At 36.7% G+C, this 57,671-nt stretch carries 45 protein-coding genes and 1 pseudogene (1 of these 46 running past the window's edge); 28 read left to right on the forward strand and 18 right to left on the reverse strand.

The window, feature by feature from the left end:
* Positions 1–147 precede the first annotated feature (147 nt).
* From PVV65_RS06010 to PVV65_RS06020, 3 genes and pseudogenes are all read left to right on the forward strand, one after another.
* A complete protein-coding gene (locus tag PVV65_RS06010) occupies positions 148–348 on the forward strand; it encodes an AlpA family transcriptional regulator (RefSeq protein ID WP_004856846.1) in 201 nt (66 codons plus the stop codon).
* 104 nt (positions 349–452) lie between these two features.
* On the forward strand, positions 453–812 hold the full coding sequence (locus PVV65_RS06015) for a hypothetical protein (RefSeq protein ID WP_273789566.1): 360 nt from the start codon (positions 453–455) through the stop codon (positions 810–812).
* Positions 749–1,164 (forward strand): annotated as a pseudogene (locus PVV65_RS06020) (helix-turn-helix domain-containing protein). Before PVV65_RS06015 ends, PVV65_RS06020 begins: the two are co-directional and overlap by 64 nt.
* A gap of 545 nt (positions 1,165–1,709) precedes the next feature.
* Here the strand turns inward: PVV65_RS06020 and glyS are convergent.
* The 4 genes from glyS to PVV65_RS06040 form a co-directional block, all read right to left on the reverse strand.
* Entirely contained in the window at positions 1,710–3,932 is a 2,223-nt protein-coding gene (gene glyS / locus PVV65_RS06025; protein ID WP_273789567.1) for a glycine--tRNA ligase subunit beta, read from the reverse strand.
* Positions 3,932–4,873 carry a glycine--tRNA ligase subunit alpha gene (locus PVV65_RS06030; protein ID WP_273754789.1) on the reverse strand — a complete coding sequence of 314 codons (942 nt, stop codon included), beginning with the start codon at positions 4,871–4,873 and terminating at the stop codon, positions 3,932–3,934. Before PVV65_RS06030 ends, glyS begins: the two co-directional genes overlap by 1 nt.
* 120 nt (positions 4,874–4,993) lie before the next feature.
* A complete protein-coding gene (locus PVV65_RS06035; RefSeq protein WP_273789568.1) occupies positions 4,994–6,688 on the reverse strand; it encodes a tetratricopeptide repeat protein in 1,695 nt (564 codons plus the stop codon).
* A gap of 94 nt (positions 6,689–6,782) precedes the next feature.
* Positions 6,783–7,799 (reverse strand): polyprenyl synthetase family protein, encoded by a 1,017-nt coding sequence (locus PVV65_RS06040; RefSeq protein ID WP_273789569.1) that lies wholly within the window; start codon positions 7,797–7,799, stop codon positions 6,783–6,785.
* 256 nt (positions 7,800–8,055) lie between these two features.
* Between PVV65_RS06040 and PVV65_RS06045 the strand changes: the two genes are divergently transcribed.
* From PVV65_RS06045 to PVV65_RS06075, 7 genes are all read left to right on the forward strand, one after another.
* Positions 8,056–8,847 carry a tRNA1(Val) (adenine(37)-N6)-methyltransferase gene (locus PVV65_RS06045; RefSeq protein ID WP_273789570.1) on the forward strand — a complete coding sequence of 264 codons (792 nt, stop codon included), beginning with the start codon at positions 8,056–8,058 and terminating at the stop codon, positions 8,845–8,847.
* Positions 8,848–9,038: 191 nt separating this feature from the next.
* Complete coding sequence (locus PVV65_RS06050) at positions 9,039–9,884, forward strand: S49 family peptidase (RefSeq protein WP_273789571.1); 846 nt, start codon at positions 9,039–9,041, stop codon at positions 9,882–9,884.
* Positions 9,885–10,128: 244 nt separating this feature from the next.
* Positions 10,129–11,037, forward strand: a complete 909-nt coding sequence (locus PVV65_RS06055) for a 4-(cytidine 5'-diphospho)-2-C-methyl-D-erythritol kinase (RefSeq protein WP_273789572.1) — start codon at positions 10,129–10,131, stop codon at positions 11,035–11,037.
* 248 nt (positions 11,038–11,285) lie between these two features.
* Positions 11,286–11,960, forward strand: coding sequence for a ribonuclease HII (locus PVV65_RS06060; protein ID WP_273789573.1), 675 nt, complete (start codon positions 11,286–11,288; stop codon positions 11,958–11,960).
* Positions 11,957–12,919, forward strand: a complete 963-nt coding sequence (locus PVV65_RS06065; RefSeq protein ID WP_273789574.1) for an L-threonylcarbamoyladenylate synthase — start codon at positions 11,957–11,959, stop codon at positions 12,917–12,919. The genes PVV65_RS06060 and PVV65_RS06065 overlap by 4 nt, the downstream gene beginning before the upstream one ends.
* A gap of 2 nt (positions 12,920–12,921) precedes the next feature.
* The gene (locus PVV65_RS06070) at positions 12,922–14,331 is read left to right on the forward strand and encodes an FAD-binding oxidoreductase (protein WP_273789575.1); all 1,410 of its coding nucleotides are present in this window, start codon (positions 12,922–12,924) and stop codon (positions 14,329–14,331) included.
* A gap of 144 nt (positions 14,332–14,475) precedes the next feature.
* On the forward strand, positions 14,476–15,000 hold the full coding sequence (locus PVV65_RS06075; RefSeq protein ID WP_273754776.1) for a DUF6101 family protein: 525 nt from the start codon (positions 14,476–14,478) through the stop codon (positions 14,998–15,000).
* A gap of 928 nt (positions 15,001–15,928) precedes the next feature.
* On the opposite strand, the gene purD is transcribed toward PVV65_RS06075, so the two are convergent.
* Positions 15,929–17,203, reverse strand: a complete 1,275-nt coding sequence (purD, locus tag PVV65_RS06080) for a phosphoribosylamine--glycine ligase (protein ID WP_273789576.1) — start codon at positions 17,201–17,203, stop codon at positions 15,929–15,931.
* Between the two features lie 90 nt (positions 17,204–17,293).
* Between purD and ubiA the strand changes: the two genes are divergently transcribed.
* Positions 17,294–18,298: a 4-hydroxybenzoate octaprenyltransferase gene (ubiA, locus tag PVV65_RS06085; RefSeq protein ID WP_273754772.1), complete on the forward strand. Its 1,005-nt coding sequence runs from the start codon at positions 17,294–17,296 to the stop codon at positions 18,296–18,298.
* Positions 18,299–18,830: 532 nt separating this feature from the next.
* Here the strand turns inward: ubiA and pdxH are convergent.
* On the reverse strand, positions 18,831–19,454 hold the full coding sequence (gene pdxH, locus PVV65_RS06090) for a pyridoxamine 5'-phosphate oxidase (protein WP_120121839.1): 624 nt from the start codon (positions 19,452–19,454) through the stop codon (positions 18,831–18,833).
* Between the two features lie 331 nt (positions 19,455–19,785).
* Between pdxH and PVV65_RS06095 the strand changes: the two genes are divergently transcribed.
* The 8 genes from PVV65_RS06095 to PVV65_RS06130 all read left to right on the forward strand — a co-directional run bounded on the left by PVV65_RS06095 (position 19,786) and on the right by PVV65_RS06130 (position 28,406).
* A complete protein-coding gene (locus PVV65_RS06095) occupies positions 19,786–20,694 on the forward strand; it encodes a J domain-containing protein (RefSeq protein WP_273789577.1) in 909 nt (302 codons plus the stop codon).
* Between the two features lie 128 nt (positions 20,695–20,822).
* Positions 20,823–21,641: an enoyl-ACP reductase FabI gene (gene fabI, locus PVV65_RS06100; protein WP_273754768.1), complete on the forward strand. Its 819-nt coding sequence runs from the start codon at positions 20,823–20,825 to the stop codon at positions 21,639–21,641.
* Positions 21,642–21,775: 134 nt separating this feature from the next.
* Positions 21,776–22,864: a chorismate synthase gene (aroC, locus tag PVV65_RS06105; RefSeq protein ID WP_273754767.1), complete on the forward strand. Its 1,089-nt coding sequence runs from the start codon at positions 21,776–21,778 to the stop codon at positions 22,862–22,864.
* A gap of 15 nt (positions 22,865–22,879) precedes the next feature.
* Positions 22,880–23,983 carry a 3,4-dihydroxy-2-butanone-4-phosphate synthase gene (gene ribB / locus PVV65_RS06110; protein WP_273789578.1) on the forward strand — a complete coding sequence of 368 codons (1,104 nt, stop codon included), beginning with the start codon at positions 22,880–22,882 and terminating at the stop codon, positions 23,981–23,983.
* 7 nt (positions 23,984–23,990) lie between these two features.
* Positions 23,991–24,245, forward strand: coding sequence for an exodeoxyribonuclease VII small subunit (locus tag PVV65_RS06115; protein ID WP_120121844.1), 255 nt, complete (start codon positions 23,991–23,993; stop codon positions 24,243–24,245).
* Positions 24,246–24,489: 244 nt separating this feature from the next.
* Positions 24,490–26,397, forward strand: coding sequence for a 1-deoxy-D-xylulose-5-phosphate synthase (gene dxs / locus PVV65_RS06120; protein ID WP_273789579.1), 1,908 nt, complete (start codon positions 24,490–24,492; stop codon positions 26,395–26,397).
* A 15-nt stretch (positions 26,398–26,412) separates the two neighbouring features.
* Entirely contained in the window at positions 26,413–27,156 is a 744-nt protein-coding gene (locus tag PVV65_RS06125; RefSeq protein WP_273789580.1) for a TlyA family RNA methyltransferase, read from the forward strand.
* Positions 27,153–28,406, forward strand: a complete 1,254-nt coding sequence (locus PVV65_RS06130; RefSeq protein ID WP_273789581.1) for a class I SAM-dependent RNA methyltransferase — start codon at positions 27,153–27,155, stop codon at positions 28,404–28,406. The genes PVV65_RS06125 and PVV65_RS06130 overlap by 4 nt, the downstream gene beginning before the upstream one ends.
* 482 nt (positions 28,407–28,888) lie before the next feature.
* Here the strand turns inward: PVV65_RS06130 and tldD are convergent, their stop codons facing one another.
* Together tldD and PVV65_RS06140 are read right to left on the reverse strand one after the other, a co-directional pair.
* A complete protein-coding gene (gene tldD / locus PVV65_RS06135; RefSeq protein WP_273789582.1) occupies positions 28,889–30,313 on the reverse strand; it encodes a metalloprotease TldD in 1,425 nt (474 codons plus the stop codon).
* Between the two features lie 127 nt (positions 30,314–30,440).
* Complete coding sequence (locus tag PVV65_RS06140; RefSeq protein ID WP_273789583.1) at positions 30,441–31,022, reverse strand: invasion associated locus B family protein; 582 nt, start codon at positions 31,020–31,022, stop codon at positions 30,441–30,443.
* Positions 31,023–31,418: 396 nt separating this feature from the next.
* On the opposite strand from PVV65_RS06140, the gene cyoE reads away from it, so the two are divergent.
* From cyoE to rnhA, 4 genes are all read left to right on the forward strand, one after another.
* Positions 31,419–32,336, forward strand: coding sequence for a heme o synthase (gene cyoE, locus PVV65_RS06145; RefSeq protein ID WP_273789594.1), 918 nt, complete (start codon positions 31,419–31,421; stop codon positions 32,334–32,336).
* A gap of 201 nt (positions 32,337–32,537) precedes the next feature.
* Entirely contained in the window at positions 32,538–33,593 is a 1,056-nt protein-coding gene (gene ispH, locus PVV65_RS06150; protein WP_273754756.1) for a 4-hydroxy-3-methylbut-2-enyl diphosphate reductase, read from the forward strand.
* Positions 33,593–34,552, forward strand: coding sequence for a homoserine kinase (locus PVV65_RS06155; protein WP_273789584.1), 960 nt, complete (start codon positions 33,593–33,595; stop codon positions 34,550–34,552). The genes ispH and PVV65_RS06155 overlap by 1 nt, the downstream gene beginning before the upstream one ends.
* Positions 34,553–34,557: 5 nt before the next feature.
* Complete coding sequence (rnhA, locus tag PVV65_RS06160) at positions 34,558–35,025, forward strand: ribonuclease HI (protein WP_273754753.1); 468 nt, start codon at positions 34,558–34,560, stop codon at positions 35,023–35,025.
* Between the two features lie 29 nt (positions 35,026–35,054).
* On the opposite strand, the gene PVV65_RS06165 is transcribed toward rnhA, so the two are convergent.
* Positions 35,055–35,933: a protein-disulfide reductase DsbD domain-containing protein gene (locus tag PVV65_RS06165; RefSeq protein ID WP_273754751.1), complete on the reverse strand. Its 879-nt coding sequence runs from the start codon at positions 35,931–35,933 to the stop codon at positions 35,055–35,057.
* Positions 35,934–36,004: 71 nt separating this feature from the next.
* Between PVV65_RS06165 and PVV65_RS06170 the strand changes: the two genes are divergently transcribed.
* Positions 36,005–36,589: a YqgE/AlgH family protein gene (locus PVV65_RS06170; protein WP_273754750.1), complete on the forward strand. Its 585-nt coding sequence runs from the start codon at positions 36,005–36,007 to the stop codon at positions 36,587–36,589.
* A gap of 410 nt (positions 36,590–36,999) precedes the next feature.
* On the opposite strand, the gene PVV65_RS06175 is transcribed toward PVV65_RS06170, so the two are convergent.
* The 7 genes from PVV65_RS06175 to PVV65_RS06205 all read right to left on the reverse strand — a co-directional run bounded on the left by PVV65_RS06175 (position 37,000) and on the right by PVV65_RS06205 (position 47,826).
* Positions 37,000–39,885: an EAL domain-containing protein gene (locus tag PVV65_RS06175; RefSeq protein WP_273789585.1), complete on the reverse strand. Its 2,886-nt coding sequence runs from the start codon at positions 39,883–39,885 to the stop codon at positions 37,000–37,002.
* Positions 39,886–40,290: 405 nt separating this feature from the next.
* Positions 40,291–41,565, reverse strand: coding sequence for a pitrilysin family protein (locus PVV65_RS06180; protein ID WP_273754747.1), 1,275 nt, complete (start codon positions 41,563–41,565; stop codon positions 40,291–40,293).
* An 84-nt stretch (positions 41,566–41,649) separates the two neighbouring features.
* A complete protein-coding gene (gene thrC, locus PVV65_RS06185) occupies positions 41,650–43,047 on the reverse strand; it encodes a threonine synthase (RefSeq protein ID WP_273789586.1) in 1,398 nt (465 codons plus the stop codon).
* A 662-nt stretch (positions 43,048–43,709) separates the two neighbouring features.
* Positions 43,710–44,072, reverse strand: coding sequence for a hypothetical protein (locus tag PVV65_RS06190; protein ID WP_273754880.1), 363 nt, complete (start codon positions 44,070–44,072; stop codon positions 43,710–43,712).
* Positions 44,073–44,277: 205 nt separating this feature from the next.
* Entirely contained in the window at positions 44,278–44,640 is a 363-nt protein-coding gene (locus PVV65_RS06195; protein WP_273789587.1) for a hypothetical protein, read from the reverse strand.
* 177 nt (positions 44,641–44,817) lie between these two features.
* Complete coding sequence (locus PVV65_RS06200; RefSeq protein ID WP_273754742.1) at positions 44,818–45,174, reverse strand: hypothetical protein; 357 nt, start codon at positions 45,172–45,174, stop codon at positions 44,818–44,820.
* Positions 45,175–47,130: 1,956 nt separating this feature from the next.
* The gene (locus PVV65_RS06205; RefSeq protein WP_273754741.1) at positions 47,131–47,826 is read right to left on the reverse strand and encodes an HAD family phosphatase; all 696 of its coding nucleotides are present in this window, start codon (positions 47,824–47,826) and stop codon (positions 47,131–47,133) included.
* A 363-nt stretch (positions 47,827–48,189) separates the two neighbouring features.
* On the opposite strand from PVV65_RS06205, the gene PVV65_RS06210 reads away from it, so the two are divergent.
* Complete coding sequence (locus PVV65_RS06210) at positions 48,190–49,278, forward strand: site-specific DNA-methyltransferase (RefSeq protein ID WP_404978353.1); 1,089 nt, start codon at positions 48,190–48,192, stop codon at positions 49,276–49,278.
* Positions 49,279–50,064: 786 nt separating this feature from the next.
* Here PVV65_RS06210 and mutY read toward each other — a convergent pair.
* Complete coding sequence (gene mutY, locus PVV65_RS06215; protein ID WP_273789588.1) at positions 50,065–51,171, reverse strand: A/G-specific adenine glycosylase; 1,107 nt, start codon at positions 51,169–51,171, stop codon at positions 50,065–50,067.
* Between the two features lie 163 nt (positions 51,172–51,334).
* Here mutY and PVV65_RS06220 point away from each other — a divergent pair, with 163 nt between their 5' ends.
* From PVV65_RS06220 to ppdK, 3 genes are all read left to right on the forward strand, one after another.
* The gene (locus PVV65_RS06220) at positions 51,335–51,835 is read left to right on the forward strand and encodes a DUF721 domain-containing protein (protein ID WP_273789589.1); all 501 of its coding nucleotides are present in this window, start codon (positions 51,335–51,337) and stop codon (positions 51,833–51,835) included.
* An 83-nt stretch (positions 51,836–51,918) separates the two neighbouring features.
* Positions 51,919–52,575, forward strand: coding sequence for a DsbA family protein (locus PVV65_RS06225; RefSeq protein WP_273789590.1), 657 nt, complete (start codon positions 51,919–51,921; stop codon positions 52,573–52,575).
* Between the two features lie 191 nt (positions 52,576–52,766).
* On the forward strand, positions 52,767–55,433 hold the full coding sequence (gene ppdK, locus PVV65_RS06230) for a pyruvate, phosphate dikinase (protein ID WP_273789591.1): 2,667 nt from the start codon (positions 52,767–52,769) through the stop codon (positions 55,431–55,433).
* A gap of 1,753 nt (positions 55,434–57,186) precedes the next feature.
* Here ppdK and PVV65_RS06235 read toward each other — a convergent pair.
* A protein-coding gene (locus PVV65_RS06235) for a peptidoglycan-binding domain-containing protein (RefSeq protein WP_273789592.1) crosses the window boundary here: on the reverse strand, positions 57,187–57,671 show its 3' portion. The gene runs 358 nt beyond the window's last position; 485 of the gene's 843 nt are visible here — the last part of the coding sequence; the start codon falls outside the window, past its right edge; the stop codon is at positions 57,187–57,189.

Here is a 57,671-nt window from a genome sequence, read left to right on the forward strand (position 1 = left end):
TCTCAATTAGATTCATAAATTATCACATCAGAAAAACTATTATAAAACACTGTTTTTTATAGACTAAATACCTTTCCAATGATTCAAAAATATGGTTAATAAATACTTATGATTTGTTCCCATTTTTACTCTTGAAAGGAAATTATAATGACAGAAAACGATATTCTTTTAACTGACCGTGAAAGTGCAAAATTGCTTCATATGAGTGTTTCAACATTCCGCCGTCATGTGACCAATGGCTCTTTACCAAAGCCTTTAAAGTTTGGTTTTTTATCGCGTTGGTTACAATCGGATCTGATTAATGTCATAGAGCAAGCAAAACAGCAACGTTATAACGACGTCGCATAAATGAAAACCTTGTCACGTAAGGACGGACAAGGCTTCCCATTTTCACTCAAAGAATGAATAGCAAAATCCGTCCTATGGTGCAATATTCATAGGATAAAAAAAACATGTTTTCTTATATAAATGCTCGGGGCATCACAAATGCCTTGCGTGGGGTTTGGTATGGGCGTTATGGAAGTGCCCGTTATCCAGCCCATGATGATCAATTGCCTAGCTTATCTCTTGCCAATGGACATGATGGGCGTCTTTTACTCACTTGTTATGCTGGCTGTTCTTTTAGAGAGATCATACAAGCGCTTAGAAGAATTGGCTTGCTGGGGAAACAAGCCTTAGTAATAAGGAAAGTTTCGAAAAGATTTGTTAGAATCAGAAGAAATATTTCTTCTCTAACAGGACTTTTTATATGGTTACATCTTTTGGTAAAATCTTACGTAAACTTCGGATTGATCACTCAGAACGTCTCTTAGATATAGCTAAGAAATTAGGGATATCTGTAGCGTTTTTGTCTTCAATTGAGATTGGCAAGAAATCTGTACTGGTTGGTATGGAAGACAAGATCGTAGAGCTTTATTGCTTAGATAAAGCTACTGCTTCACTGTTAAGAAAAGAAGCTATGCTTGTCGAAAGAGTTTTACAATCAAACCTTCTGATTCATTTAGACGTGAAGCTGTTGGCATGTTTGTTAGAAACTTAGACAATTTTTTACAACAGGATGTAGCAAGATTAAAAAAAATTTGGAGAAATTCGGTGAAAAAAGAGGCGTTCTATAAAGGTATATTGCAAAATCCTATTCCTCAACTTTTATTCGAGAATCCCTAATAGTAAAAAATATATGTAAATACAGTAAATTATAACTTTAAAAAAGGTTTATTAAATTTTAATCTTAACTTTGTTATGCATTAAGCTTAGAGGGCCGTACTTTCTAGATGAGACTGTTATTGTGTTATCCGTTAAGATATTGTGGTGCTTTTTGTATTGAGTAACTGCTTTTATGTTTAGAAGTTTTATGAAAAAAGCATTTCTCATTTTTTAAGAATCTTTTTTATCTATATACTAACCTCTCTTATAAAGACGGTTATGACTCATGATGGGAGAGTATAAAGTAAAAGATTTTAATTCTACATCCTCATTGAATATGGAAAAGCGATAAGTTAATGGTTATAAATCAATATTTTTTTCTTGATGATTTATTCAATTTTTTAATCAATCATTATAATGTGTCATTGATGATAAAAAATTCTACTTCTTTTTAAAGTTAGAGTAAATTTCACGTGGAAATTCTTTGTAATGTTTTGAAATAGTTATTAATAAAAAAGAAAAAATTTATCTTTATTATTTTTGTCAGTTCATAGGATATTTTAGTTTTAAAGGACAAGCTTTGAGAAATCTGCAACCGCTTGTGTAATTGTGTGAGTACGTTTGAGAAGAGCAAGACGGTTCGCACGAACATCAGGTTTTTTATCGTTCACTAATACCTTTTCAAAAAATAGATCAATCAATTTTCCAAGTGGTGCTAGAATACCGAGTGCAAATGGTAAATCTGTTGTATTGATGGGGGCAAGAACTTTTCTTTCTACTTCACAGATTGTATGATAGAGCTGCTTTTCTTCTTTCTCAATAAAGAGTTCAGGATTAATTTCATTGGCTATTATTATGCTTTTTTGAAATTCATTTTCAATAATATTGGCAGTACGTTTTACAGAGGCTATAAACTGCATTCCATCATGGGTATTGATAAAAGCGATAAGAGACTCGACATGACGTGCAACCAATAAAAAATCATCAGAATCTTTATTTAAGACAGCTTCAAGGGCATCATAGCGAACCCCTTCCTCTTTTAGATGGATTTTTAAACGATCATGAAAAAAGAATAACAGATCTGATAAAATATACTCTGTTTTTTCTGGAAGAAAACCCTGCAATTGTAGTTTTCCTTTTTGAGGGCTCTCGTATTTATTGTTTTGTTGTAAGAAAAGATTCGTTGCCAACTGAAACAGTGGCATAAGATTGATTTTCCAGTCCCGCGAAAGAACAAGCCTAATAATTCCTAGAGCTGCTCGTCTTAATGCATAGGGATCTTTCGAGCCGGTTGGTTTTTCATTAATCAGCCAAAAACCGACAAGCATGTCAATTTTGTCAGCGAGCATAACGGTTATAGCAAGTGGTTCTTGCGGAAGACGATCTGTTGGTCCTTGAGGTTTATAATGCTCTTCAATTGCGACAGCTACGCGAGGATTTTCCCCTTGAAGAAGAGCGTATTTTTGCCCCATAACCCCTTGCAGTTCAGGAAATTCTCCGACAATTTCCGTTTGCAAATCAGCTTTTGCAAGGATTGCAGCGCGTTTTGCTAAGAGAGGATCTGCTTGTATTAAAGGTGCAATTTCTTGGGCGAGTTTAGCGATGCGTTCTACTCTTGCACCTTGCGTACCTAATTTAGCGTGAAAAGTTACATTCAAATGATCAAGTCGCGCTATTCTTTGATCAAGAGGTTTCTTTATATCAAGATCAAATTTTTTTACAGAAGATTCCAAGTGTTGAATATCGGGTAAATCACGCTGATCTGTTTGCCAAAAATAGAGGGCATCCGAAAGACGGGCACGGACAACCTTACTATTTCCTTTCGAAATTGCTTTACCTTCATCATTGGCAAGAATATTAGAAACGAGAATAAAGTGATGAGAAAGTTTTACCTTTTCTCCTTGTTTGCGGGTAACAAAACATTTTTGATTGGCTCGAATGGTCAAGCGAATAATTTCTGGAGGAATATCAAGGAATGATTTGTCAAAATCACCCATAAGAATAACAGGCCATTCAACAAGACCCGTAACTTCTTCTAAGAGGAGATTATCTTGAACCAGTTCTAAACCGTTTGCAAAACAAAGATTTTGGGCATCCGCTAAAATAATATTCTTTCGTCTTTCGGCATCCAGAATGACTTTATGGGTTTCAAGTTGCATCACATAATCATCAAAGCGGCGAACTTGGATTGGTTTTCCGTCACTTAAAAAACGATGACCATAAGTGAGATTGTTACTTTTAAGAGAACCAATAGTAAACGGGATAACATGCGTTTCACCAATTTCTGGTCCGAAGACACAAAGAATATTTTGTAAAGGCCGAATCCACCTTAGAGCACCACTTTTTGTGGAATCTTTTCCCCAACGCATAGATTTTGGCCACGGAAAGTTGCGGATAATATCTGGTAAAATATCGGCAATAATTTCTTCTGCTGCCCTGCCTTTTTTTACAATTTTAGCAATATAAAAATCACCTTTTTTATCATCATGTCCAATCTGCGCTTCAGAAATATCGTTAAGCCCCGTTGCACGGAGAAAACCATCAATTGCATTCTGTGGTGATTTTGTACTGGGACCTTTGCGTTCCTCATGGATATCTTTTGAGCGTATAGAAAGTCCGCGTATGTCCAATGTTAGCCGACGAGGGGTCCAGTATTCACGAGCAGCTTTATAGGTCAATCCAGCATTCTCAAGTTGATCTGTAACAGCTTTTTTAAGATCAGCAGCAGCTTTTCGTTGCATACGTGCAGGGATTTCTTCACTAAAAAGCTCAAGAAGAAGATCAGACATTAGGCTTCTCCAGTATATATTTGTCCAGCTTCTGTGAGTAAGAAGGCTTCCCCACAACGGCGTGCGAGATCACGAACGCGAAGAATATAATTTTGTCGTTCAGTTACAGAGATAACGCCACGTGCTTGTAAAAGATTAAAGATATGGCTCGCTTTAATACATTGATCATAGGCAGGAAAAACACAGCGATGGAATGCATTTTCTTTATTAGGTTTTCCTGCATCAAGAAGCGCATTGCATTCGTGTTCGGCATCGATAAAATGCTGATGGAGCAGTTTTGTATCAGCAAATTCGAAGTTATAATATGAATATTCTTGTTCTGCCTGTAGAAAAATATCTTTATAACTTATTTTATTCTCTCTCTCTAAACCATTAAAGTTAAGATCATAGACATTATCAATCCCTTGGATATACATTGCTAGACGTTCAAGCCCATAGGTGAGTTCTCCTGAAACTGGAGCACATTCAATGCCACAAACCTGTTGAAAATAAGTAAATTGAGAAATTTCCATTCCATCACACCAACACTCCCATCCCAGTCCCCAAGCTCCAAGCGTTGGACTTTCCCAATCGTCTTCAACAAAACGGATATCATGAAGTTTTGTATCAAGACCAATCGCTTGTAGCGATTTAATATAAAGCTCTTGTAAATTGGAGGGCGAGGGTTTGAGAAGGACTTGAAATTGATAATAGTGCTGTAAGCGATTTGGATTTTTACCATATCTCCCATCTGTTGGGCGTCGAGAAGGTTGGACGTAAGCCACTTTCCAAGGGCGTGGTCCCAGAGAGCGCAGTGTGGTGGAGGGATGAAAAGTTCCAGCTCCAACCTCCATATCATAAGGTTGCAAAATTGCACACCCATAATGAGCCCAATAATTTTGCAAAGTTAAGATAAGTCCCTGAAAAGAACGTTTGGGATTAAGATGTTCAGGCAGTTTCACACTTTATACTCTTTAATACGTTATACTCTTTTTAATATTTAACTAACAGACAGCAACCAAAGGAGTTTCTGCCTCTATCATTGTCTATTATTTCATGTGCTTGTGGTCAAGCATCGTTGTTTATTGCAAGCCAAATTTCAATTTTTCTTGAATTTGTTTAGAATTTTCTGGTTTTCCGTCAATTGCGTGATTCCATTGAAATATTGCTTCACGTTTACGTCCAACTTTCCAATAGGCATCGCCTAAATGATCATTCAATGTTGGGTCTTCAGGTTGTAATCTGACAGCATTTTCCAATATTTGGACGGCTTTGTCGTATTCTTTTAATTTATAATAAGCCCACCCTAAAGAATCAAGAATATGACTGTTGTGAGCTTGCAAAGCAGAAGCTTTTTGCAACATATGGAGCGATTCTTTAAGCTTCTCACCTCGCTCTACAAGCGAATAGGCTAAATAGTTCAGAACCTGCGGTTGGTTTGGAAAAAATTCAAGGGCTTTTCGCAAATCAATTTCCGCTTTTGGCCATTGTTTTAAACGCTCAAAAGCAATACCACGCTGATAAAAAAGTTTCCAATCTTCTTGCTGAAAGTTCTTTATCTGGGCAATAGTATAGTCTAGAGTTTTAGCAGCTTCGAGAAATTTATGATCCTGCATGTAAAAAGCAACAAGCGTTATCAAAATATTACGATCATTGGGAAATTTTTTATTTAATAACGTTAATAGTTTTATTGCTTCTTTGTAATTGTTGTTATTGGCAAGAAGGAATGCAAGATGAATTTGTCCATCTTTATAATAAGGAGATTTAGGGGATAATGCGCGATAAAGTTTAATGGCTTGATGAGGATCATCCAATTTAGCAGAAATATGTGCGAGCTGAAACAGTGTTGCGTCATTCTGGGGATATAAAGCGAAAGATAATTGTTTAAAAATACGTGCTATGGCCCCTGAGTTTTTATGGTTGAGAGCTGTTCCAAAATTATACAACACCTCGGCCGCTCCTTGTTGAGGTGTGTTAATCAACCTTTCTAAGAAAGCATTTTTTTCAATTTTTTCTCGAAACTTTTTGAAAACTTCTCGAGCTGACAACATTTGTTCGCCGTGCTGGATTGTCTGAAGAGCTTGTTTACGCATATTATGGCGCAGTTGGAATGAGGCATAGGCTATTACAATACGTTCATAGGTATTAGGAGCGATAAGAGTCCCTTGTTTGTTATTCAGTGCTTTAATAAAATATTTTTTTGCATCCTGTGGTTGTTCTGCAAGATCGCTCATAAGTGCTAGATGATAAGATATAAAAAGCTCATACCAGACAGGACCTTTGAGCTTCTTAAGATCAGCAATTGCTTGAGATTTTTGTCCAGATCCAAAAGTAACCCAAGCACCGATGAGTTCAGGTATTGGGTTATTGGCTATGGGAGGTTCTTTTAATTGTAGAAGAAGCTTGGCATTCTTATAGTCTTTTTTAATGAGACTTTCTATTGACAACGTTAAGGAAACAAAGGGAGTTATAACATTTTGTTCTTTGAGTTTTTTGGCTTGTTGCACAGCTTCTTTAAAGTCTCCCACAGAGAGCATAGCTTCAAGGAGCTCTTTTTGTGTTTCAATATTATCAGGTTGATAGACGAGTGCTTGTTTAAAATAATTGATCGCAAGATCTGTTTTATTTTCGTGATTTGCAACCCTTCCCGCTAAATAAGCACCTGCAAATGAGCTTGTGTGAGTCGCTGTGTTTATTTTACTGTAAGTGGCGGATGGCATCAGCATGATACCCACGATAAAGAGGGTAAAAAATCGGGATAGCACTGAAGAGCACATGGAGCTAATCCTTTTCAAGATAATCAATCGATTGTATCGTTTATAAATCATATCTCATTACTTTTTTGAAAAATATTGTGATTCTTGCAAAGAATCAGTTTACGCGTGCAATGCAAAATTCAACGGCTTCAACGAGAGCATTATAAGCAGGATTTTCATTCATGGGAATAAGAGAATCAATTGCATTTTTTCCATAGATGCGTGCTTGTTCTATGGTATCTGTGACACTATTATATTTCTCCATTAAGTGTTGCGCGTGTACGAAGGCTTCATTATTGTTGTTGCCATCCTCAAGTGCTTCTTTCCAGAAAGCCTTTTCACCCATATTTCCACGTTCATATGCAAGAATCACAGGCATTGTGATCTTTCCTTCCCTAAAATCGTCCCCTATATTTTTCCCCAAGTTTTGAGCACTACCACTATAGTCAAGAGCATCATCAATCAATTGGAAAGCTAGTCCTAAAGATGTTCCATAATCACGTAATGCAGAACGTTCTTCATTTCCATAGCCAGCAATAATGGGGCCTACTTCAGCAGCCGCTGAAAAAAGTGCTGCTGTTTTTGCATTGATGATTTTTAGATAGTCTGAAGGGCTGGTTTTGATATTTTTTGCGGCGGAAAGTTGCATAACTTCTCCTTCAGCAATAATTGCAGCAGCATTGGCTAAGACAGAGAGCGCCTCTATGGAGCCAACATCGACCATCATTTTAAAAGCTTGTCCTAAAAGGAAGTCTCCAACAAGAACACTGGCTTGATTTCCCCAAATCATTCGCGCTGTAGATTTTCCACGCCGTAAATCACTTTCATCAATCACATCATCATGTAACAAGGTGGCTGTGTGCATAAACTCAACGGCTGTTGCAAGCCTTATATGCCCGTCATATTGATAGCCGAACATATGAGCAGAAGCTAATGTGATCATTGGGCGCAACCGTTTTCCTCCTGATGAAATAAGGTAATTGGAAATCTCAGGGATCATCTCAACCTCTGATTTTGCCATAGAGAGGGTAAATTGATTGACGCGCTTCATATCATCTTTTGTAAGACGAATGAGAGATTGGAGGGCTGTTTGATTATTTTGTGTTTGATCTAATTTTGTGGCTACACTCACAATATGTTGACTCCTAGAGTATTGCAATGGACATCTATGAATTCTATTTTCTTAAATAGCATAAAGGGGGTTTTGTTTTGACTCAAGCTTTTGATGTTGCTTTGAAGTGCAGATTTTGGATGATCTGTGCAAGAGTATATTTTAAAAGCTTGTATAATATTGTTTCTATGAGAGATAGGAAAAAAAATTGCAACAGCCTTATTTAAGGCGTCATTGATAAGAAAAGTTCAGTTTATAATGAACATTAGGCTTTTAAATGGATAAAACAACGAATCAGATTAGTGAAACAATTGACAGTTTTCATCGCGGGAAATTTTATTTGGTTCAACCCTATAAACACGGTCATCGTTCTGGAATGGATGCTATGTTATTAGCCAGCTTGGTCCCCACTAATTTAAAGGGAAAGGTTGTTGATTTAGGGGCGGGAGCTGGAGCAGCAGGGTTAGCCGTTGCTTCGCGTTGTTTGCAAGTTCACGTTACATTGGTTGAGCGTTCATCTTTTATGGTATCTTACGCACAAAAAACGCTTCTGCTCAAACAGAATAAAAAATTAGCTGAGCGAATTTGTTTGTTAGAAGCAGATGTTACTTTGAAAGGGAAAAATCGTTTAGAAGCAGGATTGGTGGACAATTTTTTTGATTTTGCGATTATGAATCCACCTTTTAACAATCCTGTTGATCGCAAAACACCAGATAAACAAAAATCTGATGCACATGTTATGTCGGAAGCGATGTTTGATCATTGGTTACGAAGTGCAGCAGCTATTGTTAAGCCGGGTGGATATTTAGGGCTCATTGCGCGTCCACAGTCACTAGCGGATATCTTACATGCCTTAGAAGGCCGCTTTGGTGGTATCTGTATCATTCCCATTCATGCACGCGCAACAACACCAGCAGTTCGTCTTTTGTTTTACGCAAAACGGGGGAGCAGAGCAGCCCTGTCTATATTGCCAGCATTGGTTATGCATGAAGGTAGTCGTCACGCTTTTTCACCGTGGATTGATGCAATCAATAATGGATGTATAAGTTTCTGGGAACTTCTAAAATGATGTCTTGTATTTTTCAAGTTATTATTTAAATTCAAACTTAACCTTTAACCCTTTAAAGGAGATTTATATTTTGACTGAAGTGGGATGTGATACTATATTTTGGACTTGTTTAGGCACTTTTGTGTTCAGTTATGTTATTCCCTTTTTGTTAGCCAGTCTTTTCTCCTAGCTTATAAGGAAGTTGTATTTTGATGGATATTTTAAAAAATCTTATTCCACACCGTTTTTCTTCCAATAAATTTGAGATTCCTGTTGTTCGCCTTAAAGGAGCAATTATGGATTCATCGTCTATATCTCGTACGCTTTCCCTCGGTAGATGTGCCAATCTTTTAGAAAAGGCTTTTGCGTACAAAAAAGCACCGGCTGTTGCAATTGTTATTAACTCTCCTGGTGGTTCTCCAGTGCAATCACGTTTTATTTTTAAGCGTATTCGCGATTTAGCAGAAGAAAACAATAAAAAAGTTCTTGTGTTTATTGAAGATGTCGCAGCATCTGGTGGTTATATGATTGCTTGTGCGGGGGATGAAATTTTTGCAGATCCTTCTTCGATTGTTGGTTCCATTGGGGTGGTTTCAGCTTCCTTCGGTTTTCCGGAACTTTTGAAAAAAATTGGTGTAGAACGGCGTGTTTACACAGCAGGAAAAAACAAGGTTACACTAGATCCATTTCAGCCTGAAAAAAAAGCGGATATTGAGCATTTGAAATCTCTCCAACTTGAAGTTCATCAAACTTTTATTGATTTAGTGAAAGAACGGCGTGCTACAAAATTATCAGATGATTCAAATCTCTTTACAGGAATGTTTTGGAGTGGAAAAAAAAGCGTTGAACTTGGTCTGATTGACGGGCTGAATGATATCCGTTCTGTTATTAAGGAGCGCTTTGGCAGTGATGCAAAACTTCGACTTATTACACCTCCTAAAAGTTTTTTAGGGTTTAAAGCGCCTTCAGGAGTGAGTGCTCATACAGTTTATACAGCCATTGATAGTGCATTGATGGCAGCAGAAGAGCGGGCACTTTGGCAGCGTTACGGTTTGTGATAGATAGGATCATTCAAGCAAGAGGGGAGTTTATCTAAAAAACAGATGTTAGAAGGAAAAAAGCTTGAAATGATATGAATGAGAACGTGTTGTCAATTGTATATGAGAATTCTTCTTAAAGATTTATTGTTTGTTTAGAGAGAAATCAAGAATATTTCGAACTGTTTATAAGACTGGTGCGAAAAAAGTATGAATGGAAGGGGATTATTACAAAAGAACCCTATAAAAGTGAATATTACGTCATATGATATCGGATGTACAAGTTTCGTTCCAAAGGCATTTTTATGTGTTTACACCCATTAAATTGAATTTAGCTCTGCATGTTGTAGGACAACGTGCTGATGGTTATCATTTAATAGAAAGTTTAGTTTATTTTAGTCTTAGCGGTGATTGTCTACATTATGCACCTTGTGAAAGTGACCAGTTTGTTTTAACGGGACCATTTGCAAAAAAACTTGTATCTCATTCAGACAATTTTGTTGTACGCGCACGGGACTTTATGCATAAAACTTTTCCCGAAAGTGCTCGCCCTACTTTTTTTCAACTTGTAAAAAAACTCCCTATTGCTTCAGGTATTGGTGGTGGCTCAGGTGATGCTGCAGGGGTTATCAGCATATTGCGTCAACAATGGAATCTTAATTGTTCTTGCGAAAAATTAGCTAAAATGAGTTTAGTTCTTGGTGCTGATATTCCTATGTGTCTTTTTGCATTGGAATATAAGCAGCCACTTTTTGTTAAGGGGATTGGCCAAGAGATGATACGACTAAAAGAAGCTTGTTCTCTTGCAATAGTATTGGTTAATCATGGCCAAGGGATTTCAACACAAGCTGTTTTTAAAGCGTTAGACAAGCGCCATCATCCTTCTTTAAAAATTGATCCAGTCGCTTTAAAGAGCGTTGACTCATTGATTGAAGCTTTACAAAAAACGCGTAATGATCTTTTTGCTCCTGCTTTAAAAATAGCCCCTCAGTTAGCTAAGGTGTTATCTATATTAGATGAATGTGGCTCTCTTTTTTCTCGTATGTCTGGAACGGGGGCAACTTGTTTTGGCATTTTCAAAAATCAACAAGCAGCACAACAGGCAGCTCTTTTGATCAAATCAATGCACCCAAATTGGTTTGTAAAACCGATCATGACTTTGGGAAGGATTTGAGAAATAAAAACTTCTATTTTATCCTGATTCTATTATGCATAATGAAGAGGGAACTAAAGAAATCTCTTTTTTTGTTTTTTAGATAAAATGAATATATACTAGAATAATCTTTTAGAAGAGAAAATGGACATTAGATCCCCTTTAATTTCACATTTTATTTCTATCTTTTGTGCAAGAATTCATTGCAATATTTGAAGAGCTATTTCAAACTGTAATGCTTGCAAAAAATAAGTAAATTGCAGAAATAGATGGGTGTTTGTTATATTTGTGATTTATCAAAGATGTTTAATTTGCCGCTTCAGCCAAACTTTTTATGTGAATTGGATTTGCAAAACCAGGGTTTTTTGCATATAGCAGGGGTTGATGAAGTAGGACGAGGACCTCTTGCTGGACCTGTGGTGACGGCAGCAGTTATTTTGGATAAAGATCATATTCCTGATGGTTTAAATGATTCAAAAAAGCTTTCCTTCCTTCAACGCAGTAAACTTTATCATGAAATCTTGCAAAATGCATTAGCGGTTTCAGTCTCTAGTCTTTGCGCTCGTACAGTTGATCAATATAATATTAGAAAAGCAACTTTGGAAGCAATGCGTCGCTGTATTATAGGGCTAGCTGTTCCAGTTCATTATATCCTTGTTGATGGACGTGATATTCCCTCTCAGCTGCCCTGTCCCGCAACGGCATTGATTAAGGGTGATCAACGTTCAGTTTCAATTGCAGCGGCATCTATTATTGCGAAAGTAACGCGTGATCGGATGATGGAATGTGCTGGACAAGTTTATAAAGGGTATGGTTTAGAGAAGCATGTAGGGTATGCAACACTAGCTCATCGTACAGCTCTTGATAAAAAGGGGCCAATTGTAGGATTACATCGTTATAGTTTTGCGCCACTCAAAGAGCGTTATAGGAATGATGTGTCATGACGATTCAAACACTCAATAGTGTTTCGATAAAAGAAGCAATAGTGCTTCTTGAACAAGGAAAGTTAGTAGCGTTACCAACGGAAACTGTTTATGGATTGGCGGGCGATGCAACCAATGGAAGGGCACTCTCTTCTATTTTTTCTACAAAAAAGCGTCCACAATTTAACCCTCTTATTGCGCATGTCAACAGTATCGAAATGGCGGAACGCTATGTTGAAATTGATTTTCTTTCACGCCAACTCATGGAAGCATTTTGGCCCGGACCTTTGACATTGGTTTTACCCTTAAAAGCACAACATGATATCCATCCTTTAACGACTGCCGGTTTAAATACATTAGCTATTCGTTTTCCAGACAGTCGTTTTTCGGAAATTGTACAATATTTTGGCCGTCCACTTGCGGCTCCTAGTGCAAATCAATCGGGGCGTCTTAGTCCTACTTCAGCTGAGGCTGTTTTTGCATCTTTGGGGGAATCAGTTCCTTTGATATTGGATGGAGGACCAACTAGAATAGGGCTTGAATCAACGATTGTTAAGATTTGTGGTGAAGATATTTATCTTTTGCGTCCAGGGGGGCTTGCATCTGATAAAATTGAAGAAGTTGTAGGAAAGTCGCTAAAACGGATAGATCAAAGGGCGGTGATTGAAGCTCCAGGGATGTTAAAGTCACATTATGCTCCCGATGCTGCGATTCGTTTGAATGTAGAAAAGGTGGAAAATGGCGAAGCGCTTTTAGCATTTGGTCCAAAGCGCGTTATGGGGGCTGAAAATGCCGTTTTTATTTTAAACCTTAGCGAGGAAGGAAAGTTGGAAGAGGCAGCCTCTCATTTATTTCAATACCTGAAGGAATTGGATTCATTGAAAGTTAGATGGATTGCCGTAGAACCTATTCCATCATATGGATTAGGGGAGGCTATCAATGATCGTCTTATACGGGCTGCAGCTCCAAGGGAGAAATGAACATGGAGCAGGAATTAATTGAGAAGTTTAGAGAGATTGTTGGGGCTAAGTATGCTATAACAGATCAGGCATTGATTGCACCGTATTTGCTTGAAGAGCGAGGGATTTTTCATGGCAGAACACCTTTACTTTTACGTCCATCTTCACCGCAAGAAATCTCATTGATCATGCGATTAGCAAGCGAAACACGCACACCAATTGTACCTCAGGGTGGAAACACAGGGCTTGTAGGAGGGCAGCAGCCAGATGAAAGAGGAGAGAGCATTCTTTTATCCGTAGAGAGATTAAATAAGATGAGAGCGCTAAATCTTGAGGGTAATTTTGTTGTTGTAGAAGCTGGTGTTATTTTAAAAGATTTACAAAAAAAAGTAGATGAATCAGGTCGTTTTTTTCCTCTTTCTTTGGCATCTGAAGGCTCTTGCCAAATAGGGGGAAATCTTTCATCGAATGCTGGAGGGACTGCTGTTTTGGCCTATGGCAATATGCGTGATCTTTGTCTTGGTTTAGAAGTTGTTTTACCAGATGGTCGCCTTTTGGATGATTTGCGCTTTGTTAAAAAAGATAATAGCGGTTATGATTTGAAAAATCTTTTTATTGGTGCAGAAGGTACATTAGGCGTTATAACCGCAGCTGTTTTGAAGATTTTTCCAAAAATAAAAGCAAAAGCAATTGCTTTGGTAGGATTACATAGTCCAGAAAAGGCTCTAGAGTTTTTATCGCTGGCTCAAGAATATGGGGGAGGGATGGTGACAGGTTTTGAGCTCATGGGAAATCTCAGTTTTCAAATGGCTTTAGAGTATAAGATGTGTGAAAAGTCTCCTTTTGAACAGAAACATGAATGGTATGTATTAATGAATATTTCATCGTTGCAAGAGAATGATGAAGCATTATCCGTGTTGAATATTATTTTAGAAAAAGCCTTAAAGAGAGCGGTGATAGAAGATGCAATTGTTGCACAATCTTTAAAACAGCAAGATTTTTTCTGGCAATTGCGCGAAGCTATATCACCAGCACAGAAGTTAGCGGGAGGATCGATTAAGCACGATATTGCAGTACCACTTGCTTCAATTCCTGATTTTATTGCTAAGGCCGCACTTATTGTTGAAGATATCGTTCCAGGGGCAAGGGTGGTTTGTTTTGGACATATGGGAGATGGAAATTTGCATTATAATGTTACACAACCTATAGGCGCTGATACAACAGCGTTCTTGCAATTATGGTCAAAAATGAACCATCGCATTCATAGGTTAGTGATGGACTATCAAGGTACATTTTCTGCTGAGCATGGAATTGGTCAGCTTAAGCGCGAAGAACTTCGTTCTTTTAAATCGCCTGTCGCATTGGATATTATGCGAGGGATAAAAAAAACACTCGATCCTTTGGGAATAATGAATCCTGGAAAAGTACTATAATTTAAGAATACGAATCTATATTTTTGTTTAGGTTTTAATAACCAAAAAAGAAACAAGTCGTTTTTTTATTCAAACTTTTAATAATCCAATGAGAAAAAGTTGCTAAAAGGTGTATGTTATTTAAGATAAATTGGGACACTGTATATGGCTAATCAATGCTTTAATCAGGCAAAAGCGGTGCTTGAATTTCGGTTGGATCCGTGCCATTTGCCACAAACGACGACATATTTTTCATCCAAAACAGGTAATAAGGTCATTTGTTCATTAAATGAGCGCGGTGTTTTTTTTAAAACAGATAAACCTTCAAGCTTATCGCAGTTAGTACCCCCTTATCATTTCAAAGGAATTGCGGCACGTACTGTAAAAACACGTTCAGGAGAAAGAGCTGTTGCATTAGAGTTACTTCATGCAGATGAAGAATCTTGTATTCCACTTTTGGTTTCCAGAGATTTAAATAATGTTCTTCTGGATTGGCGATTATGGGCGGATACTTATGGACTTCCCATGCTTATGATTAATGAAGATAATCGTATTGTAGTTGTAAAAGATCGCTCTGATTTACATCGATTTTTTTGTACAACGCCGCATTCTAAACAAAAGCGTTTTTTACTTCGTTATAGCAATCCGTTAGGCTTGCGTTTGGTGATTGCGAATAAAATTGCGCTTTAGTAACATTCATATACATTCATTTTTATGCGACCAATAAGCATTGATCTTGTTGGTCCGTAAAATGCGATTCTTTAGCGCGGGTAATATAAGGCATGCGAGCTGCACACATAAGGTGTTTTTAGCGGATGAGGTAAATATTCTTAAGTTTGTTTATATATCCTTACACCAGTAAAGCATATGAGTGGGAAGACAAGGGGAATCAAATCAATAAAAAATTTGACTGTTTAGAGATCAATTCTGGCAGGAGTCTTCGTTTTTTAAGGCAAAGATGAATTCAAGGATTGGAAATAAAAGTTTTTTGACAGCACATGTTAGTAGCAGGAATCGATTATATTCAATGCTTTTTGTTGATGATGTGATTTTTGGTTTTGCTACATCGTTAAAGCATGCACAGATTGCTGAGAATGTTTTTTTACTTTCTTTTATATAAATTAAGTTATTCATTATATAAAAATAATGCATTATTCTTATATAATAAATGAGAGCGACTCATATAATATGCTCATTTCATTTTTCTCTTCTAGTTAAAATTATTTTCTTGCATGTTACCAGGAGGGGATGCCCATGTGGATGAAGACCATTAAAAAAGAGCAAAAACTCTCTGATAAATTTTCTAGACAACAAGAGTTATTGTAACACTGGGTGTTGGACACAATGATGGTATCGGTTTTTGTCTTAATTCAATAAAGATGGCGAAATTGATTTATACTCTCCACGGTTAATATCGTGAAATGGGAAAAGAGCATGAGAGGTATTGTTTTGTGCGCAAATAACATGAAGTGCGTTCTTTTTAGGTATTTCATTTTTTTAAGGAAAATATACGCGTTTTTTTCCAAAGTTATGGCGAACACAAAAAAAATAAGAAAATTTGTGTATCATGCTGTTAAGTGAAAAAAGAATCAAATCGTAAAAAAGAATACCAAAAGATTTAGTTTTTTCGTGCAATAGCGCGCCATCCGATATCACGACGAACAAAGCCTTCTGGCCAATCAATAGAATCAACAGCTTCATAAGCACGTTTTTGTGCGTTCGCAATTGTTTTTCCTGTTGCTGTTATGTTGAGAACACGTCCACCATTTGCAATAAGTTCTCCATTGCACAATGTGGTACCAGCATGAAAAACTTTCACATCGGGAAGCGTGTTTACTTTATCAACGTTACGGATAATAGTCCCTTTTTGGGGAGAGCCTGGATAACCATTCGCAGCCATAACAACGGTGAGAGCAGCTTTTTCAGACCACTGAAGAGGTTTATTTTCAAGATTTCCTCGAGCAGCAGCAAGAAAAATCGGCAGAATATCTTCTTTGAGGCGCATCATTAAAACTTGACATTCGGGATCACCAAATCGTACGTTAAATTCAATGAGTTCGGGGCCTTTTTGCGTTATCATCAGTCCAACGAAGAGAATGCCTTTAAAGGGTGTGCCCATTTCGTTCATACTTTTTAAAGTGGGTTCAACAATTTCTTTGAGGGTACGCTTCACCATTTCTTCGGTCATGATGGGCGCTGGTGAATAAGCCCCCATACCACCGGTGTTTGCTCCAGTATCTCCATCACCCACACGTTTATGATCTTGAGCAAATCCAAAGGGAAGAGCAATTTTGCCATCACAAAGACAAAAGAAGCTTGCTTCTTCGCCTTCAAGAAAAGATTCTACAACAATTTTGTTTCCTGCATCGCAGGAGGCACTTTTGAAGCAGGCATCAACAGCGTTCAATGCCTCTTCTATCGTTGTGGCAACCACGACACCTTTTCCAGCTGCTAAGCCATCTGTTTTAATGACAATGGGAACACCTTGTTGATGAATGTAAGCTTTGGCTTTAGCCGCATCATTAAAGCATTGGTAACTTCCTGTAGGAATATTATTCTTACGACATAAATCTTTTGTAAAAGCTTTTGAACCTTCCAGACGAGCAGCTTTTTGAGTCGGACCAAATACACAGATGTTGGCGCTATTAAGAGAGTCTGTTATACCTGCAACCAATGGTGCTTCTGGTCCTACAATCACAAGATCAATAGAATGTGCTTTACAAAAATCAATAACAAGGGGGTGGTTATCAATGTCTAAATTAATATTTTCACCAAATTCTGTTGTTGCAGGGTTTCCAGGAGCACAATATAACTTTTTGAGTAGTGGTGATGCTGCTATTTTCCATGCTAAAGCATGTTCTCGCCCACCTGAGCCAATAAGAAGAATATTCATTGCTTGCTCCTCTCATAAAAGATGATTAATCTCATCTCCTTCTCATAAGAATGAAATGTCTCTATCGCAAGACTAAAGGTAAATCATTTGATGAAAAAAAATAAAAATATTCCTCATGTTCAGTCCTATGATAGCCAAGGACGGGTTATGGATGCCTCTTCCAAACAATGGGTCTATAATTTTCTTCCCTGTTCTTTATGGTTTTATGCGCAATTGGCGCGTTGGGATCGGCCTATCGGATGGCAATTGTTAATGTGGCCTTGTTTTTGGTCAACAACAATGGCTTTTCTCTCTTATGACATGCATTATGAGCCTCTTTTACCAATTCTTCTTCATTGGGGTTGGTATCTTTTTCTTTTTTTTCTAGGATCCATCGCTATGCGAGGGGCAGGATGTACTTGGAATGATCTTATAGACCATAAAATTGATTCTCAGGTAGAGAGAACACGTTCTCGCCCATTACCGACAGGTCATGTGAGTCGGTTTCAAGCAAAAGCTTTTATACTTGTGCAATGTTTGGTTGGTTTAGGCGTTTTATCACAATTTAATAGGTTTAGTTTTTTTCTAGGCATTTCGTCTTTAATAGCTGTTGCATTTTATCCTTTTATGAAACGCGTAACCTATTGGCCACAGTTTTTTTTAGGTATTGCATTTAATTGGGGAGCATTAATGGGGTGGGCCGTTATATTTGGAAGTTTAAGTTGGCCACCAATTTTACTTTATGTTGGATCAATCTTGTGGACCATAGGATACGATACCATCTACGCACATCAAGATAAAGAGGACGACGCTACTGTTGGTATCGGTTCTACGGCACTACTCTTTGGCAAAGGAACCAAGCGTGCTTTAGTCTTTTTGTATGGTGGTTTTGTCGTATTCGTTAGTTTAGCATTTTATTTAGCTAAAGTTCCTCTATTGAGTTTTTTGGGAATTTTTTTAGCGAGCATCCATATGTTTATTCAAATTAAAGTCATTGATATAGATGACAGTGCACAATGTCTTAAGCTTTTCAAATCCAATTCGCTTATTGGTTTTGTGATTTTTGCTGGTTTAGTCTGTGGCGGTCTATGGATGATATTTTATCCTGCAGTTTAAAAACACATTAGATAAAATCATATGTTCTGTGATAATGGGGAGAGGTATGAAAATTCAAAAATACTTTTACTGATTTTAAAGTTTATGATTCTTTTGAATTTTCAAAGTTTGTTTATATTTTATTCCAGATTTTTCTGGTTTGAAATAACGAGTTCGTCAAATTTTATTGAAATAAAAATAGACTTGTAAGAGGAATGAGCAACTTTTTTAATTGAAAGTGCACTTTCTATTTATTCATCAGAATCAAAATATATATGATGATTTTATTATTCTAGGTTTTCTTTGAATATTATTTTTTCTTTTACCAAAAGTTCAAAAGTAAAGTCATCGTTTTTCTGAAGACAGTATTTTCTCTTCAAGAAGTTTATCGCTAACCATTCTTCGAGTGAGAGAGAACATTATCAACCAACGTTTATTGTAAAAATAAAATTCTTCTTTAAATGAAACAAATTATCTCTTTATTAGAATTTTGCACATAGAAAATAATCGTTTAACCGTGAGGAAAAACCTTATAACGATAAAACTTGAACGATTAAGGGTAGAGTTTTTGTCTTTTCCAATTGTTGTGTTCAACACAATCGCGGGTAAAAAGTAAGCGATCATGTAAACGAAATGGGCGATCACACCAGAACTCTATAGAAAGGGGCTTAACACGAAATCCAGACCAGTAAGGTGGTCGTGGAATTTTGCCTAGAGGATAACGCGCAGTATATTGGGCAATGGCTTTTTCGAGTACAAAACGATTTTCTAAAGGTTGAGATTGTTTTGATGCCCATGCACCAATTCGACTCCCACGGGGGCGTGATTGGAAATAAGCATCGGCTTCCTGCTGACTGACTTTTTCAACAATTCCTCTTATTCTGACCTGACGACGAAGCGATTTCCAATGAAACCCTAAGGATGCTTTCATTGATTTTAAAATTTCTTTTCCTTTTTGGCTTTCATAATTGGTATAGAAAACGAATCCTTGAGGATTATAGTCTTTAAGGAGAACCATTCGAACATTAGGGAGCCCTGTTTCGTCAACTGTTGCGAGTGCCATAGCATTCGGATCATTTATTTCGCTTATCGTTGCCTCTTCAAGCCACTTTGCAAAAAGCTCAAAAGGTTTTTGCATTTTCATAAAATGATCGTCTGTTGGTATTTTATCGCTCATAGTGTCTCCAAATGTCAGTGAGCATGGGCATTTTCTCATTTGTTTTTTCATCAAGAAGAACAGTAGCATTTTTTCTTATTTTCAAAAAGACAATGCTTTCATATATTTTTAAGGAGTATTTTTATGATGGTCTCATTCTTTTTATCTTTAGCATAGACAACAATGAGCTATATTAAATAAATATCTCATTTTATCTGGTATTTTAGTTTTTTGATAGACATATAAAGAAAAGAAGGAACTATTTTCTAGAATAGACTGATGAAGTTATGAGGAATATTAAGAAATATATCCGTTGATATTTTGAAAACGAAAAAAATAGAAAGAGGGCAATATGCGTGATCCCTACACAATTTTGGGTGTGGCACGTACCGCAAAACCGCAAGAGATTAAATCGGCATTTAGAAGATTAGCAAAGAAATATCACCCAGACCACAATAAAGATGATGCAAAGGCTAAAGAGAAATTTGCTGAAATTAATCAAGCTTATGAAATTATAGGTGATAAAGATAAAAAAGCACAATTTGACCGCGGTGAAATTGATATGGAAGGCAAACCGCTTTATCAAGCCTATGGTGCTGGTGAAAATTTTAACAATAAACAAAATCCCTTTTCAAGAAGAGCAAAAGGATTTGACTTTTCTTCTTCAGGGGGAGCAGGTTTTGATGCGAGTGATATTTTTCGCGATCTGTTTGGAGGAAGCGGTAGCTTTTCGAATTCCACACACTATAATCATAATCGCTCTCAACAAGGGGCTCATATTCGCGCTAATCTTACCATAACATTAGAGCAGATGGTTGGTGCAGAAAAAGTGGAAGCTGTCTTTCCTCATGGAAAAAAGTTAAAAATTAAACTTCCAGATTATATTGAAGATGGGCAAACTATTCGCTTAAAAGGTCAGGGAGAAGAGGTTCCTCATGGGCAAGCAGGAGATGCGTTGATAACCATTCAGATTCAAAAACATCCCCGTTTTCGGGTTGAAGGAAGGGCGCTCCATCTTGATTTACCAGTTTCTCTTAAACATGCTGTTTTGGGAGCAAAAGAAGAAGTTGAAACATTGGAAGGACGTGTGGTCTTAACGGTACCTGCTTGGTCAAGTTCTGATCGCGTTTTGCGGTTGAAAGGAAAAGGGCTTCGTTTAAAAAGTGGTACAAGAGATGATCTTTATGTACATGTTCGTGTTATGTTGCCGGAAGGTGGAAATGCTGCGTTAGAACAGTTTTTGCAAACGCAAAGGGATTAATTTTTAAAATTTTTATATATAAAAGCGTAGTTTTTGTTTGATTTTAAACCAATTACTTGAAGAAAAAGTTGACCTGTGTCATAGGCAGATGAATAATATTAATTTTAAGTAACAATGGGGCAGTACTGATGGCTAAGGGTAATGGTTTATTGTATGGTAAGCGTGGTTTAATTTTAGGGTTGGCCAATAATCGCTCCATCGCTTGGGGAATCGCTAAAGCAGCAAGTGCTGCAGGAGCAGAGCTTGCTTTTACCTATCAAGGTGAAGCAATGAAAAAGCGGGTTGAGCCTTTGGCTGAAGAATTAAAGGGGGTTGTTTGTGGACATTGTGATGTTTCTGACAGGAATTCTATTGATGAGGTCTTTAAAGCTATAGAGAAGAAATGGGGCAGACTTGATTTTTTAGTTCATGCTATTGGTTTTTCTGATAAAGATGAATTAAGTGGTCGTTATATTGATATCAGCGAATCAAATTTTATGATGACCATGAATATTTCTGTTTATTCTCTAACAGCTCTAACAAAGCGTGCAGAAAAGTTAATGGTAGATGGTGGGTCTATCTTAACACTAACCTATTATGGTGCGGAAAAAGTTGTTCCCAATTATAATGTCATGGGGGTTGCCAAAGCAGCTCTTGAGGCCAGCGTGAAATATTTAGCAGTAGATTTAGGTCCCCAAAATATTCGTGTTAATGCGATATCTGCTGGACCAATTAAAACGTTAGCGGCTTCAGGTATTGGTGATTTCCGTTATATTTTAAAATGGAATGAGTATAATGCTCCCTTACGTCGTACAGTATCAATTGAAGAGGTAGGTGATTCTGCCCTTTATTTTCTTTCGGATTTGTCTCGTTCTGTTACCGGTGAAGTTCATCATGTCGATTCAGGTTATAATATCATCGGTATGAAAGCCGTTGATGCACCAGATATTTCCGTTGTTAAAGAATAAGTTTGGTTTATAGGATTTGTATTGGACAAAGGTGTTAAAGTAGCCAAGAATATTTGGGAATAAAGAGCTGTTTTGTGTAGAGCTCAAGAGGTGTTGTCATTACGTATATTTGACAGAGAAACGGATCTTTTTTCATGTCGCATAATACATTTGGTCATTTATTTCGTGTAACAACATGGGGTGAAAGTCATGGTGCTGCTCTTGGTTGTGTCATCGATGGTTGTCCACCCGGAATTATTTTTACGCGTGAAGAAATTCAAGCTTATCTTGATAAGCGTAGACCTGGGCAATCCTTATATACAACACAGCGCCGAGAACAAGATCAAATAGAAATCCTTTCAGGAGTGATTGCTCAGGAAGACGGAATAACATTAGTTACAACAGGCACACCAATTTCTCTGTTGATTCGAAATACAGATCAACGCTCTCAAGATTATGGAGAAATTGCTCATCAATATCGTCCTGGTCACGCCGATTATACTTATGATCTTAAATATGGCATTCGTGATTTTCGAGGGGGAGGGCGTTCTTCAGCACGCGAGACAGCAGCGCGTGTTGCAGCTGGTGCATTTGCTCGTAAAATTGTCCCTCGTTTGGTTGTGCGAGGAGCCGTGGTCGCAATTGGTCCCCATAATATTAATCGTGATCGTTGGGATTGGTCAGAGGTTGAGAATAATCCTTTTTTTACAGCTGATGCAGAGATGGTTCAAATTTTTAGTGATTATATCCGTAAAATCCGTAAAGATGGTACATCTGTTGGTGCTGTTATTGAGATTGTTGCAGAAAATGTTCCAGCAGGTTTAGGAGCTCCTATTTACGCAAAACTTGATCAAGATATTGCATCATACCTTATGTCAATTAATGCGGTCAAAGGGGTTGAAATTGGTGATGGTTTTGCGGCAGCCCGCTTGAGAGGAGAAGAAAATGCCGATGAAATGCGGATGGGAAATGATGGAAAACCACTTTTTTTATCCAATCATGCTGGTGGTATTTTAGGGGGGATATCGAGTGGACAGCCGATTGTTGCACGTTTTGCTGTAAAGCCTACTTCATCAATTTTAAAGTCTCGTCACTCCATTGATGTTGATGGTCATGATGTAGATGTTATAACGAAGGGACGTCATGATCCATGTGTTGGGATTCGTGCCGTTCCTGTTGGTGAAGCGATGGTTGCTTGTGCACTTGCTGACCATTATTTAAGACATCGCGGTCAAATTGGGTGATTGAGAAGGTGAATAATGGCGTATAATGAAGAAAAAATTGTTTCTGCGCTTAAAGCTTTTGAACGCGGTGAAATTGTTGTGGTGACAGATGATAATGATCGTGAAAATGAAGGTGATTTAACGGTTGCTGCAGCCCATTGTACAGAAGAAAAGATGACATTTATTCTTCGTCATACAACGGGTATTGTTTGTGCTCCCATGCCAAAAGAAGAAGCGCAACGGTTTAATCTTGCGCCTATGGTACAAGATAATAACTCTGCACATGGGACGCAATTTACTGTTACTATTGATTTTAAATACGGCATAACAACAGGGATTTCAGCACATGACCGTACATTAGCGGTGCGTAATCTTGCAAATTCGAATGCAAGTGCGGATGATTTTGTTCGTCCAGGGCACATTTTTCCTTTGATTGCGCATGAAGGGGGAGTTCTCATGCGTTCAGGTCACACGGAAGCTGCTGTTGATTTATGTAAATTGACTGGTTTACCGCCGGTTGGTGTTATTGGTGAGTTAGTCAATGATGATGGAAGCGTTAAACATGGCGATCAGATTACAAAATTTGCACAAGAACATCGGTTGCACATCATAACGGTTGCAGATTTAATTGCTTACCGACAGCGTAAAGAAATATTGATCAAGCATGTTGGAGAAATGCCGATTGAAACACCTGTAGGTCCCGCTATTATTCAAAGTTATCAACTCCCTTGGGAAGCTGTTCAGCATATTGCGATTATTTTTGGTGATATCCGTGAGGGTGAGGGTATTCCTGTGTATTTATATCATGAAAACATTATAAATGACGTTTTTTGTCAATCCTCAGATATCATGGTGGTGATGCAGCGTATGATGGAAAAAGAAAAACGTGGCGTATTTATTTATTTACGTGAAGGATCTGTTATACAATCAATGATTGATATCCAAAACATAGCAAGAGACAGTTTAGAAAAGCATGTGCAGGCCATTGAACGCGAAGAAGAATGGCGCAAAATTGGTTTAGGATCACAAATTTTGAAATATTTAGGAATAGGCTCTGTTATTGTTTATGCTTCTAAAGAGAATCATTATGTAGGTTTAGAAAGTTTTGGAATTCGTATATCTAGAACAGATTTTTTTTGAGGTTCATATGAAAAAAGAGATACAAGAGGGGGATATTACAGCCTTAAGCTTTGAGCAAGCGCTTAAGCAACTTGAAGTTATCGTTGAAAACTTAGAACGTGGTGATGTGCCTTTGGAACAATCCATTGATATTTATGAACGTGGTGAAGCGCTTAAAAAACATTGTGAGAAACTCTTGAAAGTCGCTGAAGCCAAAGTTGAAAAAATTCAGCTTTCACAGGAAGGTTCCCCAGAAGGAGTAGAGCCGCTTGATGCGCAATAATATTAAATATTTTTGGATATTTATTATGGGGCTTAAAAGATGCAATAATCTTTGTTTATAGAGAGCAAATTTTATTGATTTCTTTTTTATAAAATAAGTTAAAAATAGGAAAGATCATCAATCATCTCAAAGAGAGAAGAGTATTTTTTAGTAAAAAAGATGTAAAACGCTCAATAAAAGAGTAGAAAAGATATATTTTTATTGTTGCTTATCTCTTGAGTTAAAATAATAGAAAGGATTTTTTTTGTCTCAGGTTTTAACACCATTGCTTGACCGTGTTTGTTTTCCGAAAGATTTGCGGGCATTACCTGAGTCTGATCTGGTACAATTGGCTGATGAGTTGCGGAGGGAAACAATTGATGCGGTTTCTGTAACAGGTGGTCATCTTGGAGCGGGACTTGGTGTTGTTGAGCTTACGGTTGCGTTACATTATATTTTTAATACACCAGAGGATAGGATTATTTGGGATGTTAGTCATCAAACCTATCCGCACAAAATTTTAACAGGGCGTAGAGAAAAAATTCGCACATTACGTCAAGAGGGGGGACTATCAGGTTTCACAAAACGTTCAGAAAGTGTGTATGATCCATTTGGAGCAGGGCATTCATCGACTTCTATTTCGGCGGGGCTTGGCATGGCGGTGGCAAGTGCTTTGAAAGAAGAGATAAAACGCAATATCATTGCTGTTATTGGGGATGGTGCAATGTCTGCGGGTATGGCTTATGAAGCAATGAATAACGCTGGTGCTTTGGATGCACGCTTGATTGTTGTTTTAAATGATAATGATATGTCTATAGCACCGCCTACAGGTGCTATGAGTGCGCATCTTGCACGATTAGTCTCTCGTCCCTCTTATCGTCATCTGCGTGAACGCGTAAAGATGTTGAGTGAAAAATTGCCAAAGTTTTTTTTGGATAAAGCGCGTCGTTCAGAGGAATTTGCGCGTGGTCTTTTGGTTGGAGGAACGTTATTTGATGAGCTTGGCTTTTATTATGTAGGCCCCATAGATGGGCACAATTTTGGGCATTTATTACCTGTTTTAAAAAATGTCCGTGAATATCCTAATGGTCCTGTTTTGGTGCATGTTGTAACCCATAAAGGAAAGGGGTATCTACCTGCAGAAGCCTCGTCTGATAAATATCATGGTGTTAACCGTTTTGATGTCACGACAGGAAGACAGGTTAAAGCATCAAGTAATATTTTACCCTATACCAAGGTATTTTCTAAAGCTTTAATAGAAGAAGCCTGCCATGATGATAAGATTGTTGGCATAACGGCAGCGATGCCAACAGGGACAGGACTTGATGCTTTTGCCGAAAAATTTCCTAAAAAGATGTTTGATGTTGGGATTGCTGAGCAACATGCTGTAACTTTTGCGGCCGGACTTGCTTGTGAAGGGTATAAGCCTTTTGTTGCAATTTATTCTACTTTTTTACAGCGTGCTTATGATCAAATTATTCATGATGTATCAATTCAAAAGTTACCGGTACGTTTTGCCATTGATAGAGCAGGTTTTGTGGGTGCTGATGGTGCAACGCATGCTGGCAGTTTTGATATTGTTTTTTTAGCGACACTTCCTGAGTTTGTTGTTATGGCGCCTTCAGATGAACTTGAACTGATGCATATGGTGCGTACAGCTGCAGCTTATGATCAGGGGCCCATTTCTTTTCGTTATCCACGTGGTGAAGGTATTGGTGTAGATTTACCGCAACGTGGTGCGCTATTAGAGATTGGAAAAGGACGTATTCTGTGTGAAGGAAATAGGATCGCCTTGGTGTGTTTTGGAACACGGATGTCAGAAGTGTTGAGAGCTGCTGATATGTTGGGAGCTAAAGGGTTATCGACAACGGTTGCAGATGCACGGTTTGCAAAACCTTTGGATAAGGATTTGATACGTCGTTTAGCCCGTGAGCATGAAGTATTGGTGACCATTGAAGAAGGTGCAATCGGTGGATTTGGAGCGCATTTATTACAATTTTTAGCACAAGAAGAGCTTTTAGAGCATGGTTTAAAAATTCGTACACTAAAACTTCCTGATGAATATTTGAATCATGGTTCACGAGAAAAAGTTCTCTCAACGATTGGGCTTGATGCTATAGGTATTGTCAATACGGTATTGACAGCTTTGGGGCGCGAGATTTTAACAAGATAAAAACTCGAGTATGAGATGGCTTTCAAAAAAAGGCTCGATATTCTTTTAGTTGAAAAAAACCTTTTTACGACACGTTCCCGCGCACGTGATGCTATCATGCGTCAAACTGTTAAAGTTAATGGTGAAGTCATTTTTAAAGCAGGGCAAACCTTTTTTGATAATGCAGAGATTGTCGTTTATGATCCAGCACAGAATTATGTTTCACGGGCAGCATTAAAATTGATTGCAGCACTTGATGCATTTCCGATCGTAACAGATAAAGTGACGGCCATTGATGTTGGTGCATCAACAGGTGGTTTTACACAAGTTCTCTTAGAACGTGGAGTAGCACATGTCATTGCTGTTGAGGTTGGGCATCATCAATTTGATAAACGTTTATTGGGCAATAGCGCTATAACCTTATTAGAAGGCCTGAATGTTAGAGATCTTCAACAGCAACATTTAGGCGGGCGGGAAATTGATCTTATTGTTTCAGATGTTAGCTTTATTTCTCTCAGACTTGCATTGCCTCCCGTTTTGTCTTTAGCCAAAAAGGGAACACAAGCTGTTTTATTGGTAAAGCCTCAGTTTGAGGTTGGTCGTAAACACCTTGGTAAGGGAGGAATATTAGATCCATCAAGAGCTAAAGAAACCGCTGAAGAGCTTTTTGTCTGGTTAAATACTCAAGCAGGGTGGCGTGCAAAAGATTTACTTCCTTCCCCCATTACAGGTGGTGATGGCAATGTAGAATATTTACTATTCGGAGAAAAACAACAGTGAGTGACAATGTCATAATCGACCATATAGGAGCAAATGGTTATGGTGCTGCTAAGACGCCGTACGGCTTAGTTGATGTTCCTTTTACTTTGCCAGGAGAGTGTGCAGAAATTATTGTTCATGGAAAATATGCAACATATATAGCATTAAAACAAAAATCACCAGAACGCATTGATGCTCTTTGTCAGCATTTTGGAGAATGTGGAGGCTGTACCCTTCAGCATTGGCGTGCGGATGCTTATCGCGTATGGAAACGACAATTGGTTGTTGACGCGCTTAAAAGCTATGGAATTAATAGCATTGTTGCACCTTTAATAGAATGTAAACCCTATAGCCGACGACGGATAACCCTAACGGCATCCATGACCCCACAAGGTCAAAAAGTCGGTTTTAACCGTTATCTTTCTCATGAGATTGTAGCTCTTGAGAAATGTCCAGTAAGTCGTCCAGAGCTTATTGCTCAGTTGTATAATATCAGAGAGCTCTGTGCTTTTCTAAGCCGTTCTGTCAAACGGTTTCATGTTACGATAACATGCGTTGAAAATGGCGTAGATGTTGCTTTAAGCGGTTGCGTTGTAAACCATGAATCACTTCGTCAGAAAATGATCAATGCAGCTCTTGCCTGTGGGATTATACGCTTATCTGTTGACGGTGAAATTTTGATTGAACGAGAAAAACCAGTTATTTACTTTGGAGATGTCCGTGTTGAATTTCCTTCTGGTGGTTTTCTTCAAGCAACCTGCGAAGCCGAAAATATAATGGGTAATATTATTTTGACTCATTTAAAAAAAGCAAAGAATGCTCTTGATTTGTTTTCGGGGGTAGGAACATTTACCTTGCGTATGGCAAAAAAGATGAATGTTCATGCAGTAGAAAATAATGAGAGTGCATTAGAAAATTTAGCTTCAGCAGCCCGTTTTTCAACTGGTTTAAAAACAGTCACTTGTGAAAAACGCGATCTTTTTCGCTATCCACTTTCTGTAAAGGAACTTGAGTGTTTCGAGAGTGTCGTTTTTGACCCTCCTCGTGCAGGAGCAGAAGAACAAGTCCGTGAACTGGCGAAGGCAACAATACCTCTTATCGTGGCAATTTCGTGTAATGCTGCTACATTTGCGCGTGATTTATCTCTTCTTATTTCAGGGGGATATACAATAGAAAAAATCACACCCATTGATCAATTTTTATGGTCATCCCATGTTGAAATTGTTGCTATTTTGAGCAAAAAGAAAAAGAAGAAAGGCTGGAAGCTTTAGCCTAAATTTTTTTTTAACGCTATGAAGATTCCAAAAAAAAGCTTATTTTCATATTATTATAAAAATCTCCTCAAAATTTATCTACAATAATATTTTTTTTCATTGAGTTAAGAGCACTGAATAGGAATCTTGCTTATTTGAGACTTTTTTTATTATGAAACTATAAAAGATAGTGTTACTCCACATAAAAGATGAACATATTACAAAAAAGGTATATTTGAGGGGATATCCAAACAAGCCGGCACCACCATTATATTTGCCATCCCCCAATATTGTGACAGGCTTTAGCATTTGAGATGGTTTTGATTGATTCAAGATATACAGACCTAAAATAAGAGAATCCTAAAGTATAAAGGTTCTCATTCAAGTTGAAGAACCTTGGATTATCTTTAAAATCAACGTATTGCATACAAAAAGTATTCTCTCTCATAAATCGTTTGAATAGATGGGAAGAGGACAATATTATGCAGAAATGAGCAAACTTATTCTTTTATAAGCGCAGTTCCACCGATTGTCATATTATTGATTCGCAGATGAGGTTGCCCAACACCAACAGGAACATTTTGCCCTGCTTTTCCGCACATACCAATACCATTATCCAGTTTACTATCATTTCCAATCATAGTAATACGTTTCATAGCATCCGGTCCATTTCCAATAAGAGTTGCACCTTTGATTGGTGCTCCAATTTTACCATTTTCTACTCGGTATGCTTCAGTACATTCAAAGACGAATTTTCCAGAAGTAATATCCACTTGTCCTCCCCCAAATGAAACAGCATAGATACCACTTTTAAGGGAAGAAATGATTTCTTCAGGTGTTTTATCGCCTCCTAGCATGATTGTATTGGTCATTCGTGGCATTGGGGCATAAGCATAGGATTCACGCCGTCCATTTCCAGTTGATTTACTTCCCATAAGTCGTGCATTAAGCCTATCTTGCATAAAACCAACGAGTTTTCCATCTTCAATAAGAACGTTATATCCTGAAGGGGTACCCTCATCATCAATAGTTAGAGAGCCTCGGCAATGAGGAATTGTTCCATCATCAACAACTGTCACACCTTTTGCGGCAACTTGTTGTCCTAAAAGTCCAGCAAAAGCAGATGTTTTTTTGCGGTTAAAGTCGCCTTCTAAACCGTGACCTACGGCTTCATGAAGCATAACACCAGGACATCCATTGGCTAAGACAACATCAAATGTTCCTGCAGGTGCTGCTTCTGCTTCTAAATTTGTTAAAGCCATACGTAAGGCTTCATCTGCAGCTTGCTTCCAATTATCTTCACAAATAAATTGGTTAAATGCTTGTCGCCCCCCACATCCATAAAAACCATTTTCACGTTTATTGCCTTCAGCTGCAACCACAGATATAGAAAGCCGTACAAGAGGACGAATATCGCGAACCAAGTATCCATCTGCACGTAAAATTTCGACATGTTGTAGTGAGCCAGAAAGAGAAACAGTCACTTGATGCAATTTATCGCTTTTTGCCCTTAAATAAGCATCAATTTTTTGCAAAAGAGCACTTTTTTCTTCGAAGGATGGAGCATCAAGGGGATTATGCGGTTGATAAAGTCTCTTATTTGTTTGTTGAGGAGCTATGCTATAAGGTCCAGCGTGATTATTATAGGTAACAGCTTTAGCTGCTTCACAAGCGCGATTAAGTGCAGCAGCTGATAATTCGCTAGAATGTGCATATCCAGTCGCTTCTCCAGCCACGACACGCAGACCAAATCCCATATCTTGATGGAAAGAGCCGTTTTTAAGTTGTCCATTATCAAATAAAAGGGTTTCACTTTCTTTATACTCGAGGTAAAGTTCGCCATCATCCGCATAATGAAGTGCTTCCTGTACAATTGATTGTACTCTAGAGGAAGCAATATCAAAATGATCAATCAGCGATTTCATAAGAGTTATCCTATTTTTATTGGGGGCTTAGAAGATTTTTATTGATCTAATTCAAGAAGTTCTCAAAATAGATGGTGAAACTTTAATCATCCCATGTGCGTTGATTTTCCATGTACGTTGATTTCATTCATGTGGGTAAAGTTGCATAGGCATCGCCAAGACCATGTAGGTCAACGAGGCCTCCAATTCCTTGTTCAGGGGTCGTAAAGACAAAATAGGTTGCCATTTTTCCTTTTAAAAAGAGTTGTAATATATCGTCTTTAAGAAAAGCTTCAGCAACACAATTATCACCAAGACAACGACGATATTCCATTCTTCCCATATTTTTACCGTCAATTTTAATTCCAACGCCAGGACGTAATTCAACGCGAATCGGAACAAAAACACGCATTAAAGCCCCTTGCTTTTGAGGAAGTTTATAAAATGTAACGCGCAAGGTAATATCATGACGCCCCTGTGTATGGATGTTTTGTACAACTTCACACTGCATATTAGGTGTCCCTGGTGGGAGAGCACAAACCTTTGTCCATGCACCATAGGTTTGTGGAGCGGGAACATTTTGCGCATAGGGCGTTTGTGCAAAAGCATGATTGATCAAACTGCTAAAAAGTGTGTGAAGAACAGCACTAATAAAAAAAACTTTTTTGAGTAATTTATAAAGTATCACAAAAAAAATCCTATTCGATTCAACATATACACAATCATGCATAGATTTACATAAAAAATGAATCCCCCACATAAAACCTATAACACAAAACTAGTATTTACCAAATATAGTCACCTCTATGCAAGAAATAAAGGAAAATGAGAAGAAAGAGCATTTTATAGGAGATAAATTTTAGCATGGTTTTATGATGTTTGGTAGAATACATTTTTATGATAAGTTTGTAATGTAAGAGAAAATGTTGATTGAAAAAATATATTTTTGTTGCAAATATCCTATCTATTTTTAGGGGATGCGTACAAGAAGGGGTATGCTATATTTTCTTTTCTCAAAAATACGATTGGTCTTAAGGGATCATTCTCATACGCTAGATAGTAAGATAGTATTTGCCAAATAATATTTGTTTGTGAATGATGAAAATAGAAAAGGGTTTTGAGTGGAATGTTTGTTTCAGGAGAGTTATCGGTTGCGAATGGTAAATCAATGCCACCAAAGTCCAGTATCGGTGATTATATCACATTATTAAAGCCCCGCGTTATGTCACTTGTGGTCTTTACGGCGCTGGTTGGTTTAATGGTGTCTCCCCTTCCCATTAATCCGTGGTATGGTTTTTTAGCAATTTTATGTATTGCTGCTGGCGGCGGCGGTGCGGGAGCACTGAATATGTGGTATGATGCTGACATTGATGCCGTGATGGAACGGACCAAAAAGCGCCCTATCCCTATGGGTAAAATCAGCTCCCAAAAGGCATTTATTTTTGGCATGATTTTGTCTCTGCTTTCAGTTTTGGTTATGGGAAGCTTCATTAATTGGTTTGCGGCATTTTTTCTTGCGTTTACAATTTTCTTTTATGTCGTTATCTATACAATCTGGTTAAAGCGTATCACACCACAAAATATTGTTATTGGTGGTGCTTCTGGAGCTTTTCCACCAATGATTGGATGGGCTGTAACAACAGGGACAGTAAGTTTTGATAGTTTTTTATTATTTTTAATTATTTTTATGTGGACTCCCCCTCACTTTTGGGCTCTTTCTCTCTTTTCATCTCTTGATTATGAGGCTGCAGGTATTCCGATGATGCCTAATGTACGAGGTGAATACTCAACAAAAAAACAGATCTTATTTTATACTATTTTGATGGTACTATGTGCCGCTTTCCCCTATTTTACCGGTCTTGGCGGAGTTTTTTATGGTATCTTCTCGACAATTTTAGGCATTATTTTTATTTATTATGCCTATCGTTTGTGGAAAGCTGATACCCATGACGAAACTATTTTGATGGCCAAAAAGACGTTTTTCTTTTCGTTACTTTATTTGGCTGCGATCTTTGGAGCTCTTTTAATTGAATCTCTTATTTAGCATTTTATTGACCTTTAGGAAAATAAAGTGAAAAAGTAAATTTTAAAAAAGCTTTTCTACAAGAAAATGTTGTAAGAACACACTCACTATAGAGTGCGTTCTTATGCAAAAGATGATATTGCACGTTTTTTTAAATATTGCTTATTCATATACAATGATAGCTTGTTTAAATATGAGACTAAAGCTGATGAAGGATGATTTATGTCTGGACTTCCCCCTTTAACGATACGTCTTTGTGGTCCACGTGGATTTTGTGCAGGGGTTGATCGTGCTATCCAGATAGTTCTCCTTGCATTAAAAAAGTATAGTGCTCCCGTATATGTTCGTCATGAAATTGTACACAACCGCTATGTGGTTGAGGGATTACAGCAAAGGGGAGCTGTTTTTGTTGAAGAGCTTGATGAGATTCCAGAGGAACATCGTGGTCAACCGGTTGTTTTTTCTGCCCATGGTGTACCAAAATCTGTCTCAGAAGAGGCACGACGTTATAATTTGTTTTATCTCGATGCAACGTGTCCATTAGTTTCGAAAGTTCATAAACAAGCAATACGGCATCAACGTCATGGTCGTCATGTAATATTGATTGGTCATGCTGGTCATCCTGAGGTTATAGGGACAATGGGACAGCTTGAAGAGGGGGCTGTAACGCTTATTGAAACGATAGAAGATGCTTTATATTATCAACCAAGTGATCCAGATAAATTAGGATTTGTTACACAAACAACGCTTTCTGTTGAAGATACAGCAGGAATTCTCAATGTATTACAACAACGTTTTCCTACATTAGTAGCCCCAGCGGCTGAGTCAATTTGCTATGCTACAACGAATCGACAAGATGCGGTTAAGGCAGCAGCAAAGGGGAGTGATTTGTTTTTGATTGTTGGAGCGCCAAATTCTTCTAATTCACGACGTTTGGTAGAGGTTGCCAAAAAGTCTGGTGCACGGCAAGCCATTTTAGTTCAGCGTGCTGATGAAATTAATTTTGAAAACCTAAAAGCTCTTTCTGTTGTTAGTCTTTCAGCAGGGGCTTCGGCACCTGAAATTATTATTGATGAAATTATTTCAGCGTTTCGTGCGCGTTATGATGTGACCATAGAATTAGCTGAAACAGTGGTCGAAACGGAAAGATTTTTAGTGAGTCGTGAATTACGTGACGTCATTTTAACACCTCAAGATATGGCATTTGTGAATGGTCAAACAAATAATGAAAAAAATGAAAATAAAAATACAGACCTGTCTACAACGAAAGCAGAATAATGGCCGTTTATACAGAAATTCATCCAAGTGATTTAAAAACATTTTTAACACGTTACGCAATAGGATCACTTTTGTCTTATCAAGGGATAGAGGAAGGGATTGAAAATTCTAATTTTATGCTGGAGACAACACAAGGGCAGTTTATTTTAACACTTTATGAAAAGCGTATTTCAAAAGATGATTTACCTTTTTTTTGTCGCTTGATGCAGCATTTGGGGCAACGTGGAATTTCTTGTCCGCAACCCGTTATTCAAAATGATGGAACGATGATCGGTGAACTAGCAGGACGTCCTGCTGCTATTATTACTTTTCTGGAAGGAAAGTGGGTCCGACAGCCTGATATAGGTCATTGTGGCGAAGTAGGTATGGGGTTAGCGCAATTGCATTTAGCAGGGCAGGATTTTACACTCAGTCGTAAAAATACGCTTTCTATTATGGACTGGCAGGACTTATGGCAACGTTGTCAAATCACAGAAGATGCATTGTTAAAAGAGTTTGGACAAAAAATTGAGTCGGAATTGGCTTTTTTACAAGAAAATTGGCCATTCAATTTACCAACAGGCATTATTCATGCAGATTTATTTAATGATAACGTCTTTTTTGTGAATCATCGTCTTTCTGGTATAATAGACTTCTATTTTGCTTGTAATGACTTTCTTTCTTATGATTTAGCGATTTGTTTAAATGCTTGGTGCTTTGAACCTGATCATTCCTATAATCTTAAAAAAGCACGTAAATTAGTGGAAAATTATCAAAAAATAAGACCCTTGATCCCTTTAGAATTGGACAAGATTATTTTATTGACTCGCGGTGCGTCTTTACGTTTTTTACTCACACGTCTTTATGATTGGTTTAATACACCGCTTGGTAGCTTGGTTATTAAGAAAGACCCATGGGAGTATTGGCACAAACTGTGTTTTTTCAGTAACGTAAATTCGCTAAGTAAATTAGGCTTTTAAATTTCATGGCTCGTCAACAAAAAATCGTTGAAATTTATACAGATGGTGCTTGCTCAGGAAACCCTGGAGTTGGAGGCTGGGGAGCAATTTTACGTTGGAATGGTCATGAACGTGAGCTTTATGGCGGTAAGGCTCATACAACAAACAATCAAATGGAACTCATGGCCGCAATTTGTGCATTAAAGGCGCTTAAAGAGCCCTGTTTGGTCGATCTTTATACAGACTCAGTTTATGTGCGTAACGGTATATCTAAATGGATTGAAGATTGGAAAACGAATAATTGGCGTACCGCATCAAAAAGTCCTGTAAAAAATATGGAGCTATGGCAAGCTCTTGAGGGTGCTTGTTCTTGTCATACAGTCAGATGGCACTGGGTAAAAGGTCATGCGGGACATCCAGAGAATGAACGTGCTGATGCTCTTGCTCGCAAAGCAATTGCGCAATATCGCGAAAATGGGCGTTTTCCAGAATAATTAGTTGTTTAAGAAACTTTCCTCTTTTATCATGGGATAGCAAGAGGCTTTGATTGCGTATGGAATATAAATGTTCCACTTAAGGCGTGATCTTTAAAAGAAATTGTATAAAAAATTTTATGGTTGTTTTTTTCTGGTACGAAATAGAGTGGAGCGCTAAAGAGTGTATATTTTGCATTCTCACTGATTTTTTTTGCTACTCCAATTTGCATTTCTCCTCCATCTAAAAAGAAAGAGCGAGGCATGGTTTTATTGTTATTTTGTATTTTTATCAGAAGGGTATTATTGTTTTTTTCGGCACTTATTTTTAGGGCATTTTGCGTCATGTGCGGCAAAGAATCTTGAGCTTTTTTTAACAAGGAGATGGGCAGAGGTTTGTTTTTAAGAGCAGATGACAAAAAATCAAAGTTAACAGTCAAAGGAAGACAGATTTTATGGCATAATCCAAGAGTGAAAGTACCGCTTAAATTTTTGCTTGAAGAAGATAGATTAAAGGATAATACCACTTTATCTTTATAGCCTAATGACCAATCATTTTCTGTTTCAAAAAGCTGTGGAGTAGGGTAAAAAATTTCATAAGAAACTTGTTGGTTGAAATTAAAAAAAGGTGCCATTCCTGAATTACCTGGATTACGCCAGTACGTTTTCCATCCTGGTTTGAGCACAATTTCAATAAAGCCTTCTCTCACTTCAGAAAGAGAAGGTTCAGTGATTGCTAATCGAATACGCCCCCCCTCTGTTTCATACCAAGAGGTTGAGAAAAGCTTGAGTTTTTCTTCTGTTTGAGCATTTACAGAAATGTTAAGTAATTCTAAAACTATGAATGTTAAACTTAAAGTAACGAAAAGCTTTTTATAAAAGAAAGTTGCGATATTTTTTAAATTTGTAAATATGTGACTTTTTTTCATTGGAGTTTTATTTTCCTAGTGTACTAAATGGACGAACTTTTATCATGTAAATTATGGAGAATAACAGATTAATGAAGCAGTGTAATGGCTTTTTGGGTGGACAATTACTCATAGCAATGCCTGGGATGAATGACAAACGCTTTATTCGTTCTGTTGTTTATATCTGTGCGCATTCTGATTCTGGGGCGATGGGCATTATACTCAATCAATTACATCATATTGATTTTCCAGAGCTTTTGCTTCACCTTGGTGTGATAGACAGTGGGCAAAAAAAACAGCTTTCTGAACCAATAAAACAATTTCCAGTTCGCTATGGTGGTCCTGTTGATCCTTCGCGTGGTTTTGTCCTTCATTCAGATGATTATGCTTGTGAAGAAACTGTTTTTATTGCAGATAAGGTCTGTTTTACGGCGACAATTGATATACTAAAAGCGATCAGTTGTGAACAAGGTCCACAACATGCACTGGTAGCATTAGGTTATGCTGGATGGAAAGCGGGGCAACTTGAGGCAGAAATTTCTACAAACGGTTGGTTAATCAGTTCGACATCACCTAGTTTTCTTTTTGAAAGTGATTTAAGTTGCAAGTATGATAAAAGTTTAACACGCATGGGGATTGATCCAATCTATCTTGCTTCTGAAATGGGACACGCGTAGAGTTTTTTTCTGAGCTTTTTAACTTTACACGTTATTCTATCCCTTATGTTTTTATTTTAAGGAAATATTCCTCAGTACGCCCAAACTCATTTCGCGATGGCATTTATGAGTGGTTTTACAGTAAATCCACTAAGACTCCCATCTTTAAGCTTGTAAGGCAATAAGCTGGGTACTATCGTTATATTTGTAGTCCTTAATGTTGCAACAGCGCTTGGCAGTTAAGACTTTTCATAAAAAGGCATTTTCTCCCTTTTTTAAAGAGTTATTTCTTCACCTAGGCTCTCCTTACTTGTGATAAGTCAAGCGAGTAGTTTTGATTGATTCAACATGAGAGCAATTTTGAAATAAGAGAATTTTATGGTATTCAGAGTTTTAATTCAAGTTGAATAAGGCTAACTTATTATTATAAATCAATATGTTGGCTTATAAGGGAAATGGCTTTGAACGAGAGTAATTAATTCTTCTATAGCAATTGGTTTCGTCACAAGTGTGCTTTGAACATATTTACAGCCTTCTTGACGGAGGAAGATTGCTTCTTTTTCATTTTCAACACCTTCTGCGATAATTTGTAAGTTAAGATCTATCGCCATATTAATGATAGATTTGAGAACGAGCTTCTTCTTGAGAGAGTCGATTGAAATAAGTGAACGATCAAGTTTAACCATATCAAATGGATAACGCACAAGATAGGTCAGTGATGAATAACCTGTTCCAAAATTATCGAGTGCGAGGTTCATTCCAAGTGTTTTAATTTGTTCGAGAAAGTGCGCTGATTGTTCAGGATTGTTTCTTAAGACAAATTCAGATATTTCAATCATCAAACGCCCTTTGTGGAGCGGATGGCGAAGCAGAGCGGCACGCAATTGACTGATAAAGCGAGGATGAATCATCTCTGCGCTTGGTAAATTAATTGAAATAAAGAAAGATTGTTGAGAAAATTTTTCTTCTACATTTATAAGATCGATAATAGCATTATCAATGATAAATTGTGACAAATCCATAACGATTTGTTCGTTTTCTACGATCTTTATGAAATCAGAGACATTTAATTTTCCATAAGTTGGATGATGCCATTCCACAATTGTTTCAAAACCAATAATATGTCCGTCTGATAAATTAAGAATAGGATGGTAGAGAATTTTCATCTCATGACGCTTTATGGCATAATGAATATCTTTTTCCAGGATATTCTGCACGAGACCCAAAGTGCGAAAATTAGGACGAAAAGGTTCAATATGATTTCCCCCCATTTGTTTTGCACGAATCATTGCTAATTCACTATCATTAAAAATATCTTTAGCCGTTGATCGGCTTTCACTCCATGTAACCAATCCGATAGACGTTGAAAGAATTATTTTGTTTTCTGAAAGTGAAATAGGTGCTGAAATTGTTTTGTGCAAATTATCCGCAAACGTTGCAATTTTTTGTGGTTCAGTCTCACTGAGTAAAATAATTGCAAAACGGTCTGCTGAAAGGCGCGATAAGGTATCTTGAAAGTTAATAAGACGATTTAAACGACGGGCGATTATAAGAAGTACAGTATCCCCAACGGCTATGCCTAATTTACGATTAATTTGGCGAAAATTATCAAAATCAATCATAAAGACGGTCGGTCTAATTTTAATATTTGCTTTCGCTAAAGAGGTATAATTTTGTAGCCTATCAAAGAAAATTTGTTGGTTAGGAAGACCAGTTAAGCTGTCGTGGATCGCATCATGCAATAAGCGTTCTTCAGATTTTTTATGGTTTGTAATATTGACAATGGTTCCAATGACACGTGTGATTTTCCCGTCTTTTTGCATTGCTGGCCGTGCGCGAAGAGAAAACCAATGATAATAACCACCACCAGAAGAGAGCCGAAAAATTTGATCAATTCGCCCTTTTTTATTTTTAAGAATGATATCCAATACGGCTTGAAAGCGTTCACGGTCATCATAATGCAATGCTGAAATCCAGTTGCGCATAGTTCCATTAAGGTTTTGAATTTCAGTACCAAAAAGGGTTTTCATATTTGGATGAACAACAATACGATCACGCTCAATATTCCAATCCCAAATAATATTTCCAGCTCCTTTTGCTGCGAGAACTTGCTGTTCAAGGTCGGAAAATATTCCTTCATGGAAAGCGTCATTAGAAAAAGTTTGTTGTAGAACAGTAAAGCTAATGAGAAGAACAATGAGCACTAATCCTCCTGCTAATGCTGGTTGGATAATATCATTGTTTAAATGTCCTGCTATGCAGGCATAGGCTCCCACACACCAAAAGCTAATAAGCAACCATGTTGGGATAAGCATAATGGCGCGGTCATAACTTCGGATTGAAAAATAGATGATTAACAGTATACCCAGTACAGTGGTAAGGCCAAATGATAGACGGGCAATTCCTGCTGCTCTGACTGGATCATAAATAGCAAAGGCTCCTAAACTGCAAAAGGCAATAATCCAGGCGATAGCACCATAACTAAAATGATAATGCCAGCGATTAAGATTGAGATAGGTAAAAAGAAAAATGAAGAGTGTCGCAGCTAGTGCTACTTCTGTACCTGCACGCCAGATTGGTTGTGTTGTGAGTGTAACTGCAAAGAATTTATTTAAAAAGTTGAAGTCAATACCAATGTAAAAAAGCACAGCCCAAGCGACAGCAGCTGTTGCAGGAAACAGCCCTGTTCCACGGACAACGAAGAGAACGGTTAACAAAAGCGCTAAGAGACCTGATATCCCAAGAAGAATACCGTGATAAAGTGTATAAGAATTAATGGCGTCCTTATAAGCTTCAGGTTGCCATAAATAGATTTGTGGTAGATTTTCAGAGTTAAGTTCGGCTACAAATGTAATAACAGCACCCGGATTGAGAGTAATATGAAAGATATCAGAGTTCATACTCGGCTGACGATCGAGAGAAAAACCTTCACTTGGTGTTATAGATTGAATCCGTTCTGATCCAAGATCTGGCCAAAAAAATCCGGAGCGAGCCATGCGGTAATGAGGTGCAACGATGAGACGATCGACTTGTTCATCTGTTGGATTTGCAAGAGAAAAAACTGCCCAGTTTCCGGAAAATTTTTCGCTTTTTGCCTGCACTTCAATACGCCATACAATACCATCTGGTCCTGGTGCTGTGCTTGTTTGAAAAATAGAATTGTTTGTATGATGAATCTCAATTGCTTTTGAGAGATCAAGAGCAGCATCTTGAGAAGAAATCTTAACAGGTTCAATAGCGTGTGCTGATGTAAGATGGACAAAAGAACTAACGACGATAATGAAAATGATGTCAATTATTTTACGCAAACTCTTCACAATGTCCCACTCTCAATATTTTAGGATGTTTAATTTTCATTTAGATTTTTGAGAAAAAACGTCCACCTTTTATCATTTATTTATAGAATAAATTGTGATCACTTCCTCTTAAAGTTATATGATTTTATATACAAATAGACCACATACCCATTTGCTTCCATGAAATTTGAAGTGAATGAGATTTCATATTTTAGAAGTATAAAATTATACCATGATTTTCTAAATTTCATGGATATAAACTTTACTTACTAGAATCTCTATCACATGAAGGAGGAATTGGATAGTTTTGTACGCCTCTTTGCCCAATATTTCCAAAACTTATTTAATGAAAAGAGTTTTAGTGGTAATTTTTATGATAGAATATATTCATACTCATTGTGATGGTTCTTAAAAAAAAACAGTTTTTTACTTTAGCTTATATGAAAGAGCTGATGTTAAGTCATCAAAATTCATAAGAGGGCCTACAGGTCCGACAGCAGTAAGTGTTGGCGTGGAATTTGTAAAAAGGCGATGCGCTAAATCAGTTAATCTTGTAGGTGTGATGAGATTGAGGCGTTCAATTGTTTCCGATATTGAAATGGGACGACCGTAAAGAAGTATTTGGCGAGCAATGAGATGTGCTTGACTAGAAGGATTTTCCTGTGACATTGTTAGATTAGCACGATATTGCGTTTGTGCTCGTTGGAGTTCATTAGTGTGAATGTTTTTGCTTGCTTTGGAAAGTTCATCAAGAATCACAGGTAGAAGTTTTTTGAGCCCTTCTTGTCCAGTCGCTGCATGAACACCAAAAAGTCCAATATCTGAAAATCCCCAATGAAAAGCATAAATAGAATAACATAATCCACGTTTTTCTCTTACTTCTTGAAAAAGACGTGAGGACATTCCTCCACCAAGAATGATTGAAAGAATTTGGGTTGCATAAAAATCACGTGCGTGATAAGCACGTCCTTCAAATCCTAGGACAACTTGCGTGTCCATTAAATCCCGATATTCACGAAAGTCGCCACCAACATAATTTGCAAGATTAGGAAGCGAGGCGGTTGAATGGGGGCGAAAAGTGCCAAGACGACTTTCAACTTCTTTTAAAAAGCTTTCATGTTTTACAGCGCCTGCCGCAACGACAATCATACGATCTGCACTATATTGTTGATTGATGAAATCATGAAGATCAGCAGATGTGAATGATTGAATAGTTTTAGCTGTTCCTAAAATAGAACGACCAAGGGATTGATGACGAAAGGCTGTTTCTGTAAAGTGATCAAAAACAATATCATCAGGTGTGTCATGGGCGGCACCAATTTCCTGAAAAATAACTTGTTTTTCTCGTTCTAGTTCGTCTTCGTCAAATTTTGAATGCATCAAAATATCGGCTAAAATGTCGATAGCGAGTGGGATATCGTTTTTAAGGACACGTGCAAAGTAAGCTGTCGTTTCAATACTGGTTATGGCATTGATTTCACCGCCAACATCTTCAATATCAGTTGCAATTTGAAAAGCGGTACGGTTTTCAGTTCCTTTAAAAGCCATATGTTCAAGCAGATGGGCAATACCATGCTGTGTGAAGGTTTCATTGCGTGAGCCCACTTTAACCCATATTCCGAGTGCGACACTATCAATCTGTTGCATTGTATGTGTGGCGATCGTCAAACCATTACTAAGGCGACAAACTTCTACATCCATGTATTTACGACTCCATTAAACAAGCTAAAGATCTAATTATTAAGGATATTAGAATATTCTTGATTTAAATTAATGCAGCTAACTTTAATAAGATGCACGCGATTTTAAAGAAATATAATCTTTTACTATTTTTTCATCATTAGCAAGACTTATGAAGTGTTCTTCAGCTTCCATGACATCACTAAGATGAGATGGCCATGAGGCATGAAGTCCGCAAGCATTTTTAATCGTATCAGGAAATTTAGCAGGATGAGCCGTGCCAAGAACAATCATTGGAATATGCGGTTTTTTATTTTCGCGCGCTACTTTGAGGGCAATGGCTGTATGTGGATCGATAAGATAGCCACTTTCTTTATAGACACGATCAATTGTTTGTGCTGTTTCAGTCATGTTACTTTTTCCAGCGGAAAAGAGAGAACGAATATTTTTGAGTTGCTTTTCATCAAGGGTGAAAGATCCCATTTTTTTCAAGTTTTCCATTGCATTGCAAATTCCCATTGGGTCACGATTACTGCTTTCAAAGAGTAAACGTTCAAAATTAGAAGAGACTTGAATATCCATAGAAGGTGAAGTGGTATAGACGATTGGTTGTGTTTCGTAAGTACCGCTGATCAATGTACGTGTAAGGATATCATTCTCATTTGTTGCAATAACCAGTTGAGCAATGGGTAAACCCATACGCGCAGCGACATAACCTGCAAAAATATCACCGAAGTTTCCAGTAGGAACAGTAAATGAAACAGCTCTATCAGGAGCACCTAAAGAAAGTGCAGATGAAAAATAGTAAACAATTTGCGCCATGATACGCGCCCAATTTATAGAATTAACACCTGAAAGGGCTCTTTTTTTACGAAAATGATGATCATTAAACATTGCTTTGACAATAGCTTGGCAATCATCAAAACTTCCTTCAATGGCAATGGCATGAACATTTGTACTTTGATTGGTTGTCATTTGTCGTTGTTGAACAGGTGACACACGCCCTTTAGGAAATAAAATAAAAATATCTGAGTGTTCCTTTTCCGCAAAAGCTTGTATCGCAGCTCCCCCTGTATCACCTGATGTTGCAGCAATAATTGTTGCACATCTATTTTTTTTAGTCAAAATATAATCCATCAGTCGAGAAAGAAACTGCATTGCCACATCTTTAAAAGCTAAAGTAGGCCCATGAAAGAGTTCAAGAATAAACTCATCTGTTCCAGTTTGTTGTAACGGACAGATTGCTGGATGATGGAAGGTTGCATAAGATTCAGTAATCATATTCTCAAAAGCTGTATACTCGATCTCATTATTTACAAAGGGCCACAGAACTGTTTTAGCAATCGTTGTATAAGACTGTCCACGAAGTGCGCGTAACGCATCAAATGATATTTGCGGAAATTTATCAGGAAGATAAAGTCCACCATCACTTGCCAGTCCTGTCATGATCGTTTCCGTAAAGCTTAAAGCAGGAGATTGCCCTCTCGTGCTGATATATTTCATAAGTTTTATCCTTTTTTATTTCTGGCAAATTGATAGAGTTATTTATTTCATGTTTTTCATAATATTTAAATTATTAAATGGATAGAAGCTTATTTTTTTCCTTTTAACTCAATAATAAAAGAAAAATGAAAGAAATGATTTTAAACATTTTTATTTTTGAGATATAAAGCTCAAATGTTCACAAAAAAACCTGTTACAGTTAGAAATTTTCTCTCTATTATTTATTCAGTTAAATTTACAAGCGTATCTTCACTTATCGTATCTTCCTGAATAATAAAATCAAATAGATAGAATGGTATTTATTGAAGAACCTTTTTATAAAGCTCAATTATCCAGAGCTATTTTATGCTCTTCTATTTTGTAACAATTAAATTCGCTAAAATGAATCTTGAAATGATAAACCTTAGAATTAACACTGGAAAACCTATAAGGTAATTTTATGGCATTTCGTGCGAAAATCTATATTTTGAATAATCTTCGTTTAGCTTAATTTATCAGCTTATGTACGAATAGGTATTATAAATAAGTATTATATTTGTGTCATACAGTATGATAACCTAAAACTTATCCATAGAAAGCATAAAAACAGCCTGCCAAATAATGGAAAGCAGGCTGTAAAATGTTCCTATTTTAAAGAGAGAAAATAATTGAATATCTTTGAATTATTTGCCTTTAATTTTTCCGATTGCCCATCCGATTATTCCGCTAAATATAGCCATGATAGACCCTGTAAAGAATCCAAAACCCAAAGAACCTACTGTAGAAAAAATACCTATAGTAATGGGTTCAAACACTTTCTCAAATTTTCCTTCAATGGCGGATTCACTTTTTGCGCCATGAGTAAAATTTGGAACATAAAAAGTAGCGAGACTGATAGCTTTTTTCTTTCCTTGTTCCATGAGAGAAATAGTTTCCCATTGAGCATCATTTTTCAAATAATTGGCATGAACATTTATAACTTGTGAAAATAAAAAAGCAATCACTATTAAAATATTTAATACATAAGTTTTCAATACTTGAAGCATCATTTATCACCAATACTTTTATTTTAATCAAAATTGAATAGATGCATTGATAGAATAAGTGTACATTAAGAGAAATATAAGTATTTACTTTTCATACTTAATGGGATAATTCTTTGTTTCTTTATCATCAACAATGAATAAAAACAGAATGCATCTATAGTTTATGTTTCATACGAGAAGATTTTATTCTTCTGAAATTTCAATTTTAACGAGATTTAAAATACGATATTATTTTGCTTATTATCCATCCTAAAAACATGCCTGCTGTACTTGCAGCATATCCAATTGCCACCCCAATACCAAAAGTCCCCAGTGTAAGAGGCTCAAAGACCTTTTCAAATTTTCCCTCAATGGTCGTTTCATCCCCCACACCATGATTTAGATTTTGTGTATAGAGAGAAACAGAATGGATGACATCTTTTCTTTTCTGTTCTATTGCTGAAACAAAACTATTCTCACGATGAGTACTCTTTTGCAAATACTTTGCATTTACGCTTACAACCTGTGAAAGAGAAAAGGCAAACATCATGAACATAATTAATATATGACTTTTAAACAATTTAATCATAATTTACCTCAAATACTTTATACTATTCAATATATATGCGTAAATTTATATTTTGGATATTTGGATTTAATCTACGTCATTTATATTTTAGTAAGAGGAGCTTCATTATGTAATGAATTATAATAAAATAATAATACATAATGAAGCAATTATTCTAGCGTTATACAATGTGTTGAATTATTTGAACATCAATACGATATCTTTTATCCAACTTATAATCGAACCTATAAAACTCATAGCATATCCAGCAAATAATAGTCCCATTCCTACAGTCATGGGTTCAAGGACTTTTTCAACTTTTCCTTCACCGACTGTTCCATTTTGTGTTTGATAACTTACAGATGGAGCATAGAAAGCAGTTGTAGAAACCGCATCAGATTTTGCGTTCTTTACTTGTGCTATTAGAGGAATAGACAATTCCTCTTTTGGGGGAGTGTTTTCTAAATAGTTTGCATTAACATTTATGGTTTGTGAAAGAAAAAAAGTGCTCGCTATAAAAACACTTAAGACATAATTTTTAAATAATTTTACCATAACTTTACCTCAAATAATTTTAAATTATATGTGTAAGTAAATATACAATATGTATGCAAAACTTACTTTATATAAAAACACATATTTCATTATGTATTTTTAGTCAATATTTGAAATACATAATTTAAAATATAGTTATAATTTTTATAAACATTATTGTAAAAAAGTGACAGTAATAATTACAAAAAATATTTTTAAATCGTTTATTTATACGTTAATATATATTTTTATAATTATGATGATCCTATCAAGATATATTTTATATCATATTTTTTAATACACTTAGATATAATAACATTGATTTTAATTTTTTACGTATTAAATATATAAAAATGATCTTTATTATAGAATATATAATAAAAAACATGAAAATTATAATTTATACGAAAAAACTCTCAACACTGAATATAAAGGACATCGCTAGAATCTTATCAAATATATTTGTTTTTATGGATATCTGTTATTAAAAATATATACTATTTAGATACTATAAATATCTTCTTAAAAGTTTATATTTAATTATATTTCATTTTAATTTATAGATAATAAAAAATATACAGTTTTTGATAGTGAAGTAGAGTACGGATTGAATAAAGATGAATACTATGATCTTTTCATCAATATGAATAGCACGACCGCAGACAGTGTTCAGAAGAACATCGATAGAGATATATTTGTGCGTGTACCCCAAAAATTAACATTGGATAATATTTAAAAAATTTTCTTCTGCCCAAACTGAAAAACTACTTTTTTTAGAAAGGGCGTTTTTATTAAAGTTGGATTATTTTTGAAAAAATCAAATTTCATTACTTATTTAAAAAAGTTTATTAAGTGCTTTGAGAAAATTTTAAGCTGCTACTAGTATCTCTTGACGGTATTCAACCTCGGCTATTATATGTTTCATATTGAAATATTTGTTTAAAAAAACGTTTAGCTTATTTTACAAGGATACGTGTGAGTAGTATAATGATAAAACTCTAAGTTCATAAGTCACCGCCATCTTTATTTTTATAAAGGATTAAGACGGTATGGATCGTACGCTAGGCTCGTTCCTAATGTTCCTATAACCCTCGGCTCTTGAGGTGCTTCATGAAGGGGTGTTTTTATTTATTTTTTTAATTAACTTAATATATCCAGATTTGAAATGAAAGATTTTTACGATATTCATTTTTGTTTAATCTGAATAACGTTAGGTTATCATTATAAATCAATGTATTGCTCATCATTTTCTTGATAAAAATATTTCCTATAAAACCGCATATCTTTATAAAGACATATTTTCTTAGTCTTTATATAACTTTAGAGAGGTTATGGCAATTGATGTTGTCAAAAGATTTTTTACGCAGCAATATCAATAAACCTTCAACAAGTTTATGAGATTTGGATTGAGAAAATATAAGCCCTTATAACTTGGAAAGGATGCTTTTGTCATTTTCAATAAACTTTTGTGTTTTACAGATTCCGCGAATTTTAAAGTATTCGCCTGTGGTCAATACGAACAGAGCATACAATTTTACCATGTTGGGTAATGATTTAATAAGCGGAGGGTGATGATTTTGACATAGCAATTTTCACATCTTATTGAGCAAGGAGTTATAATATTCTTTTCTTTGACAAATCTAGTCATTTATCAGGATGGGCTGCTGATGTTGGAACGAGGATATTGGATTTGAGAAAAATAGGCAGTTTACCGGTAGGATTGCTTTCCCAGAAGAGTGGATTCCTATGCGTTTGTATCCTTACTTTTGGGCTCCAGCATGTAATGGTTAGACTTATGGTTTCTGGGCAAGTCCCATATTTTTTCTTCTTCTTCACATTATTAAGATGTAATCGCCCTATGTTGAAAATCACGTATTGATTAAAGTTATTAGAAAAGAAGAGAAGCAAGAAGGGGAGGATATTTGGATAAAATATCCTCTTACAAGAATTTACAAACTGATGTCTTCAAGAATTTTTTTATAATAAATCGCGCCATACAGCCATTGCTTCTAAAACTTCTCCTAAATGAGCATGTTTTGCGATAACCGTTTCCGCACCAGCTTCTGCAAGTGCATTAGAGTGGCCAAGATAGCTATGGGAACCTCCCGTAAAGCCGATGACACGCATGCCTGCTGCTATAGCGGCATGAACACCATGAAGTGAATCTTCTATAACGATTGTGTTTTGAGGCTCTACCTGTAATTGTTGTGCGGCAAAAAGGAAAACATCAGGGGCTGGTTTCGTTTTTTTTGTTCCAACTTCAGGGGCTGAAAATATTTTACCTTCAAAAAGGTCATAGAGATCAACAGTGGTGAGCATTTCTTTTATATCTACGCTTTTTGCATTAGAGCAGATACAGTAGGGATAGCGCGTTTGAATCATTTCTACAGTTTCTCTTACATCATCAATAGCTCGTAATTCAGTTTTTATTTGTGTACGAAAAATATTGGTCATCTGATCTATGAGATGAGCAGAAACTGGTTTTTCTGTTTCCTGTTCAACGTGTTTAAGAATATCGCGAAAGATAAGTCCTGCAAAACGCTCACTCAATTCTTCCGCTGATATTTCATATCCTGTTTGTTTGAGTAATTGAGATCCAATTTTTGCTGCAAGATATTCAGAGTCGACGAGAACTCCGTCACAATCAAAAATAATAAGATCTATCTGAGGCATAAGATATTCCTTTACATACGAGATGGACAATTTTCATGAAAACAATATTAAGATGACCTTATTTTATAAAAATATGCTTTGAAAACGATTTTTAATTCTTTTACAAAATAAAAGCTATAAGAATAGTACATTAAAAAAAATAAGGCCTCATTTTTATGAAAGTTTTTTGACTTAAAAAAAATAAAAACGAATATCAATTTTGTAGAACTTTAACGATACGTTTACTCTATTTTGTAAATATGGATGGGTAATGCGGGCCTATAAACTATTTTGATTGATTATAGGGCAAATTCAGTTCATTTCGTTGGGTTTTTCATGACAGTTATTCAGCTTCAAAAAGATTTCATTCGTACTTCCTCACAGATGCCATGGCGCAATAAAATTTTTAAAGGAGATTGTGTTGCCGTTTTAGAAAAATTGCCAAAACATTCCGTTGATATGATTTTTGCGGATCCTCCTTATAATTTGCAATTGGATGGTGCTTTATACCGCCCAGATCATTCGCTTGTTGATGCGGTTGATGATGCATGGGACCAGTTTGAGAGTTTTGCTGCTTATGATGCTTTTACCCGAGCATGGTTGCTTGCGTGTCGTCGTGTGTTAAAACCCAACGGAACGCTTTGGGTTATCGGATCTTACCATAATATTTTTCGAGTTGGTACGGCATTACAAGATTTAGGTTTTTGGATGCTTAATGATATTATTTGGCGTAAAAATAATCCGATGCCTAATTTCCGAGGGCGCCGCTTTCAAAATGCCCATGAGACGCTGATTTGGGCTGTGCGAGATCAAAAAGACAAAAAGTACACATTTAATTATGATGCTTTAAAAGCAGCAAATGAAGATTTACAAATGCGTTCAGATTGGCTTTTTCCTCTCTGTACTGGAGCTGAACGTTTAAAGGATGATTCAGGGCGTAAATTACATCCAACACAAAAACCACAAGCGTTATTAGCACGTATTATTATGGCTTCTAGTAAGCCTGGTGATGTTATTCTTGATCCGTTTTTTGGTTCGGGAACAACAGGTGCTGTTGCCAAGCTTTTAGGGCGTGATTTTGTTGGGATTGAACGCGAGCAAGATTACATTGACGCAGCATGTGAGAGAATTGCGGCGATTAAACCTTTAGCACAACCAGAACTAGCAATTTTGGATAGAAAAAAAGCAGAACCACGTGTAGCATTCAATAGTTTGCTTGAAGCAGGTTTACTCTATCCTGGGGAAGTTCTTTATGATCGCAAGAAGCAAGTATCTGCTATTGTAAGAGCTGATGGTACGATTATGCATGGTGGTGAAGCCGGCTCAATTCATGCAATGGGGAGAAAAGCTCAAGATTCGCAGAGTTGTAACGGTTGGACCTTTTGGTATTATGAGGAAAATGGACGATTGAAATCCATAGATCATTTAAGAATGATCATACGCTCACAAATGTTAAAAACAGGTGTTTTATAAACGAAGAAGATCACTTCATTCGATTGACCACCAATATGTAGATGCCCTTAATTAAGAGAGACGTAAGGGCATTTTATGCCTTTAAAAGCGTTATTTATATGCTCGTTTTGCTTGCAAAGTGGAAAGTGAGTGTTTTTTATATTTCTTGTAGAAAAAATCAAGGTAAAGAATCTTCATTCTATACTTTTATTTAAGGATAAAAATAGTCAAATTATCAATCGATATAATTTTATGAAAATCAAATAACAGAATTCAAAAGATTCATTTAGAAGTTCAAAAAAATTAAGTTCTTTTAAGGAGGGAGCATGTACATTTATGGCTGTGCGTGCAGTATAGCAATATATTAACTTATAACGATAATTTAGCATTATTCAATCTTTTGAATTAGCGTCTCAAATATCGTCATATTTTTTATTTCAAAGCTGTTTTATATTGAGTCAATAAAAATCACTTTTTTGCACGTCATAAGCGGAGCTAATATAGGGCTAAAATTTCTAAAGAAAGAACTAAAAGTACCTCTTATGAACCCTCTCAAGTGTTGTGGGCTGTAGACAATATTGGAGGTTGATAAAGTGTGTGATGGTATCGGCTTGCTTTTGCGTAAGTGAAAAAAGATGAATCCTGAAATTTAAATATAAGCTTTCTAAGCTTTTTTATTCCTACTTAATTTTTATGTGTAAGAAAAATTGGTTATTTCACGTTCTTAAATTTTCTTTTACAGAGGAAGAAATGGTCGCTAGGGATATCAAAGTCTCCGTTAACAAACATTTTTATCAATAGGGACGGTCATTTAAATCTGAACGAATTGGGAAGTGCTATGGAGATAGCTTTTTTCATAACAGTAGGGAGCGCTTCTTCGGCAAGGTGTTGAATATTGCACCACCAACCATTTTCACAATTCGTTTCATGAAGATCATCAGTATAGTAAACATCGAGTTTTAGAGAAAAGTGAGTAAAAACATGGGTAATTTGTCCTTTGAATTTCCAATTAGCAGTAAAGGGTGCATTTTGAAGTCCGTTTTCGTTGTTTATGCCAATATTATTAGGAATTTGGGTCATTCCGCCAAGGAGTTTTTGTGTCTGTCTTTTTTCTAAATAAATTTGTCTCTTTTTATTAAGGATCACAAAAGCAACACCTGTTTTTAAAGGGCGTTCTTTTTTCGGAGCTTTGACTGGAAAAGCTTCTGTTTGTTGTATCTTTTCCGCTTTGCATAAACTTTGAAGAGGGCAGATAGAACAAGATGGTTTGCGTGGAGTACAAATTGTTGCTCCCAAATCCATCATTGCTTGAGCAAAGTCGCCAGGACGATTTAAAGCAATAATTTTTTGTGTTTGTTCTTTAATTTCAGCTTTTGCTTTTGGTAATATTGAAGTGATAGCAAAAAGGCGAGCTACCACACGTTCGACATTACCATCAACCACTGCTACAGGGTGGTTAAAAGCAATTGCGGCAATGGCTGCGGCTGTATAATCTCCAATCCCCGCAAGAGTTCGTAAGGCTTTTACAGATTGTGGAAATTGTCCTGCGTAGTTTTCAACAAGCTGTCTTGAACATTTTTTAAGATTACGTGCGCGTGAATAATAACCAAGTCCAGCCCATGCTTTCATGATGTCATCTTGTGAGGCTTTTGCTAAAGAAGAAAGATCAGGCCAAAGTTTCAGAAATTTTTTAAAATAAGGCTTAACCGTTTCAACGGTCGTTTGTTGAAGCATGATTTCAGAAAGCCAAACGTGATAAGGATCAGGACGGATACCTTGTTTTTGTTCTTCAGGAGTAATCCGCCATGGGAGATGTCGGTGATTTTGATCGTACCAAGAAAGGAGGTGCGAGGAAATTTCATACATGATTGTTTTCAAGCATAGGGAGATGTAAAATGCAAAAGAAAAAAGCATTTATTGGGTCATCTATGTTTTTTTGCTCTTGTATTTTTATTGTCGAGATTTTTGCTGAAGAGAGAATGTCTATTTTGTTGATATTATATAAATTGGAAAGGTAATAATTTTTAGATGAAACAAATGATTGTAATTGAGTAAATGATTGAACAATGATCTAAAAATGAGAAAACAACTAAAAAAACATACTTTTTATTCTCTTTCGAGGACGGTTCTGAAAATACTTGATCCAGTTTTACGTAAACGGACAGGGCTTAATGTTGCGCTTATAGAGCATTGGCCACAAATTGCGGGCTATGATATCAGTAAACATACAATACCCCTTAAAATTATTTGGAAACGTCGCGCTGATCAAGATGAAGTTTTTAAGCCCGCAGCACTTGTTATTGCATGTGAAGGATTTGCTGCGTTAAAATTGATGCATGAAACAGAAGAATTGCTTCATAGAATTAATGGATTTTTTGGTTATATTGCTATTGATCGTATCAAGATTGAGCAAAGAAGTCTGTCGATTTTTATGAATCATGTGCCTCTAAAGCCAACTTTGAGTGAAATAGACAAAAAATGCTTGGAAAAAATGCTCGAAGGGATTGAAGATAAAAGCTTACGCCAATCACTTTATAAACTTGGCAGTTGCATTTTCTCGGAAAAAAATAATAAATAGCAAGATATTTTAGATATTTTTCTTTAATATATGCAAAAGCATTGGATTCTTATTAGTTTAATAACAACAGAAAAGTATTATTTATGGTAAAATATCGTTCTTTTTTATCTCTCGGAATAATTTTTCTCTTCATAACGATTGTACAAAACAGTGTAACAGTTGCTTTAGCGCATGGTTCCAAACCTGTTGCAACGGTAGATATGGCTGAGCTTCTTCAATCGGGTAAAGTAAAGGATCGCTTTGAAGGAGAGGCAGATGCTCCAGTCATCATTGTTGAGTATGCTTCGTTGACATGTACGCATTGTGCGCATTTTTATAATGATATCCTTCCTCAAATTCGTAAAAAATATATCAAAACAGGTAAAGTAAAAATGATTTTTCGCGATTATGCTTTTGATCCTCGGGCAACAGCAGGTTTTATGTTAGCACGATGTGCACCAGAAGATCGCTATTTTCCTTTGATAGAAGTTTTATTTCAAAAACAAAATGAGTGGGTTTGGGTAAAAGATGCTCTGACACCGTTGAAAAAAATTAGCTTAATGGCGGGTTTTACAGATGAGAGTTTTACTGCGTGTTTGAAAAATCAGGCCATTTTAGATGAAGTGAATGCATCTTTTGAGCGTGGTAAAGAACTTGGTGTCACAGCAACGCCTACTTTCTTTATCAATGGTGATAAATATGAAGGTGCCATGAAAGTAGAAGACTTTTTTTCGGTGATTGATGGTTATCTTAAAAACTGAATTTTAATCTTCCAAAAGGTGGATAAGTGAGATGTGTGGTCATTTCTCTTTCGGAATGATTGTTATTATGCATTTATGAAGTGATTATGAAACGATATTTTTTGTTTTGCCGGTTTTAAAATCAAATCATTGCATTTAAATGAGCTTAGGTTGAATGATATTTTGATGCCTGATATGGGAGGATTTGTATAATGAAAAAATGGGTTTATAGTTTTGGAGATGGCAGCGCAGAAGGAAGCGCAAACGAGCGTAATCTTCTGGGAGGTAAAGGCGCTAATTTGGCAGAAATGAGTAATCTGGGTTTGCCGGTACCGCCCGGCTTTACTCTGACAACAGAAGTTTGTAATTTTTATTATGCCCATGACAAATCATATCCAGAAGAGCTACAGGAATCTGTTAAGAAAGCGCTAAGACGTGTTGCTGAACAAACAGGACGTGAATTTGGGAATGAACAAAGACCCCTTTTGCTTTCTGTTCGTTCAGGGGCGCGAGCTTCTATGCCAGGGATGATGGATACAGTGCTAAATCTTGGCATGAATGATGAAACTGTCAAAGCGATTGCTTTACAAGCCAAGAATGAACGTTTTGCTTATGATAGTTATCGGCGTTTTATCCAAATGTATTCCAACGTTGTTTTGGGGTTAGACCATTCGTATTTTGAAGAGATTCTTGATGAAGTAAAAGCACACAATGCTTACACTGTTGATACAGAAATGACAGCAGATGATTGGAAAAATGTCATTACTTCTTATAAAGCCTATGTTGAAAAACAATTAGGAAAGCCTTTTCCACAAGATCCTGAACAACAGTTATGGGGGGCGATTGGAGCTGTTTTTTCAAGTTGGATGACAGCACGTGCAGTTACTTATCGCCGTTTACATGGCATTCCTGAAAGCTGGGGAACGGCCGTGAATGTGCAAGCTATGGTTTTTGGTAACATGGGGGAAGATTCGGCAACAGGTGTGGCTTTTACACGCAATCCATCGATAGGACAAAAAGAACTTTATGGTGAATTTTTAGTTAATGCGCAGGGGGAGGATGTTGTGGCGGGGATTCGAACGCCTCAAAATATTACAGAAAATGCACGTATTGTTGCTGGTTCAAATAATCCGTCTTTAGAAAAAATCATGCCTGAAGCTTTTTTTAAGTTATGTCAGATCGCGCAGAAGCTTGAGCAGCATTATCGAGATATGCAGGATCTCGAATTTACCATTGAAAAGGGTAAATTATGGATGTTGCAGACTCGTTCAGGAAAGCGCACGGCTCGTGCAGCTCTCAAGATGGCAATTGAAATGGTTGAAGAGGGTTTAATAAGTCGTGAAGAGGCTGTCATGCGTATTGATGCAAAGTCACTTGACCAACTTTTACACCCAACACTAGATCCCAAAGCAGAACGTTTGGTTATAGGACGTGGTTTACCGGCGTCTCCTGGAGCCGCAATGGGTGAAATTGTTTTTACGTCAGAAGAGGCGGAAACAGCATCGGCAGAAGGGCGCAAAGTTATTTTAGTCCGTGTAGAAACAAGCCCAGAAGATATTCATGGGATGCATGCAGCTGAAGGAATTTTAACAACGCGTGGTGGCATGACAAGCCATGCTGCTGTTGTAGCGCGGGGGATGGGAAAGCCATGTATTTCCGGTGCTGGTAGTGTACGGATTGATTATAACACAAATACGCTGTTTGCCTCAGGAGAAAGCTTTAAAAAGGGTGATATTATCACAATTGATGGTGGAAGTGGGGAAATTTTCAAAGGGAAGGTTGCGATGTTGCAGCCTGAACTTTGTGGAGACTTTGCAAAGTTGATGAAATGGGCTGATGGGATGCGACGTATAAGAGTTCGTGCCAATGCTGAGACACCCTCTGATGCCCGTATGGGGCGTTCTTTTGGGGCTGAAGGTATTGGTCTTTGCCGTACGGAGCATATGTTTTTTTCTGGTGAACGTATTGTTGCCATGCGTGAAATGATTTTAAGTCATGATGAAAGTGGACGTCGCAAAGCATTAGATAAGCTTTTGCCAATGCAGCGTTCAGATTTTAGTGAATTATTTGAAATTATGTGTGGTTTGCCTGTGACCATTCGCTTGCTCGATCCGCCACTCCATGAATTTCTACCAAAAACCGATGCAGAAATTCTTGAAGTTGCAAAAGCTATGGGGGTTTCTGTGGAAGCGCTTGCTGAACGCGCACAGCAGTTGCACGAATTTAACCCTATGCTTGGATTACGAGGATGTCGTTTAGCCATTACTTATCCTGAAATCGCTGAAATGCAAGCGCGGGCGATTTTTGAAGCGGCAGCAGAAGCCGCCCAAAAATCTGGATCTCCTGTTATGCTTGAAATTATGGTGCCACTTATTGCGCTTAAATCTGAACTTGATTTTGTCAAAGCGCGTATTGATCAGGTTGCTGAGGAAGTGATGAAAGAAAAGGGAAGTTCTATTCAGTATATGGTTGGGACGATGATTGAGCTTCCAAGAGCAGCGCTTCGAGCCGATGAAATTTCTGAAACAGCAGAATTTTTTTCATTTGGAACAAACGATTTGACACAAACTACTTTTGGAATTTCCCGTGATGATGCTGCTCCTTTTTTGGCAACCTATTTTCAAAAAGGTCTTTTAGAACAAGATCCTTTCGTATCTATTGATCGTGATGGTGTAGGAGAACTGATTGCTATTGCTGCACAGCGTGGACGCTCAAAGCGTGCAAAAATAAAATTGGGAATTTGTGGTGAACATGGAGGTGATCCTGCTTCTATTGCTTTATGTGAAGAAAATAACCTAGATTATGTTTCATGTTCTCCTTTTAGAGTTCCAATTGCCCGTTTAGCGGCAGCGCAAGCTGCAATAGCAAAAAAAATATAACGGGTTAATATTTTTTATTGTATCGTTACCAGTGAAATAAATTTTTATGTACGTTCTTTTATTTTATTCCTTAAAGAAAATACAAAGCATTTCTAGAATCCTCTATAATTTATAGCATGTGAGAAAGTGTATTTTTGAGAGGGGCATGAAAGAAAGTATGAGGCAAGATAAAACAAAGGGTTATTATTAATAGGCTTTCACGTATGGACGGGTTACTTGATAGAGAATGGGATGCTATTGTGCAATTAATTCATGCGTTTGCCTTTTAACAGGATGAACGCCTCACACAAAACAGAATGCTTCAAACAAACGCATTTATTTTGTACATTGATAGGTTGTTTTGAAGAAATGCTTCCTAATCCATTTCAAATTATTATTCGTAGAATGGGATTATGTAAAACTTCTTGTAATTATAAAATTTCCTCAGAGTTTATAAAACTCCCTGTGCTCTACCAACTTTATGTTTATGAAGAAATATAAAAGTTATATAAGGCATTGATTATAAATATAATTTATATATTTCTCATATTGAATATTCTCCCGAATATCATAACATTTTCTCATTTCAGCTTCTTTTATAATTGAATCAATGAAAACTATATTTTTTGCTTTTATAGGCGGAGAGAACTATGTAGATAAAAAATTAAAGCGAAAATATGCTTTTTTATAAATCGTCTCAAGTTTCAAGAGTTGTTACAATATTGAAAGTAGGGACAGTGTGTAATGATGCCAGCTTTCTCCTTTACAAGCATAAAGATGATAGTGCACAGCGGAATTGCTATTATATTATTCTCGGGCATTATTGCAAAATAGGTTTGGGTACTTTGAGAGTGTTTATTTCAAAGAAAGGCCCCGTGAATGGCAAAGTATATTCCATTTGGGATGTTTTATTTTACGTTAGGAAATATTCCAAAAAGACACGTGATAAATAAAAGCGTGAGGCAATACTCTCCATTATTTAAAAGAAGATACGGCTTTATATGTCTTTGAAAGCCGTAAAGTTAAATGAAAAGAAAATGACCAAAATGGCAAATGTTTTCTACTCTTAAAACTTTTATGTTCGGCCCACATTAAGCTGTCTTCCTATTTTCGAAAGATTACACAAACAGCCGATATACGCGCGTGCACCCCTTTGGCATACAAAAGCGACAACAGTAGAGAAAGCGCCTTAGTCTTTATCTCAAATATGCGATTGAATGAGGACTTAAATGTTGATTGACAAGCAACAACAAAAGCACAGGCTTTTTTAGAAAACAACGTTATAAAATACAAAACTTTCCAATTATGGATTAGAGAAATGTGCCGGCCTTTTTAAAATACTTTGCAAAAGAACAGCCATAACACAACCGGCTTTTCATCTCATTATTCTTATAGGTGTTCGAACATATTTTTGCGTTATATTCACAAAATCAAATTGACAGTAATTATGGATCATTTCTAGCTCGAAAATATGAAGTAAAGGTGTGATATGACAACAGAATTTCGTGTCCTGTGACCTTCAGAAGCAATAAAAATTTTAGAGTGAGTGCCTTTGCTTTCTTTACAATGATTTCTTTTTTCTGCAATCGGTTGTGATCTCCTTGCTAGCCAATTGTATGGCTCAATATGGAATATGTAAGAAAACTATTCTGATTATTTAATATAGAAGGGTTTACGGTAAAGAAATATTTTTGTATTCGGATACATTAAACAAGAAAATGATCAATTATCATTATAAATTAAGAGATTGTTTTTATGATATAGACGATTAGCTTTAATTTAATAAACCAATTTCACGCATTTTCATTAAAATTGTGGAATTAATTTTTCCCGTGATAGGAAGGTCAAATATTTTTTGAAACTGTTTTAAGGCTTCTATGGTTTTTTGATCTTCTATTCCTGTGACAAGAATTTCCTCATGACCAAAATTACGTAAAGCTTTTTGCACCTGTAAAATATCTTCAACAGAAGGATCTAAAATAGCTTCTTCTGAATTTGTTATATTTCTTGTTGTTGTATCATTTGCCATTTCTATTTCGCTCTGCTTAATTAATACTGCAATTTCATCTGTTGTGGCGTTGGGTAAAACGTCATTTTTCTTTTTTTGAGTCGCTTGTTGTTTCCATAAAGCGATGGCACGACGCGTTTTAGGTCCTTCTAGTCCATCTAAAGGTCCATCATAAAGTCCTAATTCTGCAAGTTCTTTTTGCTTTTCCAGCATGCTTGCTGATTGATGGAGGAAAGGTGGATTTGTGTTGT

This window comes from Bartonella sp. ML70XJBT, assembly GCF_028618425.1.
Lineage (GTDB): Bacteria > Pseudomonadota > Alphaproteobacteria > Rhizobiales > Rhizobiaceae > Bartonella.

Coding starts and splice junctions, on each gene's coding strand:
- PVV65_RS06165 (WP_273754751.1), bottom strand. CDS start 35,933: ATGAAAAAAAGTCACATATTTACAAATTTAAAAAATATCGCAACTTTC.
- PVV65_RS06180 (WP_273754747.1), bottom strand. CDS start 41,565: ATGGATGTAGAAGTTTGTCGCCTTAGTAATGGTTTGACGATCGCCACA.
- PVV65_RS06210 (WP_404978353.1), top strand. CDS start 48,190: ATGCCATGGCGCAATAAAATTTTTAAAGGAGATTGTGTTGCCGTTTTA.
- glyS (WP_273789567.1), bottom strand. CDS start 3,932: ATGTCTGATCTTCTTCTTGAGCTTTTTAGTGAAGAAATCCCTGCACGT.
- PVV65_RS06115 (WP_120121844.1), top strand. CDS start 23,991: ATGAAAAAAGAGATACAAGAGGGGGATATTACAGCCTTAAGCTTTGAG.
- ispH (WP_273754756.1), top strand. CDS start 32,538: ATGTCTGGACTTCCCCCTTTAACGATACGTCTTTGTGGTCCACGTGGA.
- PVV65_RS06170 (WP_273754750.1), top strand. CDS start 36,005: ATGAAGCAGTGTAATGGCTTTTTGGGTGGACAATTACTCATAGCAATG.
- PVV65_RS06060 (WP_273789573.1), top strand. CDS start 11,286: ATGGGTGTTTGTTATATTTGTGATTTATCAAAGATGTTTAATTTGCCG.
- PVV65_RS06220 (WP_273789589.1), top strand. CDS start 51,335: ATGAGAAAACAACTAAAAAAACATACTTTTTATTCTCTTTCGAGGACG.
- PVV65_RS06225 (WP_273789590.1), top strand. CDS start 51,919: ATGGTAAAATATCGTTCTTTTTTATCTCTCGGAATAATTTTTCTCTTC.
- rnhA (WP_273754753.1), top strand. CDS start 34,558: ATGGCTCGTCAACAAAAAATCGTTGAAATTTATACAGATGGTGCTTGC.
- PVV65_RS06070 (WP_273789575.1), top strand. CDS start 12,922: ATGGAGCAGGAATTAATTGAGAAGTTTAGAGAGATTGTTGGGGCTAAG.
- PVV65_RS06050 (WP_273789571.1), top strand. CDS start 9,039: ATGGATATTTTAAAAAATCTTATTCCACACCGTTTTTCTTCCAATAAA.
- PVV65_RS06155 (WP_273789584.1), top strand. CDS start 33,593: ATGGCCGTTTATACAGAAATTCATCCAAGTGATTTAAAAACATTTTTA.
- ribB (WP_273789578.1), top strand. CDS start 22,880: ATGGCGTATAATGAAGAAAAAATTGTTTCTGCGCTTAAAGCTTTTGAA.
- ubiA (WP_273754772.1), top strand. CDS start 17,294: ATGAAAAAAAATAAAAATATTCCTCATGTTCAGTCCTATGATAGCCAA.
- ppdK (WP_273789591.1), top strand. CDS start 52,767: ATGAAAAAATGGGTTTATAGTTTTGGAGATGGCAGCGCAGAAGGAAGC.
- pdxH (WP_120121839.1), bottom strand. CDS start 19,454: ATGAGCGATAAAATACCAACAGACGATCATTTTATGAAAATGCAAAAA.
- PVV65_RS06125 (WP_273789580.1), top strand. CDS start 26,413: ATGGCTTTCAAAAAAAGGCTCGATATTCTTTTAGTTGAAAAAAACCTT.
- thrC (WP_273789586.1), bottom strand. CDS start 43,047: ATGAAATATATCAGCACGAGAGGGCAATCTCCTGCTTTAAGCTTTACG.
- tldD (WP_273789582.1), bottom strand. CDS start 30,313: ATGAAATCGCTGATTGATCATTTTGATATTGCTTCCTCTAGAGTACAA.
- PVV65_RS06035 (WP_273789568.1), bottom strand. CDS start 6,688: ATGTGCTCTTCAGTGCTATCCCGATTTTTTACCCTCTTTATCGTGGGT.
- PVV65_RS06045 (WP_273789570.1), top strand. CDS start 8,056: ATGGATAAAACAACGAATCAGATTAGTGAAACAATTGACAGTTTTCAT.
- cyoE (WP_273789594.1), top strand. CDS start 31,419: ATGTTTGTTTCAGGAGAGTTATCGGTTGCGAATGGTAAATCAATGCCA.
- PVV65_RS06055 (WP_273789572.1), top strand. CDS start 10,129: ATGATATCGGATGTACAAGTTTCGTTCCAAAGGCATTTTTATGTGTTT.
- PVV65_RS06075 (WP_273754776.1), top strand. CDS start 14,476: ATGGCTAATCAATGCTTTAATCAGGCAAAAGCGGTGCTTGAATTTCGG.
- PVV65_RS06010 (WP_004856846.1), top strand. CDS start 148: ATGACAGAAAACGATATTCTTTTAACTGACCGTGAAAGTGCAAAATTG.
- PVV65_RS06200 (WP_273754742.1), bottom strand. CDS start 45,174: ATGGTAAAATTATTTAAAAATTATGTCTTAAGTGTTTTTATAGCGAGC.
- PVV65_RS06015 (WP_273789566.1), top strand. CDS start 453: ATGTTTTCTTATATAAATGCTCGGGGCATCACAAATGCCTTGCGTGGG.
- PVV65_RS06065 (WP_273789574.1), top strand. CDS start 11,957: ATGACGATTCAAACACTCAATAGTGTTTCGATAAAAGAAGCAATAGTG.
- aroC (WP_273754767.1), top strand. CDS start 21,776: ATGTCGCATAATACATTTGGTCATTTATTTCGTGTAACAACATGGGGT.
- PVV65_RS06195 (WP_273789587.1), bottom strand. CDS start 44,640: ATGATTAAATTGTTTAAAAGTCATATATTAATTATGTTCATGATGTTT.
- PVV65_RS06095 (WP_273789577.1), top strand. CDS start 19,786: ATGCGTGATCCCTACACAATTTTGGGTGTGGCACGTACCGCAAAACCG.
- PVV65_RS06190 (WP_273754880.1), bottom strand. CDS start 44,072: ATGCTTCAAGTATTGAAAACTTATGTATTAAATATTTTAATAGTGATT.
- mutY (WP_273789588.1), bottom strand. CDS start 51,171: ATGCTTTTTTCTTTTGCATTTTACATCTCCCTATGCTTGAAAACAATC.
- purD (WP_273789576.1), bottom strand. CDS start 17,203: ATGAATATTCTTCTTATTGGCTCAGGTGGGCGAGAACATGCTTTAGCA.
- PVV65_RS06205 (WP_273754741.1), bottom strand. CDS start 47,826: ATGCCTCAGATAGATCTTATTATTTTTGATTGTGACGGAGTTCTCGTC.
- fabI (WP_273754768.1), top strand. CDS start 20,823: ATGGCTAAGGGTAATGGTTTATTGTATGGTAAGCGTGGTTTAATTTTA.
- PVV65_RS06140 (WP_273789583.1), bottom strand. CDS start 31,022: ATGCATGATTGTGTATATGTTGAATCGAATAGGATTTTTTTTGTGATA.